This is a genomic window from Pseudomonas sp. SWRI111 (assembly GCF_014268555.1).
GTDB lineage: Bacteria > Pseudomonadota > Gammaproteobacteria > Pseudomonadales > Pseudomonadaceae > Aquipseudomonas > Aquipseudomonas hamedanensis.
The window spans coordinates 172626-227786 of record NZ_JABWQQ010000005.1 but is presented as its reverse complement, the minus strand read 5'-3'; the positions used below and the strand labels follow the sequence as shown (position 1 = coordinate 227786).

Below are 55161 nucleotides of genomic sequence, written 5' to 3'. Positions count from 1 at the left end.
GCCGTGGTGAACAGCAGCGTGCCGATGGTCAGGAAACTGATTTTGCCCAGCGACGAAGCGTTATGCAGACGCGCCACGGCGCTGAGGATCGAGGCGAATACCAGCGGGATGACGATCATTTGCAGCAACTGCACGTAGCCGTTGCCGACCAGATCGAACCAGCCGATCGAGGCTTTCAGCACCGGGTTGCCGGCACCGTAAATCGTGTGCAGCGCCACGCCGAAGGCCACACCCAGAACCAGCGCGAGCAGGACTTTTTTCGCCAGGCTCCATGAGGTGTGGCGGGTCTGCGCCAGGCCCAAGAGCAGGGCGAGGAACACCAGCAGGTTGAGAATCAACGGTAGGTTCATGAGGACTCCAGGAAAGACTGTGCCAACAGCCGTCCGGGGCTGCTGCGAACCGATAAGCCTAACAGCTTGATTTGCAATGAATTAATACCAAAATCGCAGGCTCTCCGTCGTTTTTGGAATAAGCGTGTGTCGTTCTCGGCAAAGCATCTGGCGTAAAACGGACGCGGACGGTCGCTGGCAGACGAAGTTCGTCATATCGATTTGTTACGGTCGAACTCTTTGAACGCGGGGAGTACAGGCTTATGAAGTTCGCACCGAAATATCTGGCTGTTGCGCTGAGTGTGGGTCTGGCCTTCGCCAGCCAGGCCTTTGCGACTGACCTCAAACACTGGCCGGCCGACCAGGCCAAGGCGCTCGACGCGATGATCGCCGCCAATGCCAACAAGGGTAACTACGCGGTGTTCGACATGGACAACACCAGTTACCGCTACGACCTCGAAGAATCCCTGCTGCCGTTCATGGAAAACAAGGGCCTGATTACCCGCGATAAACTCGACCCCTCGCTGAAACTGATGCCATTCAAGGACACCGCCGAGCACAAGGAAAGCCTGTTCAGTTACTACTACCGCCTCTGCGAAATCGACGACATGGTCTGCTACCCGTGGGTGGCGCAGGTGTTTTCCGGTTTTACCCTCAAGGAACTTAAGGGCTACGTCGATGAGCTGATGGCGTCTGGCAAACCAGTGCCTGCGACTTACTACGAAGGCGATGTGGTGAAGACGCTTGACGTCAACCCGCCGAAAATCTTCACCGGTCAGCAGGAGCTGTACAACAAGCTGATGGAGAACGGCATTGAGGTCTACGTGATGACCGCGGCCTCTGAAGAGTTGGTGCGCATGGTCGCGGCGGATCCGAAGTACGGCTACAACGTCAAGCCGCAGAACGTTATCGGCGTTTCGCTGTTGCTCAAGGACCGCAAGAGCGGCGAACTGACCACCGCACGCAAGCAGATCACCGCCGGCAAATACGACGAGCAGGCCAATCTCGGCCTGGAACTGACCCCTTATCTGTGGACCCCGGCCACCTGGATGGCCGGCAAGCACGCCGCGATCCTCACTTACATCGACGAATGGAAAAAACCGGTGCTGGTGGGTGGCGATACCCCGACTAGCGATGGCTACATGCTGTTCCATGATGTCGACGTGGCCAAGGGCGGCATTCACTTGTGGATCAACCGCAAGGACAAGTACATGGCCCAGATCAACGGCATGATGGCCAAGCACGCCGCGGCCCAGGCCAAGCAAGGTTTGCCGGTGACGGCGGACAAGAACTGGGTGATCGTCAAGCCTGAAGAAATTCAGTAACCCTATATCGATCCAAATGTGGGAGCGGGCTTGCTCGCGAATGCGTCGTGTCAGTCACCCTTTGTATATCTGACACACCGCTTTCGCGAGCAAGCCCGCTCCCACAGTTTTGATCTTCGCTGTCTATGAGATTGATCGTTCCCACGCTCTGCGTGGGAATGCAGCCCGTGACGCTCCGCGTCACTGGACGCGGAGCGTCCCTTGAGGCATTCCCACGCGGGAGCGTGGGAACGATCATGCCCCGCGTTTGGCGGGGCATTTTTGCTACTGCGATTTGACGCTTACAGCCCGTCGAGCATCGCCTTGTTGCGCACCGCACCCTTGTCGGCACTGGTCGCCAGCAGGGCGTAGGCCTTCAGCGCTGTGGTCACTTTGCGCGGACGCTGTTCGACCGGTTTCCAGCCTTTCCTGTCCTGCACGATCCGGCGTGCCGCCAGTTCTTCGTCGCTGACCAACAGGTTGATCGAGCGGTTCGGAATGTCGATCAGCACCTTGTCACCGTCCTGCACCAGGCCGATTGCGCCGCCGGCCGCAGCCTCTGGCGAAGCGTGACCGATGGACAGACCCGAGGTGCCGCCGGAGAAACGGCCGTCGGTCAACAGGGCGCAGGCTTTGCCCAGGCCTTTGGATTTCAGGTACGAGGTCGGATAGAGCATTTCCTGCATGCCCGGGCCACCTTTCGGCCCTTCGTAACGAATGATCACGATATCGCCGGCTTTCACTTCGTCGGCAAGGATGCCGCGCACCGCGCTGTCCTGGCTTTCGAAGATTTTCGCATTGCCTTCGAAGACGTGGATTGATTCATCGACACCGGCGGTTTTCACCACGCAACCATCGAGCGCGATATTGCCGTACAGCACGGCCAGACCACCCTCTTTCGAGTAGGCGTGTTCGAAGCTGCGGATGCAGCCGTTTTCACGGTCGTCATCGAGGGTTTCCCAACGAGTCGACTGGCTGAATGCGGTTTGCGTCGGAATGCCCGCAGGACCTGCCTTGAAGAAGTGATGCACGGCTTCGTCGGTGGTCTGGGTGATGTCCCACTTGGCGATGGCTTCTTCCATGCTGCGGCTGTGCACGGTTGGCAGGTCAGTGTGCAGCAGGCCGCCGCGGGCCAGCGAGCCGAGGATGCTGAAAATGCCGCCGGCGCGGTGCACGTCTTCCATGTGGTACTTCTGGATATTCGGTGCGACTTTGCACAGCTGTGGAACGCTGCGCGAGAGACGGTCGATGTCGCGCAGGTCGAAATCGATTTCGGCCTCCTGGGCGGCAGCGAGCAAGTGCAGGATGGTGTTGGTCGAACCGCCCATGGCGATGTCGAGCATCATCGCGTTCTCGAACGCCTTGAAGTTGGCGATGTTGCGCGGCAGTACCGACTCGTCGTTCTCGCCGTAGTAACGCTTGCACAGCTCGACAATGGTCCGGCCGGCCTGCAGGAACAGCTGTTCGCGGTCGCTGTGGGTGGCGAGGGTCGAACCGTTGCCCGGCAAGGCCAGGCCCAGTGCCTCGGTCAGGCAGTTCATCGAGTTGGCGGTGAACATGCCGGAGCACGAACCGCAGGTCGGGCAGGCGCTGCGCTCGTACTCGGCGACTTTTTCGTCGGACGCGCTGGCGTCGGCGGCGATCACCATGGCATCGACGAGGTCGAGACCGTGGGCGGCGAGCTTGGTCTTGCCGGCTTCCATCGGACCGCCGGAAACGAAGATCACCGGAATGTTCAGGCGCAAAGCCGCCATCAGCATGCCCGGGGTGATCTTGTCGCAGTTGGAAATGCAGACGATGGCGTCGGCACAGTGGGCGTTGACCATGTACTCGACGGAGTCGGCGATGATCTCGCGGCTCGGCAGCGAATAAAGCATGCCGTCGTGGCCCATGGCGATGCCGTCATCCACGGCGATGGTGTTGAATTCCTTCGCTACACCGCCGGCGCGCTCGATTTCGCGGGCGACCAGTTGGCCCAGGTCCTTGAGGTGCACATGGCCCGGCACGAACTGGGTAAACGAGTTGGCGATGGCGATGATCGGCTTCTTGAAGTCGTCATCTTTCATCCCGGTGGCGCGCCACAGTGCGCGGGCGCCGGCCATGTTGCGGCCGTGGGTGGATGTTTTCGAGCGGTAATCTGGCATGGAGCACTCCGGGCGGCTAATCAGGTACTTAAGGGGAGTGAGCTTCTGTTGACCTCAGGGACACTCAGAAATGGCCGTGTGTCCGGAAGTTGCCGATGACGTTGCGGGATCGCCGCTGGTCTCAGCCTGAGCTCATAAACCCGCCGGGGATGAATGGCGATGAATCCAGCGATTCTACACCGCTGGCGTCTGGAGGGAATGGCGCAACGTGTTGTTCCCCCGCTGTCACGGTGTGCGGAATGACGACCGGCAGGTTTATGGGCGTCTCGGTTGCGCAACGCCATGGCCGGCCAGGTGTGTTCGGCGGCGGCTGATCCACTGGTTCAGCAGCAGCGCCACGCCGCTGAGCAGCAGGAAACTGCACGCCAGGGTCGATTGAAGGTTGGTGGGGCTCAGGCTGATCAGCGCGCTGATCAAACCGCCGCAGATGAAAATGATGATGCTGCCCGCCGAAGCCGAGGTGCCGGCGATGTGCGGAAAAATATCCATGGCCCGCGAGGTGGCGGCCGGGCGAGCGATGGTGGTGCCGGCGGTACAGATCAGCATGGGAATCAGCACGCTGGTGATGGTCAAGGTGAAAGCCGACGACAGGATCAGCATCACCAGCCCTGACAACAGAATCAGACTCAGCCCGGCGACGATTTGCTCCTCGGGGTTTATCCGTCGGCTCAATACCGTGGCGACCAGGCCGCCGATGACGTAGGCCGCACCGTAAGCCAGCAGAACCAGTGAGAAGTCATACGGCGCCAGTTGCAGTTGGTCCATGAAAATCAACGGCGATATCACGATGAACGAAAAGTGGCAGGCGAACGCAAACGCCGAGATCAGCCAGTAGCCGACAAACTCGCCGTTGCCCAGCACTTTGCGATAAGACCGAATGAAACCTAGCGGCCTGTCCCGGTGTGTCGGGCGGTCGTTGTGCAGAAACCACCAGGCTTTAAGCCATACCAGAGCCGCCAGCAGCGTGAACAGCCAGAAACTGCCACGCCAGCCGAGGGTGGCCTGTAAAAAGGTGCCGGCCAATGGCGAGACCGAGATGAAGATCCCGGTGGCCGTGACCATCAGGATGCGCAGGCGGTCGCGTTCTTCGCCTTCGAACAGATCCTGGACCAGCGCCTGGGACAGGACGAAGCAACCGCAACCCAGCGCCTGCACCACCCGAAAGATCAGGAACACGGTGTAGTCGCTGGTCACCACGCAGCCAAGGGCACCGACCATCGAGACCGTCATGCCGGTCAGTAACAAGCCTTTGCGGCCAATGGCGTCCGACAGCGGGCCAATCAGCAACTGGGCGAACGCGATGCCCAGGGCGAACAGGCTGATGGACAGCGCTATGTCCGCCGGGGTGTGGTGAAAGTGAGCGGCCAGGGCTGGAAAGGAAGGCAGCAGCACATCCAGTGGAAACACCCCCAGCAAGACCATCGCCAACAAGAGACTGACCGCCCCTCGTTTTTGCCGCGAGGTGACCGCAGAGCTGTTTTCATTCATCGATCAGTCCCGCCTTGGCGAAGAGTTTGCAGTTGTTGGGCAAGGCGAAAAAACCGGCCTTTTTCAATGCATCCAGGGTCGCGATGGCGCCGTTTCTGGCGCGCAGGCGTTTGGCTTCCCGGTGGGTCAGGCTGGCAAGAATCTCCTCGATCGCTTCGTCGCCGATGCCGGCCCCGCGCAGGCTTTGCTGCAACCAGCCTTCGTCGACCTCGAAGAAAATTCCGAGGATGTCCACCAGCGTCCGGGCCGCAAATGTGCGCCGCCGGGCGTTCAGGGTCAGCCACAGGTAATGGAACACTTCGCTGAAATAGCGGCTGTGCCGCGCCTCGTCGGTCAGGTGGTCGCGCAGCATGTCGCTGACGCTGGACACCAGACTGTCCCGGCACACATCCAGCAATTCCCGGGCGATGATGGTTTCCGAGACAAAGCCCAGCAGAAACCAGGCCAGCGGGCGATGGCTTTCGGGCGTGCGGGCGATCAGGGCGTTGAGTCGGGTGATCCGCAACGGCATGACCGGACGCCCGGTGAAACCGTAAAAACCGGCAATCTGTTCGGCAAGACGATTGGAGAACAGTGCGTGGTAGCCCTCGTCGGTGTACAGCTGCAGGGCGGCGGTTTTCATTTGCGCCGGAACGAACATCGGCAGTTCTTCGTGAACGATGACTTCGACGGCACGATTGACGATGCGGTGTTCGAGCAGCGTCGTGTAATCGAGAAAATGCACCAGATGATTGGCGCACAGGCGATGCGCCACCGCGCTGCCGGCGGCGGCGACGGCCGGATGGGCCAGATAGGGCAGGAACGCTGGCGGAAACCAGAACCGTGCTTGCAGTTGTTCCGGCAGGTCGTCCGGCAACTGGTAATCGTGTTGGCTGTTACGCACCGAGGCGCGACGGTCCCAGTCACCCAGGGTGAATCGCAGAGCCCAGGACACAGGCCGCGTGTCCTGAGCGTCGGTGAGTGTGCTCATGGTTGCGACTCACAGGGCTGTCGCTGCAACAGCTCGCGCATTTCCAGGCACATCGCTTCGCCGTCGCTTTCGCCGCAGCCGACAAAAAACAAGGGTTGTTCTGCGCGGCCTGCAACCTTCAATAGCGCCTCGACCTGCGCGTCGGCGAAAGCCCCTGTCAGCCAGGTGCCGAGGCCCAGCGCCGTGGCGACCATTTGCAGGGTTTGTGAAAGGTGGCCGGCCTCGACGAAGGCCATTCGATAGGCGCGCGAATGTTGGTATTTCCACCATAGCTTGTCGAATCGGGCGGTGATGAACAGCCCCAGCGGCAGGTTATTGATGAAATGCTGCCCATCCAGCAACAGGCCGAGCGGAGATTGCAGCCGCGGACTCACCGGTGTCAGCACATGTCTGTCCGGGTGGTAAGCGTAAACCCCCGGCTCCAGGCCATCGACATGCTGGGCGAGGACAAAGCATTCGCAGGCGTTCAAGCCGCCGCCTGAAGGACTGCTGCGTCGTGCTTCGAGGCCTTCGGCGATGCCGTCGCCGGAAGGATCGCGCTCACGCAGATAGCCGAAAGACCAATACAGCAGGGTGCTGGCATCGACGAGTGAAACGGCGCGACCCGTGAATGAGCGACAGGTTTTCCGTCGGGTCAGCACGTCGGTCAGGCTGTCAGGGTCCGGGATGGCGGGTGTGGGGAGGGCGATGGTTTCACCCAAGGGGTTGGGCAGGCGAGCGGTATCAGGCGCAGGGCTGGCCAGCACGTCGTTGCAGTGTTCAAGGTATTGCCTGGCCCATTCATCGATCGTTTGCGGGTTTTTTTGGCTGGGGATGTTTTGTGTACCGATATGAAAGATTCTCGACAGTTCATCCCAGCCCCATGGCGGAGTATCCGTCTTTTGCGAAGTTAATATACCGGCATCTAGTAGTTGCAGATCTATGTTGTTCTGTTCGTCGAACAGGTCGGGGTTGTTGATGAGTTCGCCGAGGCGTGACGAATGTTCCAGATCCAGCTCGTACTGAACATGGTCTTTATAGTTCCAGACGATTTGGGCAGGCGTGCGCGGTAATATAAATAAATAAGGATTGACGTGCATGTTGGAGAGTCACTCTGGTTGAATGTCTTGTAGACGCCGGATTGCCGGCACTCTCCGGCGTCTAGACGTGCTTAGCGGGCTTTAGGCGCTACCAGAAATGCCAGGTTTGCGATTTTGTTGCTTTCCATAGAAATAAGTTTCATAGCATGAACTCCTTGTTCGTTTGATAGTTGAAGTCGCCTCGTGGCGACAACTCAATAATAGTTTGTAATGGGATATTGGCAAGCGGATATTAAGTAGGAATATTCCAACGATTTTGTCGGACTTGTCGTGCGTCGAGCATTAACTTGTAGGATAAGTTTGAATAATTAATTATGCAGGGAAATTTCCTGCGTTCCAGTGGGAAACTAATGTAGGAAGTTGCCAGTTGGAAGGGGCGCGCAAAAAAAAGGGGAGCCGCTGGCTCCCCGTTCAATCGCGTGTCAATCAGCTGTTGGGCAGCAGACGGCAGGTGATGCTCTTGATGTAGCGCGTTTCGGCGATGGCCGGGTGTACCGGGTGATCCGGACCCTGGCCACCGCGCTCGAGCAGCTGGATATTACGATCCAGGTGGCGGGCGCTGGTCAGCAGGATGTTCTGCAGGTCATCTTCCGGCAAATGCATGGAGCACGAAGCGCTGACCAGAATGCCGTCCTTGTTGAGCAGGCGCATGGCTTGCTCATTGAGGCGGCGGTAGGCGCCTTCGCCGTTTTTCATGTCCTTCTTGCGTTTGATGAACGCTGGCGGATCGGCCACGATGACGTCGAAACGCTCTTCGCTGGCCTTCAGTTCTTTCAAGGCTTCGAATACGTCGCCTTCGATGCAGGTCATCTTATCGGCAAAGCCGTTCAGGGCGGCGTTGCGCTCGACACCATCGAGGGCGAACGCCGATGCGTCCACGCAAAACACTTCGCTGGCGCCGAATGCGGCAGCCTGCACGCCCCAGCCGCCGATGTAGCTATAAAGGTCGAGGACGCGTTTGCCTTTGGCGTAAGGCGCCAGGCGCGCGCGGTTCATGCGGTGATCGTAGAACCAGCCGGTTTTCTGCCCTTGAATGACCGGTGCTTCGAACTTCACGCCGTTCTCTTCCAGCGCGACCCATTCCGGGACCAGACCGAATACGGTTTCGACGTAGCGGTTGAGGCCTTCGGCGTCACGCGCGGCGGAATCGTTCTTGAACAGAATGCCGCTTGGCTTGAGCACTTGGGTCAGCGCGGCGATCACGTCGTCTTTATGCGCTTCCATGGTGGCAGAGGCGATCTGCACCACCAGGATATCGCCGAAACGGTCGACCACCAGGCCCGGCAGCAGGTCGGAATCACCGTAGACCAGGCGATAGAACGGCTTGTCGAACAGGCGCTCGCGCAGCGACAGCGCAACGTTCAGGCGGTGCACGAGCAGGGATTTGTCCAGCGCCACTTTAATGTCGCGCGACAGCAGGCGGGCACAGATCAGGTTGTTCGGGCTCATCGCAACGATGCCCAGCGGCTTGCCGCCGGCGGCTTCGAGGATGGCTTGATCGCCGGCGTTGAAACCGTGCAGCGGCGTGGCGGCGACATCGATTTCGTTGCTGTAGACCCACAAGTGGCCGTTGCGCAGGCGACGGTCGGCGTTGGCTTTGAGGCGCAGGCTAGGCAGGGACATGACGTCGCTCCGGAAAAAAGAGCGGGAGTATAGCGTGTTGAGGTTTGCGCAGGGCTGAGGATGCGATGAAACGCTGATGATGCCTTCGCGAGCAGGCTCGCTCCCACAGGTGAAGACCAAACCAGTGTGAGAGCGAGCCTGCTCGCGGTAGGGATGTCAGCTCTTACGCAGCCAGTGCGTCGATCAAGGCCTGACTGAACGCCGGCACGTCATCCGGCTGGCGGCTGCTGATCAGATTGCCGTCCTTGACCACCTCTTGATCGACCCAGTTCGCGCCGGCGTTGACCAGATCGTCCTTGACTGTTTTATAGCTGGTCATGGTTTTGCCATTGACCAGGCCCGCCGAGATCAGCAGCCAGCTGCCATGACAGATCACGGCAATCGGTTTGCCGGCCGAGGCGGCAGTCTTGACCAGATGCTGAGCGTCCTGATCGATGCGAATGGTGTCTGAGTTCTGCACACCGCCCGGCAGTAGCACGGCATCGTATTGATCGATGCTCACGGCCTGGAAGGTGTTGGCGACCGGGAAATCGTCCGCCGGTTTGTCATGGTTCCAGCCTTTGACCGTGCCGGCCTCGGCCGAAAGAATATCGACCTGCGCGCCAGCCTGTTCGAGGGCGTCCTTGGGACCTGTCAATTCAACCTGTTCGAAACCGTCGGTTACCAAAAAAGCGACGCGTTTGCCGCTGAGGGAAATTGCCATCGGTAAGCTCCTGAGTCTGTGGGAGTTTGCTTCGCGCCGGACCACAACGGTGCGACGCGCCCTACAGAGTCCGAAGCCTGCGCGCGGATGAAAGTTCCAGCGATGTGCCTGCCGGTGTGTCGCCCTGCGGTTTCAGCGGTTAGAATCGCCGCCTGTCCCAGAGTGTGTACTTATGTCCCAAGAGCTGACCACCGAACAGATTCAACAATCGCTGCAAGGCATCAGTGTGCCGGCGCAACCGCAGATCATGGTGGATCTGCAAATGGAGCAGTACATGCCCGACCCGGACCTGGAGGTGATCGCCAGGCTGATCTCCCAGGATCCCGGCCTGTCCGGCGCGCTGCTGAAAATCGTCAACTCGCCGTATTATGGCCTGAGCAACAAGATCACCTCGATCCAGCGCGCGGTGAACCTGCTGGGCAGCCGTTCGATCATCAACCTGATCAACGCGCAGTCGATCAAGGGCGAGATGAACGACGACACCATCGTCACCCTCAACCGTTTCTGGGACACCGCGCAGGACGTGGCGATGACTTGCCTGACCCTGGCCAAGCGCATCGGCACCCAGGCCGGCGACGAAGCCTACGCGTTGGGCCTGTTCCACGACTGCGGCGTGCCGTTGATGCTGCAACGCTTCCCCAATTACATGACCGTGCTGGAAGAGGCCTACGCCAGTGCCTGCGCGGACTGCCGGGTGGTTGATACCGAGAACCGCGTGTTCAACACCAACCACGCCGTGGTCGGTTACTACACCGCCAAGTCGTGGCGCCTGCCGGAGCATGTCAGCGCCGCCATCGCCAACCACCACAACGCACTGGCGATTTTCAGCGACGAATCGTCGAAGAACAGCCAGCTGAAAAACCTCTTGGCGATTCTGAAAATGGCCGAGCACATTTGCGCCTCGTACCGGGTGCTGGGCAACCAGACCGAGGATTTCGAATGGCAGGCGGTCGGCCCGCTGGTGCTCGATTACGTCGGTCTGTCGGACTACGACTTCGAAACCCTCAAACAAACCATCCGCGACCTCGGCGCGCATTGATCCGAGGACGCCATGCCTGAATTGCCGGAAGTCGAAACCACCCGCCGGGGCATTGCTCCGCATCTGGAGGGCCAGCGCGTCAGCCGGGTGATTGTGCGTGACCGGCGGTTGCGCTGGCCGATCCCTGACGATCTCGATGTGCGTCTGTCGGGGCAACGTATCGTGCTGGTCGAGCGGCGCGCCAAGTACCTGCTGATCAATGCCGAGGTCGGCACCTTGATCAGCCACTTGGGCATGTCGGGTAATCTGCGTCTGGTCGAGGTTGGCTTGCCGGCGCTCAAGCATGAGCACGTCGATATCGAACTGGAGTCGGGGCTGGCCCTGCGCTACACCGACCCACGGCGTTTCGGTGCAATGCTCTGGAGTACCGACCCGCTCAACCACGAATTGCTGATTCGCCTCGGGCCGGAGCCACTGACCGATCTATTTGATGGCGAGCGCTTGTTCCAGCTGTCGCGCGGGCGCTCGATGGCGGTCAAGCCGTTCATCATGGATAACGCGGTGGTGGTCGGGGTGGGCAATATTTACGCAACCGAAGCGCTGTTCGCCGCCGGGATTGACCCGCGTCGCGAGGCCGGGGGGATTTCCCGGGGGCGTTACCTGAAGCTGGCGATCGAGATCAAACGCATCCTCGCCGCAGCCATCGAGCGTGGTGGTACGACGCTGCGGGACTTTATCGGCGGTGACGGCCAACCGGGGTATTTCCAGCAGGAACTGTTTGTTTACGGCCGAGGCGGTGAACACTGCAAAGTCTGCGGTACCGGGCTGCGGGAAGTGAAGCTGGGCCAGCGCGCGAGTGTGTTTTGCCCGCGTTGCCAGACCTGAAAAAATCCTTCGGTCTATAGTGAAAAGTCTCACTGTACAGCCCGAAGGATCGTGCCATGAAAGTCCTGCAAGTCCTCTTCATCACTGTGCTGCTGTGTTCCAGCCTGCTGGCTCAGGCTTCGGAAAGCGGCAGCGGTGATCCGCGCTACACCATCCAGAATCCTCCGGCTTACGCCATGCTCGGCGACTTGCTGATTGCCCGACCCTTGCTGGTGGTGGCAACGGTGATCGGTGCGGGGGCGTTTGTGGTGTCTCTGCCGTTTACCGCGCTGGGTGGCGGTGTGGGGGATGCAGGGCAGGCGCTGGTGGTGGATCCGGCGAAGGCGGCGTTTGTGCGGTGTCTGGGGTGTACGGGGGAGGGGTTTGAGCGGCGCGAGTGAGCTGATCCGGGATTTTGTGGGTGCTGCTGATTGCCTCATCGCGAGCAGGCTCACTCCTACAGTTGAAACGCGTTCCAATGTAGGAGTGAGCCTGCTCGCGATAGCGTCGGTAAAGGCGCTGAAGGCTCAGGCCTTGCCGGTAATCTTGCGGTACTTCGCCATCAACTGCTCTTCCGTCTCCGGATGGGCTTCGTCCAGCGGAATGCAATCCACCGGGCAGACCTGCTGGCACTGCGGTTCGTCGTAGTGGCCGACGCACTGGGTGCACAGGTTCGGGTCGATCACGTAGATCTCTTCGCCTTGGGAAATGGCGGCGTTCGGGCACTCGGGTTCGCAGACGTCGCAGTTGATGCAATCGTCGGTGATGATCAGGGACATGCTAACTCCAGCCGGGGCGGCACGCCCGGGCGCTATAAATCAATGCGCGCAATTGTGCCGCATTGGCGCTCGCAGTGCACGCGGGGGCGATCAAGGGCACTCGGCTGCGATCATTTCAGGATCGAAAGATCGTCTGATCGCAGCCCGAGCCTTCGGCAGCGCTTACTTTTTAAAGCGCAGGGTCAATGCGTCGGCCACGGCCGGGTGAACGAACTTGCTGATATCGCCACCCAGCGCGGCAATTTCCCGCACCAGTGTCGACGAGATGAACGAGTAACGCTCCGACGGGGTGAGGAACAGGCTCTCCACGTCCGGGGCCAACTGGCGGTTCATGTTGGCCAGCTGGAACTCGTACTCGAAGTCCGACACCGCGCGCAGGCCGCGCAAGAACACGTTGGCGTTCTGCTCCTTGGCAAAATGCGCGAGCAGCGTCGAGAAACCGACCACTTCCACGTTCGGCAGGTGTCTGGTGACCTCGCGAGCCAGTTCGACCCGTTGTTCCAGCGGGAACAGCGGGTTCTTTTTCGGGCTGGCGGCGACCGCAATGATCACGTGATCGAACAGGCGCGAGGCGCGTTCGACCAGATCGCCATGGCCCTTGGTAATAGGGTCGAAGGTACCTGGGTACAACACTCGGTTCATCGCGTCGTCCTGGCGGGAGTCCGTTGGGGAGTCGGATGGTATCGCAGCCTTCCCGGTCGGCCAAGTCGCCTGTTGGGTAAGAAAGCACTATAGACGATGGCAATATCGCGAAAATTCATGGGTTTTGCAGCCGGTCGACAAGCGCCGTGGCCAGTTGCGCGGTCAGGCCATACACCGACAACTGCGGGTTGGCGCCGATGCTGGTGGGGAACAGCGAGCCGTCGTGAATCGACAGATTACTGAGCTGATGATGGCGACCGAGGCTGTCGGTGACCGCGTTCTTCGGGTCCTCGCCCATCGTGCAGCCGCCCATGACGTGGGCGCTGCCCAGTCGCGTGCGGTACAGCTCGAGACTGAGGCCATCGATCAGTGCGCGAGCTTCGCCAAGGGTCTTCACGTAACGCGCATCGGCGTGCATCGGCATCACCGATTGCGCGCCACCGGCGAACTGGATTTCGGCCATGACGTGAAAGGCCCGACGCAGCCCCTCCCATGCGTAGGGCGAAACCTGATAGTCGAGCACTGGCGAACCGTCGCTGCGCAATTCAACCGAGCCACCGACACTGTCAGGGTGAAAACCGTCGCGTAGCAACGCGAGCATCGCGTGGGTGTGTGGCAGATCGCCCATGTGTTGTGCGTTTTCCTGACCAAAACCACCGAGTAAGGTGGCCGCGAGCGCCGGATGCAGCGGCGGTACCTCCAGCTTGAACGCCATCGGTCCGGTGGTACCGTCCTTCCACTGAAAATGGTCGGAATAAATCGATTGCGGCGCGCCGTAAAACGGATTGACCACATCGGCGAAGCGCGCGGCGGACATGTTCACCGGATGCAGAAAGGTTCGCTTGCCCAGGCATTTATGCGGATCCGGGGCGTCTGAGCGCAGCAATAGTGCCGGGCTGTTGATGCCGCCGCCTGCCAGTACGTAGTGCCGCGCCTTGACCGTGATGCGGCGTCCGGTCGGTTCGACGCAGCGTTCGTCCATCGCCACGCAATGCAGGCCGGACACCTTGTCGCCGCTGATCAGCAGTTTTTCCACCCGCGCCAGATACAGCAGCTCGCCGCCCTTTTCCAGCGTTGCGGGGATGGTCGTGACCATCATCGATTGCTTGGCGTTGCTCGGGCAGCCCATGCCGCAATAACCGAGGTTCCAGCAGCCGCGTACGTTGCGCGGAATTACGTGCCAGCTGTAGCCGAGCTGTTCGCAGCCTTTGCGGATCACGTCATTGTTGGCGTTGGGCGGAACCCTCCACGGGGCCACGCCCAAGCGCTGTTCCATCTTTTCGAACCACGGCGCCATCTCTGCCGGGCTGTGGCCTGTGACGTTGTGTTCTTTGGCCCAGTGTTCGAGGGTCGGCTCGGGCGTGCGGAAACTGGACGTCCAGTTGATCAGCGTCGTGCCGCCGACTGCGCGGCCCTGCAGGATGGTGATCGCGCCGTCCTTGCTCATGCGGCCGATGCCTTCCTGATAGAGGCTGCTGTAGGCCTCGTCTTCGAGCAGTTTGAAGTCGGAACTGGTTTTCAGCGGGCCTTCTTCGATCAACAGGACCTTGTAGCCGGCCGCGCTGAGGATTTCCGCCGTGGTGCCACCGCCGGCGCCGCTGCCGATGATTGCCACATCGGCTTCAAGGCTGAGGTCGTCGGTCAGTTGCGCGCCGTTGTAGGTTTTCCAGCCTCGGGCGAGGCCTTCGCGGAAGGGGTCGGGTACGGGCATCGATCAGGTTCTCTGGTTTTTATTGTTTTTTGAGGGCCTCTTCGCGAGCAGGCTCGCTCCCACATTCTGAAATGCATTTTTCCTGTGGGAGCGAGCCTGCTCGCGAAAGCCGCGACGCGGTTGTCAGACCTTCGGCGGCCCGGGATAACCGCAATGAGCCCAGGATTCGGCGCGGGTATACCAGGCCATCATCACCATCTGCTGTAACGAGCTATGGCCCATGCGCAGCAGGCTCAACGAACTGTTTTCCCAGCGCTCGAGAAAACTGCGCATCGCTTCGGGACTGGCATTTTCCCAACTGCCCCAGATGCCGGTCAGCGGACCACGGGTCACGGCCATGCCCAGCACGTCGAACAGTTGCCGGGTGAGCTTGAGCATTTCCGGCGACAGGCGATCAAGGCTGTAGTCCAGCGACTTGAGCGTACCATCCACCGCAGCGGGCATGTTCGCCGCGGCCACGGCGCCCTCAAGCATCACCGGGATCAGTGCGCGTAAAAACAACAGGTCGCCGTCGCGCAGCGCGACGAAGCCGTTGGCCATAACGCTTGAAGAGCAGCCGCTGAGGCTCGCCCCAAGCCCGGCGGTGGCGAGAAACGCCGTGGCGCCGAGGCTGAATTTCAGCAGGCCACGGCGCGACAGGGCAGGTGTTTCGGTCAGGCTTGGGTGCATTGTTTTTATTACCCGGGCAGTGACAGCTATTTAGCGGATGAACAGCTTCTGGATCAGCTTCTGGATCGATGTGCCGTACGGCGGGTAAATCAATCGCGCCGCGTTGAAGCGCTGTTTGATCAACACGCCTTTGGCCTTGCTGAAAGTCAGAAAACCTTCGTGGCCGTGGTAATGCCCCATGCCTGAAGGGCCGATGCCGCCAAACGGCATGTCGTCTTGTGCCACGTGCAGCAGGGTGTCGTTGAGGCACACGCCGCCCGAATGGGTTTCGTGCAGCACGCGCTGCTGTTCGCGTTTGTCGTAGCCGAAGTAGTAAAGAGCCAGAGGACGAGGCCGTTGATTGATGTAAGCAAATGCCTGCTCCAGATCCCGATACGGCACGATCGGCAGCAGCGGACCGAAAATTTCGTCCTGCATCACGGTCATCTCGTCGCTGACATTCAACAGCACGCTGTGCGGCATGCGTCGGCCCTGGCCTTGCTCGAACAACGGAATCAACAGCGCACCCTTGCTGGTCGCGTCGCTGACATAGCCGTTGAGGCGCGCCAACTGGCGGTCGTTGATGATCGCGGTGTAATCGGCGTTGTCCGCCAGGCTTGGGTAAAAGCCCTGCACGGCTTGGCGATAGGCCTCGACGAAGGCACCGATGCGGTCTTCCGGCACCAGCACGTAATCGGGGGCGACGCAGGTCTGTCCGGCATTGAGGGTTTTGCCGAAGGCGATACGTTCGGCGGCGTCCTTGAGGGGGACATCGCGGGACACGATGGCCGGGGACTTGCCGCCCAGCTCCAGGGTGACCGGGGTGAGGTTTTCTGCGGCGGCGCGCATGACATGTTTGCCGACGCTGGTGGAGCCGGTGAACAGCAGGTGATCAAAGGGCAGGCGCGAGAACGCCACGCCGACATCGGCTTCGCCGAGCACTACACAGACCAGGTCTTCGGGGAAGATTCGCGCGAACAATTGCTTGAGCAGCAGTCCGGTGGCCGGGGTCGATTCGCTGAGCTTGAGCATCACTCGATTGCCCGCCGCCAATGCGCCGACCATCGGGCCGACGGCCAGGTACAACGGGTAATTCCACGGCACGATCACGCCGACCACCCCCAGCGGTTGATACACCACTTTCGCTGAAGCGGGCTGGAAAGCGGCACCGACCTTGCGTCGCGACGGTTTCATCCAGCCTCTGAGGTGGCGGCTGGCGTAGTGAATGCCGTGCAGGCTCGGCATCAGTTCGGCGAGCAGGGTTTCATCGGCGCTGCGATGGCTGAAGTCGGCGCTGATGGCCTCGATCAATGCCTGGCGCTCGCTGCTCAACAGCTCGCGCAGTGCCTTCAGCCATTGCTGGCGCTGCGCGGCGGGTGGCATCGGGTTGAGTGCATAAGCGGCGCGTTGCGCTTCGAACAACCGATCCAGCTCGTCCAGGGGCTGTTGCAACGTCTGCAGATAAGCAATGTCGGCGGTCATCGAAGGCTCCGGATTTTATTGTAGTGGAGGACTTTTTAGAGTCTATGCTCTAGAAAGTCAAATGACTTCCCGGCACAGCAGTGTTTTATCCATTTCCGGTTAGGTCGTAAGATGCTCCGTCTACGCACTCTGAATTAAAGCTCAAGCCATGGCCCCACGAATAAAAACCAGCGAGCGCATCGTGCAGAACAGCCTGGAGCTGTTCAATCAACAGGGCGAGCGCAGCATCAGTACCAACCACATCGCCGCGCACATGGAGATTTCTCCGGGCAACCTGTACTACCACTTCCCTAACAAGCAGGCGATCATCGCTGTGCTGTTCAGCGAGTACGAAGCGCTGGTAGACAGCTTCCTGCGGCCGCCGCAGGGGCGCGCGGCAACCGTCGAAGACAAGCGTTTCTATCTCAAGGAATTGCTGTCGGCGATGTGGCGTTACCGCTTTCTGCATCGCGATCTCGAACATCTGCTCGACAGCGACCCGGAACTGGCTGCGCGTTACCGACGCTTTTCCCAGCGCTGCGTGATCCAGGGCGCGGCGATCTACGAAGGTTTCGTCGCCGCCGGGATCCTGAAAATGGATCGCGTGCAGATCGAATCGCTGACCCTCAACGCCTGGATCATCCTGACGTCGTGGGTGCGTTTTCTGTGCACCACACGGGAGAATTCCAATCACCTCAGCGAACAGGCGGTAAAGCGTGGCGTGTATCAGGTGCTGGTGCTGGAGGCGGGATTCGTCACCGAGCAGGCGCGTGAGCAAGTCAATGCCCTGTTCGACGAGTTCTACGTACCGCTGGCCCAGGCCCTCGAAGATGTCCAGTAAACCGTAGTGTTGAAAGCCACCAGGAGCCCCGTTATGCCGATAGCGCAATTGATCAGCCCGCAAGCCCTCGATGCCCGCAAAGAGCAGCCGGGGCTGGTGATTCTCGATTGTCGTTTCGCCCTCGAAGATCCGGACTACGGCCAACGCAGCTACGCCGAAGGGCATATTGCCGGGGCGAGCTTTGCGGACCTGGAGCGTGACCTCAGCGGTAAGGTCGAGAAGGGCGTAACGGGTCGCCATCCATTGCCGGAGCCGGCAGCCCTGATCGAGCGCCTGCAAGCCTGGGGCATCAGCAATGACAGCGAGGTGGTTTTGTATGATGACGGCCCGGGCGCTTATGCCGCGCGGGCGTGGTGGTTGCTGGCGTGGCTGGGCAAGCGTGACGGTGTGTTTATCCTCGATGGCGGGCTCAAGGCCTGGCACGCGGCTGGCCTGCCGCTGAGCCTGGATCCGCCAAGCGTGACCCCGGGCAGTTTCACCGGTCAGCCTGACATGCGCCTGCTGCTCAGCGCCGAGCAATTGCAGCAGCGCCTCGGCCATCCGACGCTGACCCTGCTCGACGCCCGGGCCTTGCCGCGCTTCAAAGGCGAAGTGGAACCAATCGATCCGGTTGCCGGACATATTCCCGGTGCGCAATGCGCGGCATTCACCGACAACCTTGGCAGCGATGGCCGCTTCTTGCCGGCGGCGCAACTCAAGCAGCGCTTTGCCGAGAAACTGGGCGACCGCTCGCCGGCTGATCTGGTCGCCTATTGCGGCTCCGGGGTGACGGCGTGTCACAACTTGTTTGCACTGTGCCTGGCGGGTTATCCGTTGGGATCTTTGTATGCCGGATCGTGGAGCGAGTGGATTAACGAGCCTTCGCGCGGCATTGCCACCGGCGCATAACCACCACAAACCTCCTGTAGGAGTGAGCCTGCTCGCGATGGCGGTTTGTCTGTGAATTCAGCGCTGATTGACACACCGCTTTCGCGAGCAAGCCCGCTCCCACATAGTCTTGTGCCACATTGCAAAGTCTGATCAAAGCGCAAATCCGTGTGGGAGCGGGCTTGCTCGCGAAGGCGTCGGCACGTCCAGCATGATTGCTGACGGACACACCGCATCGCGAGCGGGCTCACTCCTACAGGGGGGATGGTGCTCACCGGCAGGTTGCGGCCAGCCATTGCGGAATACGCCGCTCCAGGTAATAACCGGGCTGACGAATCGAGCCGTCGACGAAACCGACATGCCCGCCACGCGCCTGCAATTCGAACTGCGTACAGTCCGACAGCTCAGCCGCTTGCGGCAGGCTGTGGGGGAACACGAACGGATCGTCCGCGGCCTGAATGATCAGGGTCGGCGTGCGAATTTCGCCGAGGTAGTAGCGGCTTGACGCGCGGCGGTAGTAATCCTCGGCGTCGGTGAAACCGTGCAGTGGCGCCGTCACCCGGCCGTCGAAGTCCCAGAACGTGCGCATGTTTTCCAGCGAGCCGAGCGCCGCCAGTTTTGCCAGCCCGTCCTCACGCCCGTCGTGCTGGAACTGGCGTTGCTTGTTCTTGATGTAAGCGACCATCTCGCGCATGAAGTGCGCCTGATAGACCCGGGAAAATCCCTGGCCGATACGATCGGCACACTGATCGAGGCGGAACGGCACCGACACCGCCACCGCGCCAAGTACGCCGCTGGCGCTGCCGGTTTCGCCCAGATGTTTGAGCAGTACATTGCCGCCCAGTGAATAGCCAACCGCGTACAGCGGTGCCAGCGGGCGCTTGGCGCGCAGGTGTTGGATAGCTTCGGCAAGGTCTTCGCTGGCGCCTGAGTGGTAGCTGCGCGGCAACAGGTTCGGTTCGCCGGAACAACCGCGCCAGTTCAGCGCGACGCTGGCCCAGCCCTGATCGGCCAGTGCCTTTTGAATGCCCGCCACGTAGGGCGAATTGGACGAACCCGTCAGACCGTGCAGCACCAGTACCAGCGGCGCTTCCAGGCTGTGTGGGCCGTGCCAGTCGAGATCGAGGAAGTCGCCGTCTTCGAGCCATAAGCGCTCTCGTTCACGTTCGATGTGCACCGTCTTGCGCCACAGCGGCCCCCACAAGGTTTGCAAGTGTGGATTGCCGAGGCCGAAGGCGGGGATAAACCGTTCTGAAGAGGCGGACACGATGGTTCTCGATGCAGCGATGTGATGAGGCCCACAAGGCCGATAGTCAATTTTCAGAATACACAGGCTCATTGTGGCGAGGGAGCTTGCTCCCGCTGGGCTGCGCAGCAGTCCCCTGCTTTTGAGTGGAAAAAGAGGGGCCGCTTCGCGACCCGGCGGGAGCAAGCTCCCTCGCCACAGGTACTTGCTCGCCTTGGACTAATCGGCGATGTCTGCCGTGCGCTGCCACAGCGCGTAGTAAACCCGCCCCGACTTCTGTTCACGGTGCAGGCGCCAGTTCCCCGGCAGGCCCAGAGTCGAGGGCGCTGTCTCGCTTTCAGTGTAGATCCACGAATCCGCCGCCAGCCACTGACGTTCTTCCAGCAATGTGCAAACCGCTGGCAGCAGGTTCTGGTTGAACGGCGGGTCGAGGAACACCAGATCGAACGGCGTCGCGGTCTGGGTTTCCAGATAGCGCAGCGCGTCGGCGGTCTGTACCTGACCGTTGGTGCAGCGCAGGGTGCCGAGGTGTTCTTTGAGACTGGAGACGGCAATGTTACTGGCATCCAGCGCCTGGCCCATGGCCGCGCCACGGGACAGCGCTTCGAGAAACAGCGCGCCGCTGCCGGCGAACGGATCGAGGACTTTGGCCCCTTCAACATATGGCGCGAGCCAGTTGAACAGGGTTTCACGCACGCGATCCGGCGTCGGGCGCAGGCCCGGTGCGTCAGGGAAGCTGAGTTTGCGGCTGCGCCACTGGCCGCCAATGATGCGCAGCTGATTCACGCCGTTGTGCACGTTTTGCGCAGGTTTTTTCGCTGGTCGAGTGGCCATTAATGCTCCGGAACCCCGAGCGGTTGCTCGGCAGGTTTGTCAGATGGGGCCGGTAACGGCTCTTGCGGCACGGTCGGGCCAGCGGTAACGATGACCATTTTATCCGTGCTCAGGTGTTTATTCAGGGCCTTGCGGACTTGTTCCACGGTCAGGCTCTGGGACTGACGCATGAAGTCGTCCAGATAGCTCAGCGGCAGATTATAGAAGCCCATGGCGCCGAGTTGGCCAACGATATCGGCGTTGCTCGCGGTGGACAGCGGGAAACTGCCGGCCAGTTCGCGTTTGGCGTCGTCGAGTTCTTTCTGCGTCGGCCCGCTTTTCAGGTAATCGGCGAGTACGTCCTGCACCAGTTTCAGCGTGCCTTCGCTCATTTGCGCGCGGGTCTGCAGGTTGATCATGAACGGGCCGCGGGCTTGCATCGGGCTGAACGCCGAATACACACCGTAGGCCAGGCCGCGTTTCTCGCGCACTTCGCTCATCAGGCGCGTACCGAAACCGCCGCCACCGAGAATCTGGTTGCCCATCGACAGCGCCGCATAATCCGGATCGTCACGGTCGATGCCCAGTTGCGCGAGCATCAGGTTGGTTTGCTTGGACGGGAATTCGATGTGGCTGACGCTGGCCTTCGGTTCCTGCGGCTGAGCGATCGGCGCCAGCGCCGGGCCTTTCGGCAGGGCGGAGGAGACCTGATTGGCGATCGCCTCGGCTTCGGCCCGCGACAGGTCGCCGACCAGAGCGATCACCGCGTTGCCCGCCGCGTAGGCCTTGGCGTGGAACTCGCGTAATTGCGCGAGGCTGATCTTCGGCACGCTCTGCGGGTTGCCGTCGCTCGAATGCGCGTACGGGTGATCGCCATACAAGCGCTTCATCAGCTCCAGGCTGGCCAGTTTGCCGGGGTTCTGCTTCTGGTATTCGAAACCGGCGAGCATCTGGTTCTTGATGCGCGCGAAGGAGTCCGCCGGGAAGGTTGGTTTGCCGACCACTTCGGCGAACAGCTTCAGCGCCGGTTCACGTTTATCGGCGGCACTCAGGCTGCGCAGGGATGCCAGCGCCATGTCCTTGAACGCACCGTTACCGAAATCGGCACCGAGGCCTTCGAAACCCTGAGCGATCGCGCCGACGTCTTTGCCGGCGATGCCTTCGTTGAGCATGGCGTTGGTCAGCACGGCGAGGCCAGGGGCGTTGCCGTCCTGACTGCTGCCGGCGGCGAAGATCAGGCGCATGTCGAACATCGGCAGCTCATGGGCTTCGACGAACAGCACTTTGGCGCCTTCAGCGGTGTTCCAGGTCTGCACGTCTAGCTTGCGGCTGGCGGGGGCCTTGCCGTCGAGCTCGGCGAGCGATTGCAGTTTCTGGCTGGTTTTGGCGTTATCCAGTGCTTCGCTGGCATGGCTGTCAGCGCTTGGCGACAGGTACACCGCAGCAGAGCCAATCACGGCCACGCCGATCAGGCCGAGCAACAGGCGTGGGGATGTGCGCTTACTCATGAGTCGTCTCCAGTGGCAGGACGTGGGCGACGCTGAGACGTTCGCGGGTGAAATACTTTTTCGCGGCGTTCTGGATGTCTTGCGGAGTCACGCTTTCCAGGTCGGCCAGTTCAGTGTCCATCAGCTTCCACGACAGACCGACCGTTTCCAGTTGGCCGATAGCGGTGGCCTGGCTGGTGATCGAATCACGCTCGTAGACCAGACCGGCGATGACCTGGGCGCGCACACGTTCCAGCTCTTCGGCAGACGGCGCGGTGGTTTTCAGCTGCTCGAGCAGTTTCCACAAGCCGGCCTCAGCCTGAGCGAGGGTCTTTTTCTTCTGCGTGTTCGGCGTCGCCGACAAGGTGAACAGGCTGTCGCCACGGGTGTAGGCGTCATAGTCCGACGAGCCGCCGGAGACCAGTTCTTCGCCGCGCTCCAGTTGTGTCGGGATGCGCCCGCTGTAGCCGCCGTCGAGCAGGGCGGAGATCAGGCGCAAGGCGTTCACCGAACGCTTGTCTTCAGCCGTCGCAATGCTCGGCACGTTGAAACCGAGCATCAGGCTTGGCAGCTGGGTTTGCACGCGCAGGGTGATCTGGCGTTCGCCGGGCTCGGCCAGTTCCAGCGGCTTTTTCGCCGCCGGCACGTCGCGCTTGGCGACCGGACCGAAATAGCGCTGGGCGAGGGTTTTCACTTCGTCCGGGGTGACGTCACCGACCACCACCAGCGTGGCGTTGTTCGGCGCGTACCAGGATTGGTACCAGTGGCGCAGCTCTTCGACCTTCATGCGTTCCAGGTCGGCCATCCAGCCGATGGTCGGCGTGTGGTAGCCGCTGGCCGGGTAGGCCATGGCCTTGTAGCGCTCGTAGGCCTTGGACATCGGCTTGTCATCGGTGCGCAGGCGGCGCTCTTCCTTGATGACTTCGATTTCCTTGGCGAACTCGTCGGCCGGCAGGCGCAGATTGGCCATGCGGTCGGCTTCCAGCTCGAAGGCCACGCCGAGGCGGTCGCGGGCCAGCACTTGGTAATACGCCGTGAAGTCGTCGCTGGTGAACGCGTTCTCTTCGGCACCGAGGTCGCGCAGGATCAGCGAGGCTTCGCCGGGGCCGACTTTTTCGCTGCCCTTGAACATCATGTGTTCGAGCGCGTGGGACAGGCCGGTCTGGCCCGGGGTCTCATAGCTGGAGCCAACCTTGTACCAGATCTGCGAGACAACCACCGGCGCACGATGGTCCTCGCGCACGACAACCTTGAGGCCGTTGTCGAGGATGAATTCATGGGTCGGTTGCGGGTCGGCCGCCAAGGCCGAAAGGGGCAGGCAGACTGCGCTGAGCAGCAGGCCAGCAGCGCGGCGGGCTAGAGCATTCATTCGTTTTTCAACCTGTTGGGCTGCCCGCTTGGTCTTAGCCTAGGCGGGCGAGAGGTAGGGCGTGTCATTGATCATTACCAGTACCGCGCCGGCGCCTGATAGTGTGCAGGGCAAGGCGCGAGGAGTGTGGTTTGGTTGTTCCAAATAAACTCCGAGCAACGCAGCCCTGCACACTATCAGGCCCGGCCCTCCGGGTGGCGCCTGAAAACGGGCCATACTGCGTTGCAGTCCTTGGCAAGGAAAGCACATTCCCTGCGGCCTGCGCCTTGTCTGGCCCGTTTTCAGGCGGCCACGCGGTACTGGTAATGATCAATGACACGCCCTAGGATACTGATCCGTTTTACCGGCGACCACGTCTATCAGACCTCAAGGGTTGATAAGGCTGTATAGGTTCGCGGCGCAAAGCAGTGTTTTTCCCACTAAACTCCGCGTTTTCGCCGATTTTTGCCGGTATAGACCATCGTTAAAACGATCCTTGAGGTGCCTTACGTGCCTCGACAAAATGTTGCGCGTGAACAAGCTGGATGAAACACAGTCTGTTCTGCATCGAATATTTATTTGCCGGGGCGCCCTGTTGGCGCGTCGCTACCGTGAGATAGCCGTCCTCCATGTTTGGTTCCAACGACGACAAGAAGAGCCCAGCTGCGGCTGGCGAGAAGAAAAGCCTGTTCGGATGGCTGCGGAAGAAACCGCAGGAAACCGTCGTCGAACAGCCGCCCGCGATCCCTGAGCCGGCTCCGGCGCCAGCACCTGCAATAGAAGAAGAGCCGGCACCGATTGTTCTGCCGATCGCCGAGCCGGTGCTGCAACCGCAGGCAGACGCCGAGCCTGAAACGCCGCCCGCTGCCGAGTTGCCGCTGACGCCCGCCGCCGAGCCGAGGCCTGCTTTGCCGGCGGCGGAAGAACCGGCGGCCTTCGTCGAAGAAGCTGCGCCGCAGGTGGCGCCAGTGACTTCAGCGCCGGTTGCCGAGGTTGCTGTGGAGCCTGAGCCTGAACCGGTTGTTGAGCCAGCGCCGGCCATTTCCGAGCCGAACACGCCGGTTGTCCAGCCGTCCGAGCCTGAGCCTGCACCGATTGCCGCTGCGCCAGTTACCCCGGTTGCGACTGCAGTCGTGCCGGTTGAAGCCCTCGTAGACACGCCGGTCGAAACCCCACGCACCGAAGAAACCAAGGCCGGTTTCTTCGCCCGCCTCAAGCAGGGCCTGTCGAAAACCAGCGCCAGCATCGGCGAGGGTATGGCCAGTCTGTTCCTCGGTCGCAAGACCATCGACGATGAGCTGCTCGACGACCTCGAAACCCGTCTGCTCACCGCCGACGTCGGCGTCGAAGCCACCACGCAAATCATTCAGCGCCTGACCCAGAAGGTTGCGCGCAAGGAGCTGGCTGACGCCGACGCGCTGTACAAATCCCTGCAGGCCGAACTGGCCGCGATGCTCAAGCCGGTCGAGCAGCCGCTGAAAATCGCCTCGCAGAACAAGCCGTTCGTGATTCTGGTGGTTGGCGTCAACGGCGCCGGCAAAACCACCACCATTGGCAAACTGGCGAAGAAACTGCAACTGGAAGGCAAGAAAGTCATGCTGGCCGCCGGCGACACCTTCCGTGCCGCGGCCGTGGAGCAATTGCAGGTCTGGGGCGAGCGCAACAAGATCCCGGTCATCGCTCAGCACACCGGTGCTGACTCCGCGTCGGTGATCTTCGACGCCGTGCAGGCCGCCAAGGCCCGTGGCATCGACGTACTGATCGCTGACACCGCCGGGCGTCTGCACACCAAAGACAACCTGATGGAAGAGCTGAAAAAGGTTCGCCGGGTCATTGGCAAGCTCGACGCCGACGCGCCGCACGAAGTGCTGCTGGTGCTCGACGCCGGTACTGGCCAGAACGCCATCAACCAGGCCAAGCAATTCAACCAGACCGTCGAACTGACCGGCCTGGCGCTGACGAAGCTCGACGGCACCGCCAAGGGTGGGGTGATTTTCGCCCTGGCCAAGCAGTTCGGCCTGCCGATCCGCTACATCGGTGTCGGTGAAGGCATCGACGATTTGCGTACCTTTGAAGCCGAACCCTTTGTCCAGGCACTGTTTGCCGAGCGGGAGCGTTCATGATTCGTTTCGAACAGGTCGGTAAGCGCTACCCGAACGGTCACGTCGGCTTGCATGAGCTGAGCTTTCGAGTCCGTCGTGGCGAGTTCCTTTTTGTCACCGGCCATTCCGGCGCCGGTAAATCCACGCTGTTGCGCCTGTTGCTGGCGATGGAGCGCCCGACCAGCGGCAAACTGCTGCTCGCCGGGCAAGACCTAAGCACCATCAGCAACGCGCAGATCCCGTTTCTGCGCCGGCAAATCGGCGTGGTGTTCCAGAATCACCAGTTGCTGTTTGATCGCACGGTGTTCAATAACGTAGCGTTGCCGCTGCAGATTCTCGGCCTGTCCAAGGCCGAAATCGCCAAGCGCGTCGATTCGGCGCTGGAGCGTGTGGCGCTGTCGGATAAAACTGATCTGTACCCGGGCGACCTGTCCACCGGTCAGCAGCAGCGCGTCGGCATTGCCCGCGCCATTGTTCACCGCCCGGCCTTGCTGCTGGCGGATGAGCCGACCGGTAACCTCGACCCGCGTCTGGCCGCTGAAATCATGGGCGTGTTCGAAGACATCAACCGTTTGGGTACCAGCGTGCTGATTGCCAGTCACGACCTGGCGCTGATCGCGCGTATGCGCCATCGCATGCTGACTCTGCAACGCGGCCGCTTGATCGGCGACGGGGAGGCCGGGGTATGAGTGCAACACGCAGTCCGAAGGTTTCCGAGCGCGTGGCCCCGAAGGCCGCCGACCCGCAACCGCAGAAAAAGAAAAAACATGACGATGACGACGGTCCGGACTTTGCCACGCTGTTCCGCGCCTGGATTGAAAGCCATCGCGCCAGTCTGCTCGACAGCCTGCGCCGTCTCGGCAAACAGCCGATCGGCAGCTTCTTCACCTGCATGGTGATGGCCGTTGCGTTGAGTCTGCCGATGGGGCTTTCGCTGTTGCTTAACAACGTCGAGCGTCTCGGTGGCTCCTGGCAGCGCGCGGCACAGATTTCGCTGTACCTGCAACTCGACGCCAGCCCGGAGCAGGGCGAGTCGCTGCGTGAGCAGATCAAAGGCATGCCCGGCGTAGCTGATGCTGAATATGTCGGCCGCGATCAAGCGCTGGAAGAGTTCCAGCAGCAGTCCGGTCTGGGCGAAGCCCTGCGTGAGTTGCCCGAGAACCCTTTGCCGGGTGTGGTTTTAGTCACACCGAACGAAGTCGACAAGCCGACACTCGAAGCATTAAGACAAAAACTTTCCGAGCTGCCCAAGGTACAACAGGCGCAACTTGATCTAGTCTGGGTCGAGCGTCTGGCCGCCATCCTCAAGCTGGGCGACCGCTTTGTCTTCGGTCTGACTGTGCTTTTGGTGTCTGCATTACTTTTGGTGATAGGCAATACCATTCGTCTTCATATTGAAAACCGCCGCACCGAGATAGAAGTGATTAAACTCGTTGGCGGCACTGACAGTTATGTGCGCCGCCCTTTCCTTTATATGGGCGCGTTGTATGGCTTCGGTGCAGGGCTGTTGTCCTGGGGCGTTTTGGCGTTCGGCCTGAACTGGCTGAACGATGCGGTGGTTGGACTGGCCGGCTTGTACGGCAGTGATTTCGCCCTGGCCGGTGTGCCAGTGGCCGACGGTCTGTCGCTCTTGCTTGGCGCGGTGCTGTTGGGTTATATCGGTGCATGGATTGCAGTCGCACGTCATCTCAGGGAGCTGGCGCCGAAGTAGAATCTTTTTTGCGCGTGATTGACCTTGCGGTTTTTATGGGAACTTGTACCTGAGTTCCCGGTCAATTTTTCGCAGTGCCGAGAGGCACGAGTATGTAAGTGGGAGGTTTTTTCGTATGACCAATTCTTTGCAACCTGCGTATGCGTTGGTTCCGGGTGCGAACCTGGAAGCTTACGTGCACACCGTCAACAGCATTCCATTGCTGACGCCGGAGCAGGAGCGTGAACTGGCCGAGAGTCTCTACTATGAGCAGGATTTGGGGGCGGCTCGGCAGATGGTGCTCGCCCACCTGCGTTTTGTCGTACACATTGCCCGTAGCTATTCCGGCTACGGTCTGGCCCAGGCTGACCTGATCCAGGAAGGTAACGTCGGCCTGATGAAGGCCGTGAAGCGTTTCAACCCGGAGATGGGTGTGCGTCTGGTGTCGTTCGCCGTGCACTGGATCAAGGCGGAAATTCACGAGTTCATCCTGCGCAACTGGCGCATTGTGAAAGTCGCGACCACCAAGGCCCAGCGCAAGCTGTTCTTCAACCTGCGCAGCCAGAAGAAACGTCTGGCGTGGCTGAACAACGAGGAAGTCCACCGTGTGGCGGAAAGCCTCGGCGTCGAGCCGCGGGAAGTGCGTGAGATGGAAAGTCGTCTGACCGGCCATGACATGGCCTTCGACCCGGCTGCAGAGGCCGACGATGACAGCGCTTTCCAGTCGCCGGCCAACTATCTGGAAGACCACCGGTACGACCCGGCGCGTCAACTGGAAGATGCCGACTGGAGCGACAACTCCAACACCAACCTGCACGAAGCCCTGGAAGTGCTGGACGAGCGCAGCCGTGACATCCTCTACCAGCGCTGGCTGGCCGAAGAGAAAGCCACGCTGCACGACCTGGCGCAGAAGTACAACGTGTCGGCCGAGCGAATTCGTCAGCTCGAGAAGAGCGCGATGAACAAGCTCAAGTTGTCGATCGCCGCGTAACTGGCGAATCAGTAACAAAAAAACGCCCCGATCAGTGATGATCGGGGCGTTTTGATTTCCGGCTCCACACAAATCCCCTGTAGGAGTGAGCCTGCTCGCGATAGCGGTGTATCAGGCAACATCTTCGTTACTGACAAACCGCTATCGCGAGCAGGCTCACTCCTACACTGGTTCTTCAGTGTTACTCCGACCAAGGCGCCCGCCGCGAATCATTCAACCCCAACAAGTAACTGTCCCCACCCAGCTGACTCATCTGCTGCCGAATCCAACCAGCCCGGCGAGACACATAACCAGTCGGATGACTCGCGCTCCACACCCGCGGATTGGGCAGCACCGCCGCCAGGTAACTCGCCTGCTGGCGCGACAACGACCTCGCGCTCACGCCAAAGTGATGCCGGGCCGCCGCTTCAGCGCCAAACACGCCGTCATCCCATTCGACGCTGTTCAGGTACACCTCAAGAATTCGCTGCTTGGGCCAGAACACCTCGATCAGCGCGGTGAACCACGCTTCCAGGCCCTTGCGCAGATAGCTGCGGCCAGACCACAGAAACAGGTTTTTCGACACTTGCTGACTCAAGGTGCTGGCGCCGCGAATCGAGCCGCCCAGTTCGTTATGGGCCAGTGCGGCCTGGATCGCGCGCAGATCGAAGCCCCAATGCTCGGGAAATTTCTGGTCCTCGCCGGCTATCACAGCCACCTTGAGGTCGTCGGAGATCTCGTCCCACGGCTTCCAGCTGCGTTGCAGATCGATCGGCTCACCGTCGACCCAGGACTCGATCTTGCGTTCAACCATCAACGCCGTTCCCGGCGGTGGCACAAAGCGAAACACCAACACCAGCAAGACACTGCCACCGGCGAACCAGAGCAGGGCCTTTGTGAGACGACGGAAAATTGAACGCAGCATAGAGATGGCTTGGCCGAACCCGTGGAGCGGGCCATTATACAGACCCTGCCGATCGCGTCTGACTGGAGTTCCTTATGCTGCGTGGCTTTTTGATGCTGGCCGCTTTTTTCGGATTCACCGGTGTTGCGCTGGGCGCGTTTGCCGCCCATGGCCTGAAAAACCGTCTCACCCCGGAATACCTGACGATCTTCCACACTGGCGTCACCTACCAACTGGTGCACACCCTCGCCTTGTTCGGCGTCGCGCTGCTGGCCACGCAGATACCGGGGCGACTGGTGACCTGGGCCGGCGTTTCCTTCACGGTCGGCATTTTGCTTTTCTCCGGCAGCCTGTATCTGCTGACCACCACCGGCATCAGCAAGCTCGGCATCATCACCCCGTTCGGCGGCCTCGCGTTTCTCACCGGTTGGGTTTGCCTCGGCCTCGCCGCCTGGCGCTTGCAGCTAACCGCTTGACGCTTGGTACTGACCTTTAGGTCATGATCGGGCTAGAATGCCAGCCCCTAAAAATGATGGCGGCGTTGTGCATGCGCATTCAGTTGAACGGTGAGCCCTTTGAATTGCCCGACGGTGAAACCGTTGCGGGCCTGATCACCCGTCTGGAATTGACCGGACGCCGGGTGGCGGTCGAGCTCAATCTGGACATCGTCCCGCGCAGCCAGCATGCCGATACCCCATTGAACGACGGCGATAATGTCGAAGTCGTCCACGCCATCGGCGGCGGCTGATCGCCCCGGCCCGCAAGGGCAAGCATTCTGCAAGACCCTCACCCTTGAAGAGGATTTCCCATGAGCATCGTTCGTAGCGACAAGCCTTTTGTGCTGGCCGGTCGTACTTACCAGTCGCGTTTGCTGGTCGGTACCGGCAAGTACCGTGACATGGAAGAAACCCGCCAGGCCATCGAAGCCTCGGGCGCCGAGATCGTCACCTTCGCCGTGCGCCGCACCAACCTGGGCCAGATCGAAGGCGAGCCGAACCTGCTCGAAGTGCTGTCGCCGGATCGCTACACCTTCCTGCCGAACACCGCCGGTTGCTACGACGCCATCGAAGCGGTGCGCACCTGCCGCCTCGCTCGTGAGCTGCTCGATGGCCACAACCTGGTGAAGCTGGAAGTGCTGGCCGACCAGAAAACCCTGTTCCCCAACGTGATCGAAACCCTCAAGGCCGCCGAAACGCTGGTCAAGGAAGGCTTCGACGTGATGGTCTACACCAGCGATGACCCGATCATCGCCCGGCAACTGGCGGAAATCGGCTGCATCGCCGTGATGCCACTGGCCGGTCTGATCGGTTCCGGTCTGGGCATCTGCAATCCGTATAACCTGCAGATCATCCTTGAAGAAGCCAAGATCCCGGTGCTGGTCGATGCCGGCGTCGGTACCGCTTCCGACGCGACCATCGCCATGGAACTGGGTTGCGACGCCGTACTGATGAACTCGGCCATCGCCCACGCCCAGCAGCCGGTGATGATGGCCCAAGCCATGCAGCACGCTATCGTCGCGGGCCGTCTGGCTTACCTCGCCGGCCGCATGCCGAAAAAACTCTATGCCAGCGCCTCTTCGCCGCTGGATGGTCTGATCAAGTAAGAGCCATTGATGACTGAATCGAACGACACGCCTGTCCAGCCGGACGAAGGCGACGAGCGCCAACACCGCCGCATCAAGAGTTTCGTGATGCGCGCCGGGCGCATGACCGAAGGCCAGCAACGCGGCCTGGATCAGGGCGCGCCGCTGTACGTGCTGCCGCTGGCCGATGCGCCGGTCGATTACGACCAGGTATTCGGCCGCTCGGCACCGCGCTCGCTGGAAATCGGTTTCGGCATGGGCCACTCGCTGCTGGAAATGGCCGCGGCGGCGCCGGAGCAGGATTTCATCGGCGTTGAAGTGCACCGTCCGGGTGTCGGCGCGCTGCTCAATGGCGTACTGACGCAAGGTCTGACCAATCTGCGGGTTTACGATTGCGATGCGATCGAAGTGCTCAACCGTTGCATCGCCGACAACAGCCTCGATCGCCTGATGCTGTTCTTCCCGGACCCGTGGCACAAGAGCCGCCACCACAAGCGCCGTATCGTCCAGGCCTCGTTTGCCGAACTGGTGCGCAGTAAGTTGAAGGTCGGCGGTATTCTGCACATGGCCACCGACTGGGAACCGTACGCCGAGTACATGCTGGAAGTGATGAACGTCGCCCCGGGCTACCGCAACCTCGCCGAAGACGGCAAGTGCGTGCCGCGCCCGGCCGAACGCCCGATCACCAAGTTCGAACGCCGTGGCGAACGTCTTGGCCATGGCGTGTGGGATCTGAAGTTCGAAAAGATCGCTTAAGCATCACGCAACAAAAACTGTGGGAGCGGGCTTGCTCGCGAAGGCGTCGTTTCAGACAACACTAATGTTGAATGATCTACCGCTTTCGCGAGCAAGCCCGCTCCCACAGTTGTTTTGGGGTGTTAGCGGACTCAGCGGCGATCCGCGACGACGCCGATCAACACCAGCACCACCAGCAACACCGGCGCCAGGCTGTAGTTGTTGAACTGGCTCAAACCCTTCACTACCCACGGCGTGGCGTAGATCAGCGCGGCGCCGCTGCCTATCACACACAGCAGGGCCATCAGTGGCACGCGCAGGGCGCCGGCGATGCTGCCCAGGCGTTGCTCGACCCAGCCTTTGAAATCGGCGCCAAACAGCACCAGCAGGCAACCGACCAGCGCCAGAGCGATTTCCGAGAGGTTGCTGCGGCTCCAGCGGGAGACAGTGGCGAGCAGGTCGAGTATCAAATCCATGGGTTTTCCTTGGGCTGCCGTTCGGGGTTGGGCTCAGTTCAAAAATTGTTGCAGCAAATCGTTGAGGAACAGCTGGCCGCGTTCGGTGGCCGCCAGACGTGACGGTTCGACCTGCAACAGACCGCTTTGTTCGGCCTCGCGCCGGCCTTCGGCAAGCGTGTCCAGAGACAGACCGGTACGCTCGCTGTACAGGCGCGATTCCACCCCGGCGGTCAGGCGCAGGGCATTCATCAGGAATTCGAACGGCATTTCCTCATTGGTCAGCGATTTCTCGCCGGCCTGAAAGCTCTTCGCCGGATTCAGATAGTCTTTCGGTAGCCGGGTCTTCCAGGTCCGCACAATGCGCCCGTCCGGATGACTCAGCTTGCCATGGGCGCCGGCGCCGATGCCGATGAAGTCACCGAAGCTCCAGTAATTGAGGTTATGCCGCGCCGGCCGCCCGGCCTGGGCATACGCCGACACTTCGTATTGCGCGTAACCGTGCTCGGCCAGCAGCGCTTGCCCGGCTTCTTGAATGTCCCACAGCGTGTCGTCTTCCGGCAGCACCGGCGGCTGATTCCAGAACACCGTGTTCGGCTCCAGCGTCAGCTGATACCACGAGATATGCGTCGGATTCAGCGCGATGGCCTGACGCAGGTCGCTCAAGGCGTCGTCCAGCGACTGATCGGGCAAACCGTGCATCAAGTCGAGATTGAAGTTGTCGAACCCGGCCTGCCGAGCCATGCCGGCAGCGCGCACGGCTTCGTCGCCGTTGTGAATTCGGCCCAGTGCCTCAAGCTTTTCCTGCTGGAAACTCTGGATGCCGATCGACAGGCGATTGATCCCCAGCTTGCGATAAGCAACAAACTTCTCTTGTTCGAAGGTGCCCGGGTTGGCTTCAAGGGTGATTTCGATATCGCTGGCGAACGGGATGCGCTGCTCGACACCCTTCAGCAGCCGTCCGAGCGCCTCGGCACTGAACAGACTTGGCGTTCCACCACCGAAGAAAATCGAGCTGATTTCACGGCCGTAAACAGCGTGCAGATCCTGATCGAGATCGGCCAGCAACGCGTCGACGTATTCCTGCTCCGGCAGCACGGGACTGGCAGTGTGCGAGTTGAAGTCGCAATAAGGGCATTTGCGCACACACCACGGGATGTGGATGTACAGCGCCAGGGGCGGCAAGGTTGGCAGCGGCGCCCGAGGCGAAGACGCGGCGCCGCCGAAGATCAGCGGCGACGCGGAAGAATCAGTGGTCATTTCAGGCCCAGACGCTGGCGCAGCAGATCCATTGCACGGGCGCGGTGGCTGATCTGGTTCTTGTCGGCCGGGCTCAACTCGGCACTGGAGCAGTCGCGCTCCGGCACCCAGAACAACGGGTCATAACCGAAGCCGTGTTCGCCGCTGGCAGCGGTGAGGATACGCCCGTGCCACAGACCTTCGCAGAGGATCGGCAGCGGATCGTCGGCATGCCGCACCAGCGCCAATACGCAAACGAATTGCGCGCCACGCTCGGCTTGCGGCACGTCTTTCAGCGCCTCGAGCAGTTTGGCGTTGTTGGCCGCATCGCCCTTGCCGTCGGCATAACGCGCCGAATAGATCCCCGGCGCGCCGCCGAGGAAATCCACCGCCAGCCCGGAATCGTCGGCCAGTGCCGGCAAGCCGGAGATACGCGCGGCGTTGCGTGCCTTGAGAATTGCGTTCTCGACGAACGACAGACCGGTTTCTTCCGGCTCGACCTTGCTCCACTCGCCAATCGAACGCAGTTGCACCGATTCGCCGAGCATGGCCTGGAGTTCTTTGAGTTTGCCGGCGTTATGGCTGGCCAGTACGAGCTGCTTGATGTTCATCATTCGCCGGGAAAGAGTTCTTGGTTGAAGTGGATAGTGTGGGTCTTGTCGCCGTTCTGCACCTTGATTTCAAAGGTGCGGGTTTCCTGCTGCGGCACCGGGTACTGGGCGATGTAGTAGATCGCGCCCTGCTCGGTGACCTGGCGAAAACTCAGCGGCACGCTCTTGCTGGTCAGGTCTTTGACCGTGCCGGTGACGCTGGCGATCAGCGGTTTGCCGTGCTTCATCACTGAAACGTTGATCACGCCCTGGTTCTTGCTGCGGATCAGCTCGGCAGCCTTGGCGATGTCTGGTTGCAGAAACGTCGAGTTGAAGGTGTTGTAGTGCACCGTGACGTCGCCGAAGGTTTCCTTGCGTTCACCCTTGATGACGTCCGCCGCAATGGCGCCAGCGCTCAGGCAGGCGGTGAGTAACAACAACGCTAGACGACTCATGTTCGTGCTCCTCGAAATGGCTCGGCTCAGACCGCGACCTTGTGGTCCGCCAGTTGCGGACTGCTGACGCGGTAGATACCGATTTCACCTAACAGATTAGGCCATAGCTTACTGGCCCACCCGTGGCGGTGCTGTTGATCCACGGCAAGCCGATCAATGACCTTCGCATCACGTTCCCGGCAGAGTTCTTCGAAATCCTCGAAAGTGCAGAAGTGGATGTTCGGCGTGTTGTACCAGGTGTAAGGGAGGAATTCCGACACCGGCATGCGGCCCTTGCTTGCCAGATACCAGCGGCAGCGCCAGTGGCCGAAGTTCGGGAAAGTGATGATGCATTGGCGGCCCACGCGAAGCATTTCGTCGAGGATCTTGTCCGGGTAGTGCACGGCTTGCAGGGCCTGGGTCATGACGACGATGTCGAAACTGTTGCTGGCGAAGTTGCCCAGCCCTTTGTCCAGGTCCTGCTCAATGACGTTGATGCCCTTGGCCACGCACTCGGCGATGTTCTCGGCGTCGTTTTCCAGGCCATAACCGGTGACGTTCTTGTTGTCGCGCAGCCAGGTCAGCAGTTCGCCGTCACCGCAACCGAGGTCGAGGACGCGGCTGCCGGCGGGGATCCATTCCTGGATGATTTCCAGATCAGCTCTCATGGCTTTCTCACAACGAAATGCGGTTCATGTAATTGCCGAACGCCTGCAAATAACGCGGGATCGGAATCAGGAAGGCGTCGTGGCCCTGCGGCGCGTCGATTTCCAGGTAGCTGACGTCCTTGCGCGCGGCCATCAGCGCGTCTACCAATTCCCGCGAACGGGCCGGGGAGAAGCGCCAGTCAGTGGTGAACGACATCACGCAGAATTTCGCCGTGGCGTTTTCGAAGGTCTTTGCCAGATCATCGTCGAAGTTCGCCGCCGGATCGAAGTAGTCCAGCGCCTTGGTCATCAGCAAGTAGGTATTGGCATCGAAACGACCGGAGAACTCCTCGCCCTGATAGCGAAGGTAGCTTTCGACCTGGAACTCGACACTGTGGAAGTCGTAGTTGAGCTTTTCGCTCTTCAGGCCCCGGCCGAATTTCTCGCCCATGGAGTCATCGGACAGGTAGGTGATGTGCCCAACCATGCGCGCCAGCATCAGGCCGCGCTTGGGGATCACGCCCGCTTCCTGGAACGAACCGCCATGGAATTCCGGGTCGGTGAGGATCGCCTGACGCGCGACTTCGTTGAAGGCGATGTTCTGTGCCGACAGCTTCGGCGCCGAAGCGATGGCCAGGCAGTGACGCACGCGATCCGGGTAGGTGATGGTCCATTGCAGCGCCTGCATGCCGCCGAGGCTGCCGCCGATCACCGCCGCCCACTGGCCAATGCCGAGCACGTCAGCGAGACGCGCCTGGCTGTGCACCCAGTCTTCCACGGTCAGCACCGGGAAGTCGGCGCCGAACGGCTTGCCGGTCTCCGGGTTGACGCTGCTCGGGCCGGTGGAGCCGTTGCAGCCGCCGAGGTTGTTCAGGCTGACCACGAAGAACTTGTTGGTGTCGATCGGCTTGCCCGGGCCGATGCAGCTGTCCCACCAGCCGGGCTTGCGGTCATCGACGCTGTGATAACCGGCGGCGTGATGATGGCCGGACAGGGCGTGGCAGATCAGCACGGCGTTGCTCGCCTGCGCATTGAGCGTGCCGTAGGTTTCGTAGATCAGGTCATAGGCGGCCAGCGAACGACCACAGGCCAGCGCCAGCGGTTCGCTGAAATGCGCGGTTTGCGGCGTTACCAGACCAACAGAATCGGGGGGAAAGGCAGTTGGCATCGACCCTGCTCTCGTTGAAATGAGGCGTAAGTCTAAAGACCGGGGGGGTTAGCGGCAAGCAACGATCAGGCTGGCGTGTTCGCTCTGGACCGAGGTGCGGCCATTCGCGAGCAGGCTCGCTCCCACAGTCGAAATGCAATCCCCTGTGGGAGCGAGCCTGCTCGCGAAAAAGGCGACTCGGTCAGTCAGACCGAACGCACCACCTCACATCAGCAAACGCAAGATCTCCGGCATCATCGTCATCGCCGCCAGATTGTTGATCACCAGCATGTCGATCAATTTCAGCGCGAGGAAAGCGAAGATCGGCGACAGGTCCAGGCCGCCCAGGTTCGGCAGGACGCGGCGGAACGGCGCCAGTGCCGGTTCGCAGATCTGGTTGACCAGTTCGGCACCCGGATTGTGGCTGCCCGGTGCGACCCACGACAGGATCACGCTGATGATCAGGGCGAAGAAGAAAATCTTCAGGAACAGCGCGGTGACGCCGATCAGCGACCAGATCAACAGTTGCAGCGGATTGCCGGTGGTGCCATAGGTCAGCAGCAGGGTCAGCGCCATCAGCAGCAGTTGCACCAGGATCGCCAGCACCAGCGACGACATGTCGAGGCCGAACAGGCTCGGGATGATCCGGCGCAGAGGCTTGAGCAGCGGCTGGGTGGCTTTGACGATGAACTGGCACAGCGGGTTATAGAAATTCGCCCGCACCAGTTGCAGGACGAAGCGCAGCAGCACGATCAGCAAATACAGGCTGCCGAGGGTTTGCAGCACGTAAACCGCTGCGGTGTTCAATCCGATCATGAAAGGCTCCTTATTTGCCCAGTTGTTCGGCCATTTCGGCCGAGCGGTGCGCGGCGGCGCCGAGTGCGGTTTCGACCAGCGCTGCGAAGCCGCCAGCCTGGAATGATTTGATCGCCGCTTCCGTCGTGCCGTTTGGCGAGGTCACGCGGCGGCGCAGTTCGGCGGCGTCAACGTCGCTGGACACCGCCATGTGCGCGGCGCCCAGCGCGGTTTGCGCGGTCAGCTGTTCAGCGATTGCCTTGGGCAGGCCGAGTTTCACGCCGGCAGCGGTCATGGCTTCGATCAGCAGGAAGAAGTACGCCGGGCCAGAGCCTGAGACCGCCGTGACTGCGTCGAGTTGCTGCTCTTCTTCCAGCCACAGGGCGATGCCAACGGCGGACAGCAGGTCTTCGGCTTGCTGACGCTGCTCGGCGGTTACCTCGCCGGTGGCGTACAAGCCGCTGACGCCCTGACGCAGCAGCGCCGGGGTATTGGGCATGCAGCGCACGATCGGCTGTTCGCCGAGCCATGCGGTCATGCTCGCGCACGTGATGCCGGCGGCAATCGAGACCACCAGTTGATGCGGCTTCAGGCTCGGGCGGAGCGCCTCGCACACGGCTTTCATCGCCTGTGGCTTGACCGCCAGTACGATGACATCGACGCCGTCGATGGCCTGGGCATTTTCGGCGAAGGTTTCGATGCCGTGCTCGGCGCTGACTTTGGCGCGGGTTTCTTCGCCCGGATCGCTGGCGCGGATCTGCGCCGCTTCCAGACCCTTGGCGCGCAAGCCGCCAATCAGACTGGCCGCCATGTTGCCCGCACCGATAAACGCAATACGTGTGTTGCTCATGTGTGGTCCTTATCTGCAAACGTTCAAGACTGGGAGTAATCTCTGGCGCCAAACAGCGCGGTACCGATCCGCACCCAGGTGGCGCCTTGGGCGATGGCCGACTCGAGGTCGTGGCTCATGCCCATGGACAATGTGTCGAGTGGCAGATTGAGGCTCGCCTGCAATGTCTGCACGGCGGCGAAGGCGGCATCTTGCTCGGCGCGCTCTTCGGTCGGCTCGGGAATTGCCATCAGCCCGCGCAGACGCAAACGCGGCAGTTGACTGATGGCCTCGGCCAGCGCTGGCAGATCGGCCGGAGTGCAGCCGGATTTACTCGCTTCGCCGCTGACATTGACCTGAATGCAGATGTTCAGTGGCGGCAGCTCGGCCGGGCGTTGTTCGGACAGGCGTTGGGCAATTTTCAGGCGATCCACGGAGTGCACCCAGTCGAAATGCTCGGCAATCGCGCGAGTCTTGTTCGATTGAATGGGGCCGATGAAGTGCCAGATCAAGGGCAGGTCGGCCAGCTCCAGCTGTTTGCTCAAGGCCTCCTGCAGGTAGTTCTCACCGAAGTCGCGCAGGCCGGCGGCGTAGGCTTCACGCAGGGCCTGGGCAGGTTTGGTCTTGCTCACGGCGAGTAGCTGGACGCTGTTTTCAGGTCGTCCGGCAGCGGCAGTCGCGGCCTGAATGCGTGAACTAACGAGGGCGATGTTGTCTGCTATCGTGGACATCAAGAGGCGCCGGCGGTCTGTAGGTTCGCGGCATTCTACTGGAATTGAGGGACGCTATGGATATCACTGAACTGCTGGCCTTCAGCGCCAAACAGGGCGCTTCCGACCTGCACCTGTCGGCCGGTCTGCCGCCGATGATCCGTGTCGATGGCGATGTGCGGCGGATCAATCTGCCAGCGCTGGACCACAAGCAAGTACACGAATTGATCTACGACATCATGAACGACACCCAGCGGGTCGACTTCGAGAAAAATCTGGAAACCGATTTTTCCTTCGATGTGCCCGGTGTCGCGCGGTTTCGGGTCAACGCGTTCAACCAGAACCGTGGCGCTGGCGCGGTGTTCCGCACCATTCCGTCGAAAGTGCTGAGCATGGAAGACCTCGGCATGGGCGATGTTTTCCGCAAGATCACCGATGCGCCGCGCGGGCTGGTGCTGGTGACCGGGCCGACCGGCTCCGGCAAATCGACTACGTTGGCGGCAATGATCGATTACCTGAACACCCATCGGCATCACCACATTCTGACCATTGAAGATCCGATCGAATTTGTTCATGAGTCGCGCAAATGCCTGATCAATCAGCGCGAAGTTCATCGCGATACCCGCAGTTTCGCCACGGCGCTTCGTTCGGCGCTACGTGAGGATCCGGACGTGATTCTGGTGGGCGAGATGCGCGATCTGGAAACCATTCGCCTGGCGCTGACCGCCGCTGAGACCGGGCATCTGGTGTTCGGCACGTTGCACACGACCTCGGCGGCCAAGACCATCGACCGCGTGGTCGACGTGTTTCCCGGGGACGAGAAGTCGATGGTCCGCTCGATGCTCTCGGAGTCATTGCTGGCGGTGGTGTCGCAGACGCTGATCAAGAAGATCGGCGGCGGGCGGGTGGCGGCGCACGAAATCATGCTCGGCACGTCGGCGATCCGCAATCTGATCCGCGAAGACAAGGTGGCGCAGATGTATTCGGCGATTCAGACCGGCGGGTCGTTGGGCATGCAGACACTGGACATGTGCCTGAAGGATCTGGTGACCAAGGGCTTGATCAGTCGCGAGCACGCGCGGGAAAAGGCGCGTACCCCGGATAATTTCTGAGGAGATAACTCGGACCTGTGGCGAGGGAGCTTGCTCCCGCTGGGCTGCGCAGCGGGCCCACAAGCTTGTGAGCGCTGCGCACTCAAGCGGGAGCAAGCTCCCTCGCCACAGTTTGATCGCGTGTTAGCGCTGGACTACGCGCAACTGCTGTTGCTCTTTCGGCAACACCCGTTTGGCCACGACGTAGTGCTTCTGCCAGTACGGTTTGTTCAGCGTGTCGATGCTTACCGCTTTGCCACGGCGAGGGGCGTGGATGAAGCGGTCGTTGCCCAGGTAGATGGCAACGTGATTGACCCGACGGCTCTTGATGTTGAAGAAAATCAGGTCGCCCGGCTTCAGATCCTTGCGTTCGACTTTCTCGCCGTGACCGCTGGCCATGGCATTGGAGGTGCGTGGCAGGTCGAAGGTGGCGTCGTTGAACGCGTATTTCACCAGGCCGCTGCAATCAAAGCCTTTACTTGGGCTGCTGCCGCCCCAACGATAAGGTGTACCGAGAACGTTCACCGCACGGCTCAGCACGTTACTGCTTTCCTTGCTCGCCATCGGTGGCACCAGCTTGCTGTGGCTCTTGCTGCTCAGCGTGGTGGTTTTGCTCTTGCTGCTTTTGCTCGAAGGAGCCGAAGCATGGGATTTAGGGGTGAAGCCGTTGACGTTGGGAAGACGTTGCTCACGATTGGTGGCGTGGGCGGCCAGTGGCATTAATAGGCAAATAGTTAGCCATGTCTTGAAAAATGGTCGCATTAGGCGTGGCTCTTGAGTGGTAGCGCGCAACTTTATAACAGCTTTTTTTGCCGCTCCGAGGCCGTTCATCGATTCATTCGGCCTGCTACGGAACCAAAAAAGCGCAAAAAGTACGCAATTGTCCGACAGAAGTCAGGTTCTACAAGGGTTTCGCGCTAGCAACGGTAACATTTGCCATACGTCGGGCACCTGTAAAAAAGTCACAAAGAAATGAAGAATATTTATCTATCGAGTGCAATGAGGTCTTAATGAACAGCTATCAGCTACCCCGTGTGCAGGAAAAAGACACCCACAGCAAAGTCATCGGCTATCTGCTGTGGATTTTCGGCTTCACCGGCGCGCACCGCTTTTATTACGGCAAGCCGGTGACCGGGACGATCTGGTTTTTCACCTTCGGTTTGCTGGGGATTGGCTGGCTGATCGACGTGTTTCTGATCCCGGCGATGGATCGCGAAGCAGACCTGCGCTTTACCGCCGGGCCGATCGAGTACAACGTCGCGTGGATCCTGCTGACCTTCCTCGGTGTGTTCGGCGTGCACCGGATGTATCAGGGCAAATGGATCAGCGGTTTGCTGTATCTGCTGACGGGCGGGTTGTTCTTTTTGGGCGTGCTGTATGACTTCTGGACGTTGAACGATCAGGTGTCGGTGCGTAACGCGCAGAATCGCGGCGCCTTCCAATAAGTTGTGGCGAGGGGATTTATCCCCGTTGGGCCGCGAAGCGGTCCTGAATTTGAGAACGCGGTGGATATGATCCACCGCGCGCGATGGCTTCGCGACTGCTTCGCAGCCGAACGGGGATAAATCCCCTCGCCACAAGTTCCTCAGCAGCAGGTTAGGCCTGGTGGGTGATCCGCCCATCCACCAGCGTATAGCGCACCACCCCCGGCAGACTGTGGCCGATGAATGGGCAGTTCTCGCCCTTCGACAGCCACTGCTCACCCGCCACCGTCGAAGCCTTCGGATCGAACAACACGATATCCGCCGCACCGCCCACTGCCAGTTTGCCCGCCGGCAAGCGCAGCGCTTGCGCCGGGCCTGCACTAAGACGCGCCAGCAGCGTCGGCAGATCGAGCAAACCATCCTCCACCAGCGTCATCGCCAGTGGCAGCAACAGTTCAACACTGCTGATGCCCGGCTCGGTCGCGCCGAACGGTGCCAGTTTGGCGTCGCGCTCGTGGGGCTGGTGATGGCTGGAGATCGCCGAAACCACGCCGGACTTGACCGCCTCGCGCAGGCCATCGCGGTCAGCGCGGGTACGCAGCGGCGGTTGCACGTGATAGAGGCTGTTGAAGTCGATCAGCGCTTCGTCAGTCAGGATCAACTGATACAGCGCGACATCGGCGGTGACTTTCAGGCCACGGGCCTGCGCCTGGGCGATCAACGCCACGCCGCGAGCGCTGGTCAGCTGGCTGAAGTGCGCACGCACGCCGGTTTGCTCGACCAGCAGCAGATCGCGAGCGAGCGCCACGGTTTCGGCGGTTTCAGGGATGCCCGGCAGGCCGAGGAAACTGGCAACGGCGCCTTCATGGGCCAGACCGCCCTCGGCCAAATCGTGATCCTGCGAGTTGAAAATCACCGTCAGATCGAAGGTCGCCGCGTATTCCAGCGCCCGGCACAGGGTGCGGCTGTTGCGGAAACTCTCCAGACCGTTGCCGAACGCCACACAACCGGCGTCACGCAAGGCCACCAGTTCGGCCAGTTGCTCTCCGTCGAGACCTTTGCTCAGCGCGCCAATCGGAAACACCTTGGTGTTGCCGGCTTCGCGGGCGCGGTCGAGGATCAGCTCAGCCACGGCCGAGGTGTCGAGCACCGGTTTGGTCTTCGGCGGGCAGCACAGGCTGGTCACGCCACCGGCAGCGGCGGCGCGGGTCTCGCTGACGATCGAGCCTTTACGGCTATAGCCCGGCTCGCGCAGGGCAACGTTGAGGTCGACCAGGCCAGGCGCGGCGACCAAGCCTTTGGCATCGATGGTTTCTACTGCGCTGAAACCGGCCGGCGCGGCGCCAAGGGCGACGATCTTGCAGGCTTCAACGTGGATGTCGGTGATTTGATCCAGGCCGCTGCTTGGATCGATGACGCGTGCGCCGAGGATGCTGAGCTTCACTGGGCGTTCTCCTGCTCGAATTGACGTTGCGCAGTCTGCCCGCTCATGGCCATGGACAGCACGGCCATACGAATCGCGATGCCGTAGGTCACCTGATTGAGGATCACCGAGTGCGGACCGTCGGCCACCGCCGACTCGATCTCCACGCCGCGGTTGATCGGCCCCGGGTGCATGACGATGCAATCCGGTTTGGCCCCGGCCAGACGCGCGGTGGTCAGGCCGAACAGGCGATAGAACTCGCCCTCGCTCGGCAGCAGGCCGCCGGTCATGCGCTCCCGTTGCAGGCGCAGCATGATCACCACATCGACGTCTTTCAGGCCTTCGGCCATGTCGGTGTAGACCTTGACGCCGTATTGCTCGATGCCGATCGGCAGCAGGGTTTTCGGCGCGATTACGCGGATGTCCGGGCAACCGAGGGTTTTCAGCGCAAGCATGTTCGAGCGCGCCACCCGCGAATGCAGGATGTCGCCAACGATGGCCACCGAGAGATTTTCGAATCCGCCCTTGTGCCGACGGATGGTGAGCATGTCGAGCATGCCTTGCGTCGGGTGCGCATGACGGCCATCGCCGCCGTTGATGATCGCCACTTGCGGGCAGACGTGCTCGGCGATGAAGTGCGCAGCGCCGGAATCGCCGTGGCGCACAACGAACATGTCGGCGGCCATGGCTTCAAGGTTGCGCAAGGTATCGAGCAACGTTTCGCCCTTGCTTGCCGACGATGTCGACACGTTCAGGGTGATCACGTCCGCCGACAGCCGTTGGGCTGCCAGTTCAAACGTGGTGCGGGTGCGCGTGGAGTTTTCGAAGAACACGTTACACACGGTCTTGCCGCGCAGCAACGGGACTTTTTTCACCGCCCGGGCACCGACTTCGAGGAACGAGTCGGCAGTGTCGAGGATTTCCGTCAGCAACTCGCGGCGCAGGCCATCGAGTGAGAGGAAGTGGCGCAGCTGGCCCTGATCATTGAGCTGCAGCGGGCGCTTGGTATCTAGAGGCGTCATCGCGAGGGGGACTCTCAATAGGGCGGATTAAAGGGTGACGTCTTGCAGTTCAAGCGTCAGCGGCTCGGGGCCGGACAGCTTGACCCGCTGGTTGGCGGCCAGTGTCAGGGTGGCGCCGACCACGTTCGGGCGGATCGGCAGCTCACCGGCGTCCAGGTCCAGCAGGCAGACCAGGGTGACGCTGGCGGGGCGGCCGTAATCGAACAGTTCGTTCATGGCGGCGCGGATGGTCCGACCGCTCATCAGCACGTCGTCGATCAGCACCAGATGCTGGCCTTCGATCTCGAAGGGCAGGGCAGACGGGCGCACTTGCGGGTGCAGGCCGTTCTGGCTGAAGTCGTCGCGGTAGAAGGACACATCCAGCGTGCCCAGTGGCGCATCGCTGGCCAGCTCCTTGAGCAGCGCCTGCGCGACCCAGATGCCGCCAGTGCGGATGCCGATGTAACGCGGTTCGCTGATGTCACGCTGGGCAAGGTGCGCCTTGAGGCGGGTCGCCATCTGGCTGATCAGATCGGCGGGATTGGGCAGGCTCATGGTTGCTCCTTCGTGAATCCGGGCCGCGTCCTGCCGGACAAGGCTCGGTTTATAACCAAAAGAAAAGCGCCGAAGCGCTTGTCAGGATTCAAACAATGCAGTGTTTTCATCGAGCCAGCCCTGCAACAGCAGAGCGGCGGCGATGGCGTCCACCGGGTTGTCGCGGTAACTGCCTTTCTGCCCGCCACGCACCAGCCGCTCGCCTTTGGCTTCAAAGGTGGTCAGGCGTTCGTCGTGAGTATAGAAGGGCAGGTTGTAGCGGCCGTTGAGACGTCGGGCGAACTTCTCGGCGCGTACGCACATGTCGCTGGGCGTGCCGTCCATGTTCAGCGGCAGGCCGACCACCACGGCGTCGGGCTTCCATTCTTTTATCAGCGCTTCGACCTGATCCCAGTTCGGCACGCCGTTCTGCGCTTTCAAGGTGCACAGCTCGCGGGCCTGGCCGGTAATGACCTGGCCGACCGCGACGCCGATCTGTTTGGTGCCATAGTCGAAGCCGAGAATCAGGCGCAGGGCCATCAGGCGTGACCTGCCTGGCTGGTCAACAGATTGAGGTCGACCCCCAAATGCCGCGCCGCCGCTTCCAGGCGCAACTCGCTGCTGGTATTGAAGAGGATGTCGGCGTTATACGGACAGGTCAGCCAGGCGTTATCGGCCAGTTCGGCTTCCAGTTGCCCGGCTTCCCAGCCAGCGTAGCCGAGGGTGATCAGGCTTTTCGACGGGCCGACGCCATCAGCGATGGCGAACAGCACGTCCTGCGACGTGGACAGGGCCAGATCGCCTTCCAGCTGCGCGGTGGCCTGGAAGATCTGGCCGGCGGGATGCAGGACAAAGCCGCGATCGGTCTGCACCGGCCCGCCGATGAAGATCGGCACATGCTCGCACAGGGCCGGCGGCTCGATGTCCGGGCGCAGTTGTTCGAGGATGTCGGCCAGACTCAACTCTTGCGGCCTGTTCACCACCAACCCCATCGCGCCATTGGCCGTGTGCTCGACGATGTAGGTCAAGGTGTGGGCAAAATTCGGGTCGGCCATGTGTGGCATGGCGATCAGGAAGTGATGCTTGAGGTAGCTGGGGCTGACGTTTTTCATGTGCGCTAGTGTGGCGTTCGAGGGGCGAACTGACAAGCTGGAGATGTAAGCAACACACCGATCAACTGTAGGAGTGAGCCTGCTCGCGATAGCGGAGTGTCAGTCAAATATTCAGGTTCTGGCACACCGCTATCGCGAGCAGGCTCACTCCTACAAGGGATTTGCGGTGTGTCAGTTGCTGGACAGCTTGTCGCCCCGGGCAAATTTCCAGGTGCGGATGATTTCCAGGCGGTCGATATCCGACAGATCCCCGGTAAACGGTGCAAACGGCGCGGCCAGGCGGACGATGCGCTGCGCGGCCTGATCGAGCAGCGGCTGGCCGGAGGATTCGAGCACCAGCACTTCATACAGCGAACCGTCGCGGTTGATCGAGACCATCAGACGCAAATTGCCGTAGATCTGTTTGCGCCGTGCTTCTTCGGGATAATTGAGGTTGCCGATGCGCTCGACCTTCTTGCGCCAGTCGTCCTTGTACCAGGCGCCTTTGTCGCGCATGGTCGAAGCGGCGCTCAAGCGGTGGATGCGCGGGCGTTTGGCGTACAGCTGTTGTTCCTTGGCCAGTTCCGCTTCGAGGCTGGCGATGTCGCTGGACAGCTGTGAGCTGTCGAACGTCGGCGCGTCGACTGTCGGTTTGACTTCGGTTTTGCTTTCTTCTTTTTTGGTCGGCGCCTTTTTCGGTTTCGGCGCGACGGTGGTCACCGCTGCCTTGGGCGCAGCTTCCTGCACTTCTGGCTTGGCGGCCGGCGGCGGGGTGACCTTCTTGACTTGGTTGTCCTGGAACGGCGCGACTTCGGTGGTCTTGGGAATCGCCTTCTTGTCCAGCGTGCCGCTGCCTTCCTGATTTTCCTGGGCGAGGAAATCAGCCTTCTCAGGTTTCTTCTCGGCCTTGAAAGTGGCCAGGGTGATTTCCAGGGTTTTGCTGATCTGCTGCGGCTCGACCAGGGTGAAGCCGACACCCAGCAGCAGCGCCAAATGAATCAGCGCCGCGAGAAACAGGGTAAAACCGAGGCGATCGGCCGGGCGCACGCCACGATGGGCGAGTTCAGCGGGCAGATCGGACGGGAGGGTCATGACAAAAAAACCAACATCGCGTTTTTCAGAGGCTGCGCATGATAACGCAATGTTGGTTTCGCGCCTTGGGCTTCACGCTTCAAGCGACAGACTGCATGTGACGTGCATCAAGCTTGTGGCTTTTTGCCGGCCGCTTGCAGCTTTTTATCGATGGCATCCATCAGCATGCCGCCGATATCAGTGCCAAACGCATTGTCGATTTCGCGGATGCAGGTCGGGCTGGTGACGTTGATTTCGGTCAGGTGTTCGCCAATCACGTCGAGGCCGACGAACAGCAGGCCTTTCTCGCGTAGGGTCGGGCCGACCTGGGCGGCGATCCAGCGATCCTTGTCGCTCAACGGACGCGCTTCGCCACGGCCGCCGGCAGCGAGGTTGCCACGGGTTTCGCCCTGGGCGGGAATGCGCGCCAGGCAGTAATCCACCGGCTCGCCGTCGATCATCAGGATGCGTTTGTCGCCGTCCTTGATCGCCGGCAGGTAGGCCTGGCCCATGATCTGCTGGCCGCCGAGTGCGGTCAGGGTTTCCAGGATCACTGACAGGTTCGGGTCGCCGGCACGATGGCGGAAAATCGAAGTGCCGCCCATGCCGTCGAGCGGCTTGAGGATCACGTCACCGTGTTTCGCCGCAAATTCGCGCAACACGTCGGCGCGGCGGCTGACCACGGTCGGTGGCGTGCACTGCGGGAACAGCGTGGCGAACAGCTTTTCATTGCAGTCGCGCAGGCTCTGTGGCTTGTTGACCACCAGCACGCCGGCGGCTTCGGCCTGCTCCAGCAGATAAGTGGAGTAGACGAATTCCATGTCGAACGGCGGATCCTTGCGCATCAGGATCACGTCCAGGTCGCTCAGCAGCTGGTCCTGCTCGGCGTCCAGTTCGAACCATTTTTCCGGATTGGCGAACACTTTCAGCGGCTTCATCCGCGCCCGTGCCTGGCCTTCGCCCTGATACAGGTCGCGCTGCTCCATATAGAACAATTCCCAGCCACGCTTCTGCGCGGCCAGCAGCATGGCCAGCGAGCTATCCTTTTTATAGGAGATGCTGGCGATAGGGTCCATGACAATCCCGACGCGAACGCTCATTGGGTTTTCCTCGAAATTTGGCTACCGGATCGGTATTGAAAAAGTGCCGCCAGAGTGGCGCCGGGCGTGTTTCGGGTCAAGGAAAAACCCGTCGATAGATTGCATCTGGAGACTGTGCTAAAAAGGCTGGCAGAGCGCGCCGCCCCTTGGCTATCAAGGGTTTGGGGCCAAAATTCACAGCAAAACGGACAATTTGATTCGCAAAGGCGACGGTAGAACCCTCTTATGGAACAGCAGTCCAGCGCCTTGAAGGTCATGGTGATCGACGACTCGAAAACGATTCGCCGCACCGCCGAAACATTGTTGAAGAATGTCGGTTGCGAAGTGATCACCGCCATCGACGGTTTCGATGCGCTGGCGAAGATCGCCGACCACCATCCGGGGATCATCTTTGTCGACATCATGATGCCGCGTCTGGATGGCTATCAGACCTGCGCCTTGATCAAGAACAACAGCGCCTTCAAGGCCACGCCGGTGATCATGCTGTCCTCCAGGGACGGGCTGTTCGACAAGGCCAAGGGGCGGATTGTCGGTTCTGATCAATTTTTGACCAAGCCGTTCAGCAAAGAAGAACTGCTCAATGCGATCCAGGCCCATGTTCCGGGCTTCGCCGCTGTTTTGCCGCAGTAAGACACGCACAGTGACGCTCGGCCAGCGGGCCGGCAGTCGACCAGAAAAATGGGGAAGACCATGGCACGTATCCTGATCGTCGATGATTCGCCGACTGAAATGTACAAACTGACCGGCATGCTCGAAAAGCACGGCCATGAAGTACTCAAGGCCGAGAACGGCGCCGATGGCGTGGCCCTGGCCCGTCAGGAAAAACCCGACGCGGTGCTGATGGACATCGTCATGCCCGGCCTCAACGGTTTTCAGGCGACCCGTCAGCTGACCAAGGACGCCGACACCGCACACATCCCGGTGATCATCATCACCACCAAGGATCAGGAAACCGACAAGGTCTGGGGCACCCGTCAGGGCGCCAAGGACTATCTGACCAAACCGGTCGACGAAGACACCCTGATCAAGACCCTCAACAACGTGCTCAAAGGCTGATCGCGCGATCATGAGCGAATCGCTGACCGCGTTCGAACTGCTCTGGCAGATCGACCAGCGCTGCCGCTTGCTGGCGGCGGACCTGCCGTCGCAAGCGGCACGCCAGGATCGCTGGAGCGGCATCGGCTTTCGCCTGGGCGAGCATTGGTATGTGGCGCCGATGGGCGAAGTCAGCGAAGTGCTGCACGAGCCGCGCTTCACCCAGTTGCCCGGGGTCAAACCGTGGGTCAAGGGTGTGGCTAATCTGCGCGGGCGGCTGCTGCCGATCATGGACCTGTGCGGGTTCTTCGGCCACGAGCTGTCGCCACTGCGTAAACAACGGCGGGTATTGGTGGTGGAACATGGGGATGTGTTTGCCGGGCTGATGGTCGACGAGGTCATTGGCTTGCAGCATTTCGAGCAGGGCAGTTTCGAGCCGCTGTCGATCAGCAAGCGCCAGGGTTCGAAGGCCGAGTTCGTCAAAGGCTATTTCCGCCGCGAACAGAACTGGCGGGTGTTCAGCCTGTTTGCACTGGCCAGGTCCCCGGTGTTCATGGGTGTTGCGATATAGCAGGAACAACTGAACCCATGTGGACGCGGGCCATGTGGCGAGGGGATTTATCCCCGTTGGGTCGCGCAGCGGCCCCAAAATCTGCAACGCCTGACGACTGTCAGCGCATGCGATATTTTTGCGACTGCTTCGCAGCCGAACGGGGATAAATCCCCTCGCCACAAAGCCCGCTCCCACATTTGAAGGTGGCAGGTTTCATAGGCGAGGACCGATGACAACAGCAAAAACAGGCAAGTCGGCAGAAGGATCGCGCAGTCGCGCGCAGATCATCGTGCTGTTTATCGCACTGATCGTGTTCATCATGCTGCTGTTCGCCAACTTCGCCTACCTCAACACCCAGGCGAACTACGACAAGCAGTACATCGGCCACGCCGGTGAGCTGCGCGTGCTTTCGCAACGCATCGCCAAAAACGCCACCGAAGCGGCGGCAGGCAAGGCGGCAGCATTCAAATTGCTCAGCGATGCGCGCAACGATTTTGCCCAGCGCTGGGGTTACTTGAAAAAAGGCGACCCGAATACCGGGCTGCCGCCGGCACCGGCTGCCGTGCGCCCGGAAATGCGTGCGGTGCAACTGGACTGGGAACGCCTGCTGAAAAACACTGATGCGATCCTCACCAGCGAGCAGACCGTGCTGTCGCTGCACCAGGTCGCCGCGACCCTGGCCGAAACCGTGCCGCAATTGCAGATCGAATACGAAAAGGTCGTGGAAATTCTGCTCCAGCGCGGCGCTCCGGCGGGCCAGGTGGCGATGGCCCAGCGTCAATCGCTGCTGGCCGAGCGCATCCTCGGCGCGGTCAACACCGTGCTGGCCGGCGACGAAAACTCCCAGCAGGCCGCCGACGCGTTTGGTCGCGACGCCACCCGTTTCGGTCAGGTGCTCAATGGCATGTTGCAGGGCAACCCGGCGCTGAAAATCAGCCAGGTCGAAGACCGCGACGCCCGTGCGCGTTTGAGCGAAATCTCCGAACTGTTCCAGTTCGTCTCCGGCTCCGTGGATGAAATCCTCGAAACCTCGCCGGAGTTGTTCAAGGTGCGCGAGTCGGCCACCAACATTTTCAGCCTGTCGCAAACCCTGCTCGACGAAGCCTCGCACCTGGCCACTGGTTTTGAGAACCTCGCCAGCGGGCGCAACACCGACACCATCGGTGGCTACGTGCTGGGCTTGCTGGCGCTGGCCTCGATCATCCTCATTGGGCTGGTGATGGTTCGCGAAACCAACCGCCAGTTGCGCGAGACCGCCGAGAAAAACGAGCGCAACCAGAACGCAATCATGCGCCTGCTCGACGAGATCGAAGACCTCGCCGACGGCGACCTCACCGTCACCGCTTCGGTGACCGAAGACTTCACCGGCACCATCGCCGACTCGATCAACTATTCCGTCGACCAGTTGCGTGATCTGGTCGCGACCATCAACCTCACCGCCGGCCAGGTCGCCGCTGCCGTGCAGGAAACCCAGGCCACCGCCATGCACCTGGCGCAGGCTTCGGAGCAACAGGCCCAGCAGATTTCCGAAGCCTCGACGGCGATCAGCGACATGGCCGAGTCCATCGATCAGGTCTCGGCCAACGCCGCCGAATCGTCGGCGGTGGCCGAGCGTTCCGTGGAAATTGCCAACAAGGGCAACGAGGTGGTGCACAACACCATCCACGGCATGGACAACATTCGCGAACAGATTCAGGACACCGCCAAGCGCATCAAGCGCCTTGGCGAGTCGTCCCAGGAAATCGGCGACATCGTCAGCCTGATCGATGACATTGCCGACCAGACCAACATCCTCGCCCTCAACGCGGCGATTCAGGCGTCGATGGCCGGCGATGCCGGGCGCGGGTTTGCCGTGGTTGCCGACGAAGTCCAGCGTCTGGCTGAACGATCCTCCGCCGCCACCCGGCAGATCGAAACACTGGTGCGGGCGATTCAGGCCGACACCAACGAAGCGGTGATTTCCATGGAGCAGACCACCACCGAAGTGGTGCGCGGCGCGCGACTGGCGCAGGATGCCGGTGTGGCCCTGGAAGAAATCGAAGGCGTTTCGAAAACCCTGGCGGCGCTGATCCAGAGCATTTCCAACGCGGCCCAGCAGCAGACGTCTTCGGCCGGGCAGATCTCGCTGACGATGAACGTGATCCAGCAGATCACCTCGCAGACCTCGTCGGGCTCCACGGCCACCGCTGAGAGCATCGGCAATCTGGCAAAAATGGCCAGTCAGTTGCGTCGCTCGGTATCCGGTTTCACCCTGCCGGCGACGACAGACAAAGCGTGAGTGGAGTGGTTATGGGGGATCGGCACGACTATGTGGCCCTGGAATGGGTCAAGGGCGAAATTGCCGAAACGCTGAGGCTGGCGCATCAGGCGATCGAAGCCGTGCTTGACGATCCGCAGGCCTTTCCCGGGCTGGACGAATGCCTGGCGTACGTTCATCAGGTGCACGGCAGTCTGCAAATGGTCGAATTCTACGGCGCCGCGTTGCTTGCCGAAGAAATGGAGCAACTGGTCGAGGCCTTGCAGCAAGAACGCGTGCTGCACCGCGACGAAGCCCTGCACCTGTTGCTGCAAGCCATGGGGCAACTGCCGACGTATCTCGATCGCGTGCAAAATGCCCGCCGCGACCTGCCGCTGGTGGTGTTACCGCTGATCAATGACCTGCGCAGCGCTCGCGGCGAAAGCCTGCTCTCGGAGACCAGTCTGTTCAGCCCGCAGTTGCCCGAACCGGCACCGCTGAGCGCAGAGGCGCTGGCCCTGCTCGAACCGCCAGAGCTGGCCAATGTGCTGCGCAAACTGCGGCAGATGCTGCAGATGGCTCTGGTCGGTCTGATGCGCGAACAGGATGATCAGACTCACCTCGATTACCTGAGTAAAGTCTTCACCCGCCTTGAAACGCTGAGCGGCGATTCGCCCTTGAGTCCGCTGTGGCACGTCGCCTCGGCGCTGGTCGAGGGCATGCGCGAAGGCGCCATCGGCAACAGCCCGGCGCTGCGCAGTCTGTTCAAGGACGCCGACAAAGAACTTAAGCGCCTGCTCGAACAAGGCATGGCCGGACTCAACCAGCCGCCCCCGCCAGAACTGCTCAAAAGCCTGCTGTTCTATATTGCCAAAGCCGAACATCCCACCGGGCAGATGCTGACCATGAAAGATCGCTACTCCCTGGACGACGCGTTGCCTGACAGCGCGATGGTCGATGAAGAACGCGCGCGCCTCGCCGGCCCCGATCGCGATGCCATGCGCTCGGTGCTGGCCGCGCTTTGCGAAGAGCTGGTGCGGGTCAAGGAGCGCCTCGACCTGTTCGTGCGCAGCGACCGCCAGCACGCCTCGGATCTGGACAGTCTGCTCGCACCGCTGCGGCAGATCGCCGACACCCTCGCGGTGCTGGGTTTCGGCCAGCCGCGCAAAGTCATCATCGACCAACTGGCGGTAGTGCTCAGCCTCGCTCAGGGCCAGCGCGAACCGAATGACGCGATCCTCATGGACGTTGCCGGGGCCTTGCTCTACGTCGAAGCGACGCTGGCCGGCATGGTCGGCACAGTGGAAACGCAAAGCGCCGACGACGCGCGCCTGCCGACCACCGACCTGACACAGATCCACCAGATCGTGATCAAGGAAGCGCGCATTTGCCTGCAACAGGCCAAGGACCTGATCGTCGACTACATCGACGCCGATTGGGACCGCCAGCATCTGCAACCACTGCCCGACCTGCTGACCCAGGTGCGCGGGGCGCTGGCGATGATTCCGCTGACGCGTGCGGCGAGTCTGGTTGAAGCCTGCAATGGTTTTATCCGCGAGCATCTGATGCTCGATGCCCACGAGCCGGGTTGGGAACAACTCGATCACTTGGCCGATGTGATCAGCAGCCTCGAGTATTACCTCGAACGCCTGAGCGATGACCCACAGGCACCCGCCGAGCATCTGCTCGATGTCGCCCGGAACGGCCTTGCCAGCCTCGGCTTCTTTCCACGCGAGCAGCCCGGCGAGGCTCAGGTGCCGGTGCTCGACGAGGTGCTTAGCCCCAGCGAAGCGCGGGTCATGCAGGATCTGCAAACGCTCGATGACCCCGAAGTCGTGCAGTCGCTGGCCGAAGTGCTGGCCAGTCCGCTGTCGGCGCTCAATCCGCCGGCACGCACGACCCCCGGCAGCCTGATGCCGCCGCCGGCCGACGAAGAACCGGTCGATGATGAGCTGCGCGAGGTGTTCCTCGAAGAGACCGACGAGGTCCTCGAAGTCCTCCACGAATACCTGCCGCGCTGGACCGCCAACCCGCAGGACCGCGCCGCGCTGACTGAACTGCGCCGCGCCTTCCACACCTTGAAGGGCAGCGGGCGTATGGTCCGCGCGTTGGTCCTCGGCGAACTGGCCTGGGCCGTGGAAAACCTGCTCAACCGCGTGCTGGAGCAAAGCGTCGAACCCGGCGCAGTGCTGCGCGAGTTGCTCGACGACACAGTGTTACTGCTGCCCGAGCTGATCAGCGAATTCGCCACCCATCGACAGCGTCAGCGCAGCGACGTCGACCAGATCGCCGCCCGCGCCCATGCGCTGGCCAAGGGCGATGAGCCGCTGGCCGCCGAAGACACCGATGACGTCGCCGCGCTTGATCCGTTGTTGCTGGAGATCTTCCGCAACGAAGCCGAAACCCACCTCGCCAGCCTCAACCGTTTCCTCGATCAGGCTGCCGAGCACGTGCCGTTGCAGGCCAGCGATGAGCTGCAACGCGCGCTGCACACGCTCAAGGGCAGCGCCTCGATGGCCGGTGTGTTGCCGATGGCTGAACTCGCCGCGTCGCTGGATCAACTGGCCCGGGAATTCAAGGCGCACCAGTTGCCGCTAGACCTTGATGAAGTGGAGTTGCTGCTTGAAGCCGAAGGCCTGTTTCGCGTCGGCCTGCGTCAGCTCAAGCACGATCCGCTGGCGCCGATTGTCGGCGCGCAATCGCTGATCAAGCGCACCGATGCGCTGCTTGCCGAGCGTCTGCAAGCGAACCTCGAGGCTCCCGACACCGGCTTGCGCGTCAAACGTGATCCGCAACTGATCAACAACTTCCTCGCCCAGGGCATGGACATCCTGCTCGACGCCGAAAGCCTGTTGCAGCGCTGGCAGCAACACCCCGGCGAGCGCCAGGAACTCAGCGCCTTGCTCGATGAACTGACCACCCTGGGCGAGGGCGCGCATCTCGCCGATCTGTCGCCGGTCGACGGCTTGTGCGAAGCCTTGCTCGACCTCTATGGCGCGGTGGAAGAAAGCAGCCTGGCGGTCAGCGAGCGGTTTTTTCACGAGGCGCAACTGGCCCATGAAGCGCTGATCAACATGCTTGACGAACTCGCCGCCGGCCAGGAAATCACCGCGCAACCGGCGCGGATCCATGCCTTGCAGGATCTGCTCGATGAAGGTCTTGATCCCTCGGCCATGGGCCTGATTCGCAGCGATGGCAGTCGCACGCTGAGCATTCACGAACTGGGCAGTGCCACCGCGCAATTGCAGCAGTCATCTGACGCTGCGGACGCAGACGACGAGATCGTCGAGATCTTTATCGAAGAGGCCGTCGATATTCTCGACAGCGCCAGTCAGGCGTTGGGGCGCTGGCTCAGCGACACGGATAACACTGCGCCGCTGTCCTCGTTGCAGCGCGATTTTCACACCCTCAAGGGCGGCGCGCGGATGGCCGAGGTCGAGGCCATCGGCGATCTGGCTCAAGAGTTGGAAAGCCTTTACGAAGGCCTGGCGGACCGACGCTATAGCCACAGCGAAGCCCTTGGCCGCTTGTTGCAGCAGAGCCATGCGCGTCTGGCGCTGCTGGTTGAGCAGTTGCAAAACCACCAGCCGCCGAACCCGGCGCAGGACCTGATTGAAGCCCTTCGTGAGCTGCGCCAGGGCCAGACCGTCGGCGCTACAGCGCCCGCGCCAGCCGATCATGACAGCGCCGGGCACGATCCGGAGTTGCTGGAGATTTTCCTCGAAGAAGGCTTCGACATCATCGAAAGCTCCGGCGCCGCGCTGCTGCGCTGGCAGGCCGAGCCAGGCAATCGTCAGGAAGTGGAAACCCTGCTGCGCGATCTGCACACCCTCAAGGGCGGTGCGCGGATGGTCGAGATCGGCCCGATCGGCGACCTTGCCCATGAACTGGAATTTCTTTACGAGAGCCTCTCCACCGGTGCGTTGCAGCCCTCGGCAGAATTGTTTGCACTGGTGCAGCGTGGGCATGACCGACTGGCGCAAATGCTCGATGGCGTGCGTGCCGGCCAGCCTTGTCCGCCAGCCGATCGGCTGATTAGCGCGATCCAGAATTTCAGCCATCCAGCGCAGGTCGAAGCGCCGCCGGCACCGACACCAGCCTTGACCTCTGCGCCCAAGCCCGAAGCTACGCCGCCGACCGCCGATGCCGGCGCGGACATGGTCAAGGTGTCCTCCGAGCTGCTCGATGAGCTGGTCAATCTGGCCGGGGAAACCTCGATCTTTCGCGGGCGAATCGAACAGCAAGTCAACGATGCGCAGATTGCCCTCAACGAGATGGAAACCACCATCGAGCGCATGCGCGATCAGTTGCGCCGCCTCGACACCGAAACCCAGGGGCGGATTCTCAGCCGTCAGCAAGTCGACGGCGAACGCCTCGGTTACGAAGAGTTCGACCCGCTGGAAATGGACCGCCATTCGCAGTTGCAGCAACTGTCGCGGGCGTTGTT

The 55161-nt window shown here is 61.3% G+C and carries 55 protein-coding genes (2 of these 55 running past the window's edge); 21 read left to right on the top strand and 34 right to left on the bottom strand.

Annotated features, from left to right (window positions below; translation table 11 throughout):
• Positions 1–350, bottom strand: partial view of an L-cystine transporter gene (locus HU755_RS09270; RefSeq protein WP_186631782.1) — the 5' end (the start) only. The gene continues 1042 nt to the left of window position 1, outside the view; 350 of the gene's 1392 nt are visible here — the first part of the coding sequence; its start codon is at positions 348–350; its stop codon lies beyond the left edge, outside the window.
• A gap of 242 nt (positions 351–592) precedes the next feature.
• Between HU755_RS09270 and HU755_RS09265 the strand changes: the two genes are divergently transcribed.
• Positions 593–1654, top strand: a complete 1062-nt coding sequence (locus HU755_RS09265; RefSeq protein WP_186631778.1) for a haloacid dehalogenase-like hydrolase — start codon at positions 593–595, stop codon at positions 1652–1654.
• Between the two features lie 281 nt (positions 1655–1935).
• Here HU755_RS09265 and ilvD read toward each other — a convergent pair whose 3' ends face one another.
• The 6 genes from ilvD to HU755_RS09235 form a co-directional block, all read right to left on the bottom strand.
• A complete protein-coding gene (ilvD, locus tag HU755_RS09260; RefSeq protein ID WP_186623348.1) occupies positions 1936–3777 on the bottom strand; it encodes a dihydroxy-acid dehydratase in 1842 nt (613 codons plus the stop codon).
• 255 nt (positions 3778–4032) lie between these two features.
• Positions 4033–5265, bottom strand: coding sequence for a multidrug effflux MFS transporter (locus tag HU755_RS09255; RefSeq protein ID WP_186631775.1), 1233 nt, complete (start codon positions 5263–5265; stop codon positions 4033–4035).
• Positions 5258–6235 carry a diiron oxygenase gene (locus HU755_RS09250; protein ID WP_186631772.1) on the bottom strand — a complete coding sequence of 326 codons (978 nt, stop codon included), beginning with the start codon at positions 6233–6235 and terminating at the stop codon, positions 5258–5260. The genes HU755_RS09255 and HU755_RS09250 overlap by 8 nt, the downstream gene beginning before the upstream one ends.
• Positions 6232–7314, bottom strand: a complete 1083-nt coding sequence (locus HU755_RS09245; protein ID WP_186631769.1) for a SagB family peptide dehydrogenase — start codon at positions 7312–7314, stop codon at positions 6232–6234. The genes HU755_RS09250 and HU755_RS09245 overlap by 4 nt, the downstream gene beginning before the upstream one ends.
• A 426-nt stretch (positions 7315–7740) precedes the next feature.
• Positions 7741–8937, bottom strand: coding sequence for a class I SAM-dependent rRNA methyltransferase (locus HU755_RS09240; RefSeq protein ID WP_034153685.1), 1197 nt, complete (start codon positions 8935–8937; stop codon positions 7741–7743).
• Between the two features lie 163 nt (positions 8938–9100).
• The gene (locus tag HU755_RS09235) at positions 9101–9640 is read right to left on the bottom strand and encodes a type 1 glutamine amidotransferase domain-containing protein (protein WP_186623339.1); all 540 of its coding nucleotides are present in this window, start codon (positions 9638–9640) and stop codon (positions 9101–9103) included.
• 226 nt (positions 9641–9866) lie between these two features.
• Between HU755_RS09235 and HU755_RS09230 the strand changes: the two genes are divergently transcribed.
• The 3 genes from HU755_RS09230 to HU755_RS09220 are packed head-to-tail and all read left to right on the top strand — an operon-like array spanning position 9867 to position 11884.
• Complete coding sequence (locus HU755_RS09230; RefSeq protein ID WP_186631868.1) at positions 9867–10679, top strand: HDOD domain-containing protein; 813 nt, start codon at positions 9867–9869, stop codon at positions 10677–10679.
• A gap of 12 nt (positions 10680–10691) precedes the next feature.
• A complete protein-coding gene (mutM, locus tag HU755_RS09225; RefSeq protein WP_186623337.1) occupies positions 10692–11504 on the top strand; it encodes a bifunctional DNA-formamidopyrimidine glycosylase/DNA-(apurinic or apyrimidinic site) lyase in 813 nt (270 codons plus the stop codon).
• Positions 11505–11560: 56 nt separating this feature from the next.
• Positions 11561–11884 (top strand): multidrug transporter, encoded by a 324-nt coding sequence (locus tag HU755_RS09220; protein WP_186623335.1) that lies wholly within the window; start codon positions 11561–11563, stop codon positions 11882–11884.
• Between the two features lie 126 nt (positions 11885–12010).
• Here HU755_RS09220 and HU755_RS09215 read toward each other — a convergent pair whose 3' ends face one another.
• The 5 genes from HU755_RS09215 to HU755_RS09195 form a co-directional block, all read right to left on the bottom strand.
• Positions 12011–12262: a YfhL family 4Fe-4S dicluster ferredoxin gene (locus HU755_RS09215; protein WP_046487844.1), complete on the bottom strand. Its 252-nt coding sequence runs from the start codon at positions 12260–12262 to the stop codon at positions 12011–12013.
• Positions 12263–12424: 162 nt separating this feature from the next.
• Positions 12425–12904, bottom strand: coding sequence for a pantetheine-phosphate adenylyltransferase (gene coaD, locus HU755_RS09210; RefSeq protein WP_042606545.1), 480 nt, complete (start codon positions 12902–12904; stop codon positions 12425–12427).
• 115 nt (positions 12905–13019) lie between these two features.
• Positions 13020–14615 (bottom strand): GMC family oxidoreductase, encoded by a 1596-nt coding sequence (locus HU755_RS09205; protein ID WP_186631766.1) that lies wholly within the window; start codon positions 14613–14615, stop codon positions 13020–13022.
• Between the two features lie 123 nt (positions 14616–14738).
• Positions 14739–15284, bottom strand: coding sequence for a twin-arginine translocation pathway signal protein (locus tag HU755_RS09200; RefSeq protein ID WP_186631763.1), 546 nt, complete (start codon positions 15282–15284; stop codon positions 14739–14741).
• Positions 15285–15314: 30 nt separating this feature from the next.
• On the bottom strand, positions 15315–16745 hold the full coding sequence (locus tag HU755_RS09195; protein ID WP_186631760.1) for a coniferyl aldehyde dehydrogenase: 1431 nt from the start codon (positions 16743–16745) through the stop codon (positions 15315–15317).
• Between the two features lie 148 nt (positions 16746–16893).
• On the opposite strand from HU755_RS09195, the gene HU755_RS09190 reads away from it, so the two are divergent.
• Both HU755_RS09190 and HU755_RS09185 read left to right on the top strand, forming a co-directional pair.
• Positions 16894–17565, top strand: a complete 672-nt coding sequence (locus tag HU755_RS09190; protein WP_186551217.1) for a TetR/AcrR family transcriptional regulator — start codon at positions 16894–16896, stop codon at positions 17563–17565.
• A gap of 33 nt (positions 17566–17598) precedes the next feature.
• On the top strand, positions 17599–18453 hold the full coding sequence (locus tag HU755_RS09185) for a sulfurtransferase (RefSeq protein ID WP_186631757.1): 855 nt from the start codon (positions 17599–17601) through the stop codon (positions 18451–18453).
• A gap of 250 nt (positions 18454–18703) precedes the next feature.
• On the opposite strand, the gene HU755_RS09180 is transcribed toward HU755_RS09185, so the two are convergent.
• The 4 genes from HU755_RS09180 to HU755_RS09165 form a co-directional block, all read right to left on the bottom strand.
• Entirely contained in the window at positions 18704–19699 is a 996-nt protein-coding gene (locus HU755_RS09180) for a hydrolase (RefSeq protein ID WP_186631754.1), read from the bottom strand.
• 198 nt (positions 19700–19897) lie between these two features.
• A complete protein-coding gene (rsmD, locus tag HU755_RS09175; protein WP_186620247.1) occupies positions 19898–20512 on the bottom strand; it encodes a 16S rRNA (guanine(966)-N(2))-methyltransferase RsmD in 615 nt (204 codons plus the stop codon).
• Positions 20512–21999, bottom strand: a complete 1488-nt coding sequence (locus HU755_RS09170; RefSeq protein WP_186631751.1) for a pitrilysin family protein — start codon at positions 21997–21999, stop codon at positions 20512–20514. The genes rsmD and HU755_RS09170 overlap by 1 nt, the downstream gene beginning before the upstream one ends.
• The gene (locus HU755_RS09165) at positions 21992–23347 is read right to left on the bottom strand and encodes a pitrilysin family protein (protein WP_186631748.1); all 1356 of its coding nucleotides are present in this window, start codon (positions 23345–23347) and stop codon (positions 21992–21994) included. The genes HU755_RS09170 and HU755_RS09165 overlap by 8 nt, the downstream gene beginning before the upstream one ends.
• A 608-nt stretch (positions 23348–23955) precedes the next feature.
• Between HU755_RS09165 and ftsY the strand changes: the two genes are divergently transcribed.
• The 4 genes from ftsY (at position 23956) to rpoH (ending at position 28109) form a co-directional block, all read left to right on the top strand.
• On the top strand, positions 23956–25449 hold the full coding sequence (gene ftsY, locus HU755_RS09160; RefSeq protein ID WP_186631745.1) for a signal recognition particle-docking protein FtsY: 1494 nt from the start codon (positions 23956–23958) through the stop codon (positions 25447–25449).
• Positions 25446–26117: a cell division ATP-binding protein FtsE gene (gene ftsE / locus HU755_RS09155; RefSeq protein ID WP_003229148.1), complete on the top strand. Its 672-nt coding sequence runs from the start codon at positions 25446–25448 to the stop codon at positions 26115–26117. The genes ftsY and ftsE overlap by 4 nt, the downstream gene beginning before the upstream one ends.
• A complete protein-coding gene (ftsX, locus tag HU755_RS09150; RefSeq protein WP_053124717.1) occupies positions 26114–27139 on the top strand; it encodes a permease-like cell division protein FtsX in 1026 nt (341 codons plus the stop codon). The genes ftsE and ftsX overlap by 4 nt, the downstream gene beginning before the upstream one ends.
• A 115-nt stretch (positions 27140–27254) precedes the next feature.
• Positions 27255–28109 carry an RNA polymerase sigma factor RpoH gene (gene rpoH / locus HU755_RS09145; RefSeq protein WP_016772717.1) on the top strand — a complete coding sequence of 285 codons (855 nt, stop codon included), beginning with the start codon at positions 27255–27257 and terminating at the stop codon, positions 28107–28109.
• Positions 28110–28290: 181 nt separating this feature from the next.
• On the opposite strand, the gene mtgA is transcribed toward rpoH, so the two are convergent.
• Positions 28291–29013, bottom strand: coding sequence for a monofunctional biosynthetic peptidoglycan transglycosylase (gene mtgA, locus HU755_RS09140; protein WP_186551210.1), 723 nt, complete (start codon positions 29011–29013; stop codon positions 28291–28293).
• Positions 29014–29087: 74 nt separating this feature from the next.
• Here mtgA and HU755_RS09135 point away from each other — a divergent pair, with 74 nt between their 5' ends.
• From HU755_RS09135 to trmB, 4 genes are all read left to right on the top strand, one after another.
• Positions 29088–29468 (top strand): DUF423 domain-containing protein, encoded by a 381-nt coding sequence (locus tag HU755_RS09135; RefSeq protein WP_186631742.1) that lies wholly within the window; start codon positions 29088–29090, stop codon positions 29466–29468.
• A 71-nt stretch (positions 29469–29539) separates the two neighbouring features.
• Positions 29540–29740: a sulfur carrier protein ThiS gene (thiS, locus tag HU755_RS09130; protein WP_186631739.1), complete on the top strand. Its 201-nt coding sequence runs from the start codon at positions 29540–29542 to the stop codon at positions 29738–29740.
• 60 nt (positions 29741–29800) lie between these two features.
• Complete coding sequence (locus HU755_RS09125) at positions 29801–30595, top strand: thiazole synthase (RefSeq protein WP_007964131.1); 795 nt, start codon at positions 29801–29803, stop codon at positions 30593–30595.
• A gap of 9 nt (positions 30596–30604) precedes the next feature.
• Positions 30605–31330 (top strand): tRNA (guanosine(46)-N7)-methyltransferase TrmB, encoded by a 726-nt coding sequence (gene trmB / locus HU755_RS09120; protein ID WP_024014663.1) that lies wholly within the window; start codon positions 30605–30607, stop codon positions 31328–31330.
• 131 nt (positions 31331–31461) lie between these two features.
• On the opposite strand, the gene HU755_RS09115 is transcribed toward trmB, so the two are convergent.
• The 9 genes from HU755_RS09115 to HU755_RS09075 form a co-directional block, all read right to left on the bottom strand.
• On the bottom strand, positions 31462–31785 hold the full coding sequence (locus HU755_RS09115; protein WP_003229134.1) for a DUF3392 domain-containing protein: 324 nt from the start codon (positions 31783–31785) through the stop codon (positions 31462–31464).
• Between the two features lie 33 nt (positions 31786–31818).
• Complete coding sequence (gene hemW / locus HU755_RS09110; protein WP_238349969.1) at positions 31819–33024, bottom strand: radical SAM family heme chaperone HemW; 1206 nt, start codon at positions 33022–33024, stop codon at positions 31819–31821.
• The gene (gene rdgB / locus HU755_RS09105; RefSeq protein WP_186631736.1) at positions 33021–33617 is read right to left on the bottom strand and encodes an RdgB/HAM1 family non-canonical purine NTP pyrophosphatase; all 597 of its coding nucleotides are present in this window, start codon (positions 33615–33617) and stop codon (positions 33021–33023) included. The genes hemW and rdgB overlap by 4 nt, the downstream gene beginning before the upstream one ends.
• A complete protein-coding gene (locus tag HU755_RS09100; protein WP_186631732.1) occupies positions 33614–34048 on the bottom strand; it encodes a DUF4426 domain-containing protein in 435 nt (144 codons plus the stop codon). Before HU755_RS09100 ends, rdgB begins: the two co-directional genes overlap by 4 nt.
• 26 nt (positions 34049–34074) lie before the next feature.
• The gene (metW, locus tag HU755_RS09095) at positions 34075–34695 is read right to left on the bottom strand and encodes a methionine biosynthesis protein MetW (RefSeq protein WP_034153662.1); all 621 of its coding nucleotides are present in this window, start codon (positions 34693–34695) and stop codon (positions 34075–34077) included.
• A 7-nt stretch (positions 34696–34702) separates the two neighbouring features.
• Positions 34703–35842: a homoserine O-acetyltransferase gene (locus HU755_RS09090; protein ID WP_186551063.1), complete on the bottom strand. Its 1140-nt coding sequence runs from the start codon at positions 35840–35842 to the stop codon at positions 34703–34705.
• A gap of 204 nt (positions 35843–36046) precedes the next feature.
• Complete coding sequence (locus tag HU755_RS09085) at positions 36047–36637, bottom strand: YggT family protein (RefSeq protein ID WP_186631729.1); 591 nt, start codon at positions 36635–36637, stop codon at positions 36047–36049.
• A 10-nt stretch (positions 36638–36647) separates the two neighbouring features.
• Positions 36648–37466 (bottom strand): pyrroline-5-carboxylate reductase, encoded by an 819-nt coding sequence (gene proC, locus HU755_RS09080; RefSeq protein ID WP_186631726.1) that lies wholly within the window; start codon positions 37464–37466, stop codon positions 36648–36650.
• A 23-nt stretch (positions 37467–37489) separates the two neighbouring features.
• Positions 37490–38176, bottom strand: coding sequence for a YggS family pyridoxal phosphate-dependent enzyme (locus HU755_RS09075; protein ID WP_186631723.1), 687 nt, complete (start codon positions 38174–38176; stop codon positions 37490–37492).
• Positions 38177–38232: 56 nt separating this feature from the next.
• On the opposite strand from HU755_RS09075, the gene HU755_RS09070 reads away from it, so the two are divergent.
• The gene (locus tag HU755_RS09070) at positions 38233–39267 is read left to right on the top strand and encodes a type IV pilus twitching motility protein PilT (RefSeq protein ID WP_186552284.1); all 1035 of its coding nucleotides are present in this window, start codon (positions 38233–38235) and stop codon (positions 39265–39267) included.
• A gap of 123 nt (positions 39268–39390) precedes the next feature.
• Here the strand turns inward: HU755_RS09070 and HU755_RS09065 are convergent, their stop codons facing one another.
• Entirely contained in the window at positions 39391–40008 is a 618-nt protein-coding gene (locus HU755_RS09065; RefSeq protein ID WP_186552285.1) for a C40 family peptidase, read from the bottom strand.
• A 248-nt stretch (positions 40009–40256) separates the two neighbouring features.
• Here HU755_RS09065 and HU755_RS09060 point away from each other — a divergent pair, with 248 nt between their 5' ends.
• The gene (locus HU755_RS09060; RefSeq protein WP_186620221.1) at positions 40257–40691 is read left to right on the top strand and encodes a TM2 domain-containing protein; all 435 of its coding nucleotides are present in this window, start codon (positions 40257–40259) and stop codon (positions 40689–40691) included.
• Positions 40692–40842: 151 nt separating this feature from the next.
• On the opposite strand, the gene HU755_RS09055 is transcribed toward HU755_RS09060, so the two are convergent.
• The 7 genes from HU755_RS09055 to gshB all read right to left on the bottom strand — a co-directional run bounded on the left by HU755_RS09055 (position 40843) and on the right by gshB (position 46890).
• Positions 40843–42114 (bottom strand): dihydroorotase, encoded by a 1272-nt coding sequence (locus HU755_RS09055; protein WP_186631720.1) that lies wholly within the window; start codon positions 42112–42114, stop codon positions 40843–40845.
• Positions 42111–43115 carry an aspartate carbamoyltransferase catalytic subunit gene (locus HU755_RS09050; RefSeq protein ID WP_016772736.1) on the bottom strand — a complete coding sequence of 335 codons (1005 nt, stop codon included), beginning with the start codon at positions 43113–43115 and terminating at the stop codon, positions 42111–42113. The genes HU755_RS09055 and HU755_RS09050 overlap by 4 nt, the downstream gene beginning before the upstream one ends.
• A 27-nt stretch (positions 43116–43142) precedes the next feature.
• Positions 43143–43649, bottom strand: a complete 507-nt coding sequence (pyrR, locus tag HU755_RS09045) for a bifunctional pyr operon transcriptional regulator/uracil phosphoribosyltransferase PyrR (protein ID WP_186552288.1) — start codon at positions 43647–43649, stop codon at positions 43143–43145.
• A gap of 81 nt (positions 43650–43730) precedes the next feature.
• Positions 43731–44168: a Holliday junction resolvase RuvX gene (ruvX, locus tag HU755_RS09040; RefSeq protein ID WP_041476809.1), complete on the bottom strand. Its 438-nt coding sequence runs from the start codon at positions 44166–44168 to the stop codon at positions 43731–43733.
• The gene (locus HU755_RS09035) at positions 44168–44740 is read right to left on the bottom strand and encodes a YqgE/AlgH family protein (RefSeq protein ID WP_186552289.1); all 573 of its coding nucleotides are present in this window, start codon (positions 44738–44740) and stop codon (positions 44168–44170) included. The genes ruvX and HU755_RS09035 overlap by 1 nt, the downstream gene beginning before the upstream one ends.
• A 171-nt stretch (positions 44741–44911) precedes the next feature.
• Positions 44912–45811: an energy transducer TonB gene (locus tag HU755_RS09030; RefSeq protein ID WP_186631717.1), complete on the bottom strand. Its 900-nt coding sequence runs from the start codon at positions 45809–45811 to the stop codon at positions 44912–44914.
• Between the two features lie 107 nt (positions 45812–45918).
• Positions 45919–46890: a glutathione synthase gene (gshB, locus tag HU755_RS09025; protein ID WP_186552291.1), complete on the bottom strand. Its 972-nt coding sequence runs from the start codon at positions 46888–46890 to the stop codon at positions 45919–45921.
• Between the two features lie 225 nt (positions 46891–47115).
• Between gshB and pilG the strand changes: the two genes are divergently transcribed.
• The 5 genes from pilG to HU755_RS09000 all read left to right on the top strand — a co-directional run.
• On the top strand, positions 47116–47520 hold the full coding sequence (gene pilG / locus HU755_RS09020; protein WP_016772743.1) for a twitching motility response regulator PilG: 405 nt from the start codon (positions 47116–47118) through the stop codon (positions 47518–47520).
• A gap of 60 nt (positions 47521–47580) precedes the next feature.
• The gene (gene pilH, locus HU755_RS09015; protein ID WP_039757553.1) at positions 47581–47946 is read left to right on the top strand and encodes a twitching motility response regulator PilH; all 366 of its coding nucleotides are present in this window, start codon (positions 47581–47583) and stop codon (positions 47944–47946) included.
• 10 nt (positions 47947–47956) lie between these two features.
• Positions 47957–48496, top strand: a complete 540-nt coding sequence (locus tag HU755_RS09010) for a chemotaxis protein CheW (protein WP_186631714.1) — start codon at positions 47957–47959, stop codon at positions 48494–48496.
• 211 nt (positions 48497–48707) lie between these two features.
• Positions 48708–50756 carry a methyl-accepting chemotaxis protein gene (locus HU755_RS09005; protein WP_186552294.1) on the top strand — a complete coding sequence of 683 codons (2049 nt, stop codon included), beginning with the start codon at positions 48708–48710 and terminating at the stop codon, positions 50754–50756.
• 11 nt (positions 50757–50767) lie between these two features.
• A protein-coding gene (locus tag HU755_RS09000) for an Hpt domain-containing protein (protein ID WP_186631709.1) crosses the window boundary here: on the top strand, positions 50768–55161 show its 5' portion. Its footprint extends 1528 nt past the window's final position; the window shows 4394 of its 5922 coding nt (coding positions 1–4394); its start codon is at positions 50768–50770; its stop codon lies beyond the right edge, outside the window.

What these genes read in the sequence shown, in the direction of transcription:
- HU755_RS09265 (WP_186631778.1), top strand. Translation starts at nt 593, where the DNA reads ATGAAGTTCGCACCGAAATATCTGGCTGTTGCGCTGAGTGTGGGTCTG.
- ilvD (WP_186623348.1), bottom strand. Translation starts at nt 3,777, where the DNA reads ATGCCAGATTACCGCTCGAAAACATCCACCCACGGCCGCAACATGGCC.
- HU755_RS09255 (WP_186631775.1), bottom strand. Translation starts at nt 5,265, where the DNA reads ATGAATGAAAACAGCTCTGCGGTCACCTCGCGGCAAAAACGAGGGGCG.
- HU755_RS09250 (WP_186631772.1), bottom strand. Translation starts at nt 6,235, where the DNA reads ATGAGCACACTCACCGACGCTCAGGACACGCGGCCTGTGTCCTGGGCT.
- HU755_RS09245 (WP_186631769.1), bottom strand. Translation starts at nt 7,314, where the DNA reads ATGCACGTCAATCCTTATTTATTTATATTACCGCGCACGCCTGCCCAA.
- HU755_RS09240 (WP_034153685.1), bottom strand. Translation starts at nt 8,937, where the DNA reads ATGTCCCTGCCTAGCCTGCGCCTCAAAGCCAACGCCGACCGTCGCCTG.
- HU755_RS09235 (WP_186623339.1), bottom strand. Translation starts at nt 9,640, where the DNA reads ATGGCAATTTCCCTCAGCGGCAAACGCGTCGCTTTTTTGGTAACCGAC.
- mutM (WP_186623337.1), top strand. Translation starts at nt 10,692, where the DNA reads ATGCCTGAATTGCCGGAAGTCGAAACCACCCGCCGGGGCATTGCTCCG.
- HU755_RS09220 (WP_186623335.1), top strand. Translation starts at nt 11,561, where the DNA reads ATGAAAGTCCTGCAAGTCCTCTTCATCACTGTGCTGCTGTGTTCCAGC.
- HU755_RS09215 (WP_046487844.1), bottom strand. Translation starts at nt 12,262, where the DNA reads ATGTCCCTGATCATCACCGACGATTGCATCAACTGCGACGTCTGCGAA.
- coaD (WP_042606545.1), bottom strand. Translation starts at nt 12,904, where the DNA reads ATGAACCGAGTGTTGTACCCAGGTACCTTCGACCCTATTACCAAGGGC.
- HU755_RS09205 (WP_186631766.1), bottom strand. Translation starts at nt 14,615, where the DNA reads ATGCCCGTACCCGACCCCTTCCGCGAAGGCCTCGCCCGAGGCTGGAAA.
- HU755_RS09200 (WP_186631763.1), bottom strand. Translation starts at nt 15,284, where the DNA reads ATGCACCCAAGCCTGACCGAAACACCTGCCCTGTCGCGCCGTGGCCTG.
- HU755_RS09195 (WP_186631760.1), bottom strand. Translation starts at nt 16,745, where the DNA reads ATGACCGCCGACATTGCTTATCTGCAGACGTTGCAACAGCCCCTGGAC.
- HU755_RS09190 (WP_186551217.1), top strand. Translation starts at nt 16,894, where the DNA reads ATGGCCCCACGAATAAAAACCAGCGAGCGCATCGTGCAGAACAGCCTG.
- HU755_RS09185 (WP_186631757.1), top strand. Translation starts at nt 17,599, where the DNA reads ATGCCGATAGCGCAATTGATCAGCCCGCAAGCCCTCGATGCCCGCAAA.
- rsmD (WP_186620247.1), bottom strand. Translation starts at nt 20,512, where the DNA reads ATGGCCACTCGACCAGCGAAAAAACCTGCGCAAAACGTGCACAACGGC.
- HU755_RS09170 (WP_186631751.1), bottom strand. Translation starts at nt 21,999, where the DNA reads ATGAGTAAGCGCACATCCCCACGCCTGTTGCTCGGCCTGATCGGCGTG.
- HU755_RS09165 (WP_186631748.1), bottom strand. Translation starts at nt 23,347, where the DNA reads ATGAATGCTCTAGCCCGCCGCGCTGCTGGCCTGCTGCTCAGCGCAGTC.
- ftsY (WP_186631745.1), top strand. Translation starts at nt 23,956, where the DNA reads ATGTTTGGTTCCAACGACGACAAGAAGAGCCCAGCTGCGGCTGGCGAG.
- ftsE (WP_003229148.1), top strand. Translation starts at nt 25,446, where the DNA reads ATGATTCGTTTCGAACAGGTCGGTAAGCGCTACCCGAACGGTCACGTC.
- ftsX (WP_053124717.1), top strand. Translation starts at nt 26,114, where the DNA reads ATGAGTGCAACACGCAGTCCGAAGGTTTCCGAGCGCGTGGCCCCGAAG.
- rpoH (WP_016772717.1), top strand. Translation starts at nt 27,255, where the DNA reads ATGACCAATTCTTTGCAACCTGCGTATGCGTTGGTTCCGGGTGCGAAC.
- mtgA (WP_186551210.1), bottom strand. Translation starts at nt 29,013, where the DNA reads ATGCTGCGTTCAATTTTCCGTCGTCTCACAAAGGCCCTGCTCTGGTTC.
- HU755_RS09135 (WP_186631742.1), top strand. Translation starts at nt 29,088, where the DNA reads ATGCTGCGTGGCTTTTTGATGCTGGCCGCTTTTTTCGGATTCACCGGT.
- thiS (WP_186631739.1), top strand. Translation starts at nt 29,540, where the DNA reads ATGCGCATTCAGTTGAACGGTGAGCCCTTTGAATTGCCCGACGGTGAA.
- HU755_RS09125 (WP_007964131.1), top strand. Translation starts at nt 29,801, where the DNA reads ATGAGCATCGTTCGTAGCGACAAGCCTTTTGTGCTGGCCGGTCGTACT.
- trmB (WP_024014663.1), top strand. Translation starts at nt 30,605, where the DNA reads ATGACTGAATCGAACGACACGCCTGTCCAGCCGGACGAAGGCGACGAG.
- HU755_RS09115 (WP_003229134.1), bottom strand. Translation starts at nt 31,785, where the DNA reads ATGGATTTGATACTCGACCTGCTCGCCACTGTCTCCCGCTGGAGCCGC.
- hemW (WP_238349969.1), bottom strand. Translation starts at nt 33,024, where the DNA reads ATGACCACTGATTCTTCCGCGTCGCCGCTGATCTTCGGCGGCGCCGCG.
- rdgB (WP_186631736.1), bottom strand. Translation starts at nt 33,617, where the DNA reads ATGATGAACATCAAGCAGCTCGTACTGGCCAGCCATAACGCCGGCAAA.
- HU755_RS09100 (WP_186631732.1), bottom strand. Translation starts at nt 34,048, where the DNA reads ATGAGTCGTCTAGCGTTGTTGTTACTCACCGCCTGCCTGAGCGCTGGC.
- metW (WP_034153662.1), bottom strand. Translation starts at nt 34,695, where the DNA reads ATGAGAGCTGATCTGGAAATCATCCAGGAATGGATCCCCGCCGGCAGC.
- HU755_RS09090 (WP_186551063.1), bottom strand. Translation starts at nt 35,842, where the DNA reads ATGCCAACTGCCTTTCCCCCCGATTCTGTTGGTCTGGTAACGCCGCAA.
- HU755_RS09085 (WP_186631729.1), bottom strand. Translation starts at nt 36,637, where the DNA reads ATGATCGGATTGAACACCGCAGCGGTTTACGTGCTGCAAACCCTCGGC.
- proC (WP_186631726.1), bottom strand. Translation starts at nt 37,466, where the DNA reads ATGAGCAACACACGTATTGCGTTTATCGGTGCGGGCAACATGGCGGCC.
- HU755_RS09075 (WP_186631723.1), bottom strand. Translation starts at nt 38,176, where the DNA reads ATGTCCACGATAGCAGACAACATCGCCCTCGTTAGTTCACGCATTCAG.
- HU755_RS09070 (WP_186552284.1), top strand. Translation starts at nt 38,233, where the DNA reads ATGGATATCACTGAACTGCTGGCCTTCAGCGCCAAACAGGGCGCTTCC.
- HU755_RS09065 (WP_186552285.1), bottom strand. Translation starts at nt 40,008, where the DNA reads ATGCGACCATTTTTCAAGACATGGCTAACTATTTGCCTATTAATGCCA.
- HU755_RS09060 (WP_186620221.1), top strand. Translation starts at nt 40,257, where the DNA reads ATGAACAGCTATCAGCTACCCCGTGTGCAGGAAAAAGACACCCACAGC.
- HU755_RS09050 (WP_016772736.1), bottom strand. Translation starts at nt 43,115, where the DNA reads ATGACGCCTCTAGATACCAAGCGCCCGCTGCAGCTCAATGATCAGGGC.
- pyrR (WP_186552288.1), bottom strand. Translation starts at nt 43,649, where the DNA reads ATGAGCCTGCCCAATCCCGCCGATCTGATCAGCCAGATGGCGACCCGC.
- ruvX (WP_041476809.1), bottom strand. Translation starts at nt 44,168, where the DNA reads ATGGCCCTGCGCCTGATTCTCGGCTTCGACTATGGCACCAAACAGATC.
- HU755_RS09035 (WP_186552289.1), bottom strand. Translation starts at nt 44,740, where the DNA reads ATGAAAAACGTCAGCCCCAGCTACCTCAAGCATCACTTCCTGATCGCC.
- HU755_RS09030 (WP_186631717.1), bottom strand. Translation starts at nt 45,811, where the DNA reads ATGACCCTCCCGTCCGATCTGCCCGCTGAACTCGCCCATCGTGGCGTG.
- gshB (WP_186552291.1), bottom strand. Translation starts at nt 46,890, where the DNA reads ATGAGCGTTCGCGTCGGGATTGTCATGGACCCTATCGCCAGCATCTCC.
- pilG (WP_016772743.1), top strand. Translation starts at nt 47,116, where the DNA reads ATGGAACAGCAGTCCAGCGCCTTGAAGGTCATGGTGATCGACGACTCG.
- pilH (WP_039757553.1), top strand. Translation starts at nt 47,581, where the DNA reads ATGGCACGTATCCTGATCGTCGATGATTCGCCGACTGAAATGTACAAA.
- HU755_RS09010 (WP_186631714.1), top strand. Translation starts at nt 47,957, where the DNA reads ATGAGCGAATCGCTGACCGCGTTCGAACTGCTCTGGCAGATCGACCAG.
- HU755_RS09005 (WP_186552294.1), top strand. Translation starts at nt 48,708, where the DNA reads ATGACAACAGCAAAAACAGGCAAGTCGGCAGAAGGATCGCGCAGTCGC.